35 protein-coding genes and 4 pseudogenes are annotated in these 47,836 nt (G+C 68.5%); 20 read left to right on the top strand and 19 right to left on the bottom strand.

Translation table 11 applies throughout. From position 1 onward, the window contains the following. Positions 1-614 precede the first annotated feature (614 nt). Positions 615-2,675, bottom strand: coding sequence for a hypothetical protein (locus tag BFF77_RS35905; protein WP_066953608.1), 2,061 nt, complete (start codon positions 2,673-2,675; stop codon positions 615-617). Positions 2,676-3,558: 883 nt separating this feature from the next. Between BFF77_RS35905 and BFF77_RS38260 the strand changes: the two are divergent. After that, positions 3,559-5,152 (top strand): annotated as a pseudogene (locus tag BFF77_RS38260) (ISL3 family transposase). Between the two features lie 44 nt (positions 5,153-5,196). Then, positions 5,197-5,625 carry a DUF4240 domain-containing protein gene (locus BFF77_RS24815; RefSeq protein WP_066953615.1) on the top strand — a complete coding sequence of 143 codons (429 nt, stop codon included), beginning with the start codon at positions 5,197-5,199 and terminating at the stop codon, positions 5,623-5,625. A gap of 172 nt (positions 5,626-5,797) precedes the next feature. Here the strand turns inward: BFF77_RS24815 and BFF77_RS24810 are convergent, their stop codons facing one another. Next, positions 5,798-6,217, bottom strand: coding sequence for a DUF4259 domain-containing protein (locus BFF77_RS24810; RefSeq protein ID WP_066953606.1), 420 nt, complete (start codon positions 6,215-6,217; stop codon positions 5,798-5,800). Positions 6,218-6,877: 660 nt separating this feature from the next. Here BFF77_RS24810 and BFF77_RS24805 point away from each other — a divergent pair. The 7 genes and pseudogenes from BFF77_RS24805 to BFF77_RS24785 all read left to right on the top strand — a co-directional run bounded on the left by BFF77_RS24805 (position 6,878) and on the right by BFF77_RS24785 (position 11,479). Then, complete coding sequence (locus BFF77_RS24805; RefSeq protein ID WP_245703691.1) at positions 6,878-7,654, top strand: tyrosine-type recombinase/integrase; 777 nt, start codon at positions 6,878-6,880, stop codon at positions 7,652-7,654. 66 nt (positions 7,655-7,720) lie between these two features. Further along, positions 7,721-8,008: pseudogene (locus tag BFF77_RS38255) on the top strand (site-specific integrase); the annotation flags it as partial. A 23-nt stretch (positions 8,009-8,031) separates the two neighbouring features. After that, on the top strand, positions 8,032-8,340 hold the full coding sequence (locus BFF77_RS24800; protein WP_066953604.1) for a hypothetical protein: 309 nt from the start codon (positions 8,032-8,034) through the stop codon (positions 8,338-8,340). A gap of 248 nt (positions 8,341-8,588) precedes the next feature. Next, positions 8,589-8,720, top strand: a complete 132-nt coding sequence (locus BFF77_RS37815) for a hypothetical protein (protein ID WP_281196594.1) — start codon at positions 8,589-8,591, stop codon at positions 8,718-8,720. A gap of 254 nt (positions 8,721-8,974) precedes the next feature. Next, a complete protein-coding gene (locus BFF77_RS37120) occupies positions 8,975-9,448 on the top strand; it encodes a hypothetical protein (RefSeq protein WP_245703690.1) in 474 nt (157 codons plus the stop codon). Between the two features lie 337 nt (positions 9,449-9,785). Continuing rightward, positions 9,786-10,019: a hypothetical protein gene (locus BFF77_RS24790; RefSeq protein ID WP_066953601.1), complete on the top strand. Its 234-nt coding sequence runs from the start codon at positions 9,786-9,788 to the stop codon at positions 10,017-10,019. 305 nt (positions 10,020-10,324) lie between these two features. Continuing rightward, positions 10,325-11,479 (top strand): methyltransferase domain-containing protein, encoded by a 1,155-nt coding sequence (locus BFF77_RS24785; protein ID WP_066953594.1) that lies wholly within the window; start codon positions 10,325-10,327, stop codon positions 11,477-11,479. A gap of 348 nt (positions 11,480-11,827) precedes the next feature. Here BFF77_RS24785 and BFF77_RS24780 read toward each other — a convergent pair whose 3' ends face one another. From BFF77_RS24780 to BFF77_RS24770, 4 genes are all read right to left on the bottom strand, one after another. After that, positions 11,828-12,718, bottom strand: a complete 891-nt coding sequence (locus BFF77_RS24780; RefSeq protein ID WP_066953592.1) for a phosphotransferase family protein — start codon at positions 12,716-12,718, stop codon at positions 11,828-11,830. Next, positions 12,715-14,100 (bottom strand): helix-turn-helix domain-containing protein, encoded by a 1,386-nt coding sequence (locus BFF77_RS24775; RefSeq protein ID WP_066953590.1) that lies wholly within the window; start codon positions 14,098-14,100, stop codon positions 12,715-12,717. The genes BFF77_RS24780 and BFF77_RS24775 overlap by 4 nt, the downstream gene beginning before the upstream one ends. A 161-nt stretch (positions 14,101-14,261) precedes the next feature. Beyond that, a complete protein-coding gene (locus BFF77_RS33615) occupies positions 14,262-14,462 on the bottom strand; it encodes a DUF397 domain-containing protein (protein WP_079125468.1) in 201 nt (66 codons plus the stop codon). Between the two features lie 13 nt (positions 14,463-14,475). Further along, positions 14,476-15,381, bottom strand: coding sequence for a helix-turn-helix domain-containing protein (locus BFF77_RS24770; protein ID WP_066953587.1), 906 nt, complete (start codon positions 15,379-15,381; stop codon positions 14,476-14,478). A 253-nt stretch (positions 15,382-15,634) separates the two neighbouring features. Between BFF77_RS24770 and BFF77_RS33610 the strand changes: the two genes are divergently transcribed. Continuing rightward, complete coding sequence (locus BFF77_RS33610; protein WP_079125467.1) at positions 15,635-16,249, top strand: ATP-binding protein; 615 nt, start codon at positions 15,635-15,637, stop codon at positions 16,247-16,249. Position 16,250: 1 nt separating this feature from the next. On the opposite strand, the gene BFF77_RS35900 is transcribed toward BFF77_RS33610, so the two are convergent. Further along, on the bottom strand, positions 16,251-16,397 hold the full coding sequence (locus BFF77_RS35900) for a hypothetical protein (RefSeq protein ID WP_169922723.1): 147 nt from the start codon (positions 16,395-16,397) through the stop codon (positions 16,251-16,253). 638 nt (positions 16,398-17,035) lie between these two features. Here BFF77_RS35900 and BFF77_RS24760 point away from each other — a divergent pair. The 6 genes from BFF77_RS24760 (at position 17,036) to BFF77_RS24740 (ending at position 24,743) form a co-directional block, all read left to right on the top strand. Further along, complete coding sequence (locus tag BFF77_RS24760) at positions 17,036-17,656, top strand: class I SAM-dependent methyltransferase (protein WP_066953584.1); 621 nt, start codon at positions 17,036-17,038, stop codon at positions 17,654-17,656. Positions 17,657-17,837: 181 nt separating this feature from the next. Continuing rightward, positions 17,838-18,014 carry a hypothetical protein gene (locus BFF77_RS35895; protein WP_169922722.1) on the top strand — a complete coding sequence of 59 codons (177 nt, stop codon included), beginning with the start codon at positions 17,838-17,840 and terminating at the stop codon, positions 18,012-18,014. Between the two features lie 55 nt (positions 18,015-18,069). Then, on the top strand, positions 18,070-21,195 hold the full coding sequence (locus BFF77_RS24755) for a lantibiotic dehydratase (RefSeq protein WP_066953583.1): 3,126 nt from the start codon (positions 18,070-18,072) through the stop codon (positions 21,193-21,195). A gap of 367 nt (positions 21,196-21,562) precedes the next feature. After that, positions 21,563-22,063: a hypothetical protein gene (locus BFF77_RS24750; protein ID WP_066953581.1), complete on the top strand. Its 501-nt coding sequence runs from the start codon at positions 21,563-21,565 to the stop codon at positions 22,061-22,063. 116 nt (positions 22,064-22,179) lie between these two features. Next, positions 22,180-23,862 (top strand): NsdA family TPR-like regulatory protein, encoded by a 1,683-nt coding sequence (locus BFF77_RS24745; RefSeq protein ID WP_141698519.1) that lies wholly within the window; start codon positions 22,180-22,182, stop codon positions 23,860-23,862. Then, positions 23,859-24,743: a DMT family transporter gene (locus BFF77_RS24740; RefSeq protein WP_079125466.1), complete on the top strand. Its 885-nt coding sequence runs from the start codon at positions 23,859-23,861 to the stop codon at positions 24,741-24,743. Before BFF77_RS24745 ends, BFF77_RS24740 begins: the two co-directional genes overlap by 4 nt. Before the next feature lie 202 nt (positions 24,744-24,945). Here the strand turns inward: BFF77_RS24740 and BFF77_RS34740 are convergent, their stop codons facing one another. Beyond that, positions 24,946-25,758, bottom strand: coding sequence for an IS5 family transposase (locus BFF77_RS34740; protein ID WP_245703688.1), 813 nt, complete (start codon positions 25,756-25,758; stop codon positions 24,946-24,948). Positions 25,759-25,840: 82 nt separating this feature from the next. Here BFF77_RS34740 and BFF77_RS34735 point away from each other — a divergent pair. After that, positions 25,841-26,640: pseudogene (locus tag BFF77_RS34735) on the top strand (IS5 family transposase); the annotation flags it as partial. A gap of 91 nt (positions 26,641-26,731) precedes the next feature. Here the strand turns inward: BFF77_RS34735 and BFF77_RS24720 are convergent. The 9 genes and pseudogenes from BFF77_RS24720 to BFF77_RS36315 form a co-directional block, all read right to left on the bottom strand. After that, complete coding sequence (locus BFF77_RS24720) at positions 26,732-27,394, bottom strand: hypothetical protein (protein WP_066953614.1); 663 nt, start codon at positions 27,392-27,394, stop codon at positions 26,732-26,734. A 126-nt stretch (positions 27,395-27,520) separates the two neighbouring features. Next, complete coding sequence (locus BFF77_RS24715) at positions 27,521-27,913, bottom strand: hypothetical protein (protein WP_066953559.1); 393 nt, start codon at positions 27,911-27,913, stop codon at positions 27,521-27,523. 1,112 nt (positions 27,914-29,025) lie between these two features. Beyond that, positions 29,026-29,316, bottom strand: coding sequence for a hypothetical protein (locus BFF77_RS24710; protein WP_141698518.1), 291 nt, complete (start codon positions 29,314-29,316; stop codon positions 29,026-29,028). Then, the gene (locus BFF77_RS35295) at positions 29,309-29,662 is read right to left on the bottom strand and encodes a hypothetical protein (RefSeq protein ID WP_141698517.1); all 354 of its coding nucleotides are present in this window, start codon (positions 29,660-29,662) and stop codon (positions 29,309-29,311) included. Before BFF77_RS35295 ends, BFF77_RS24710 begins: the two co-directional genes overlap by 8 nt. Before the next feature lie 61 nt (positions 29,663-29,723). After that, a pseudogene (locus BFF77_RS24700) lies at positions 29,724-29,945 on the bottom strand (transposase); the annotation flags it as partial. A 114-nt stretch (positions 29,946-30,059) separates the two neighbouring features. Next, positions 30,060-30,629, bottom strand: coding sequence for a GNAT family N-acetyltransferase (locus BFF77_RS24695; RefSeq protein WP_066953549.1), 570 nt, complete (start codon positions 30,627-30,629; stop codon positions 30,060-30,062). 536 nt (positions 30,630-31,165) lie between these two features. Then, on the bottom strand, positions 31,166-32,077 hold the full coding sequence (locus tag BFF77_RS24690; protein ID WP_079125463.1) for a Dyp-type peroxidase: 912 nt from the start codon (positions 32,075-32,077) through the stop codon (positions 31,166-31,168). Positions 32,078-32,743: 666 nt separating this feature from the next. Then, a complete protein-coding gene (locus BFF77_RS24685) occupies positions 32,744-33,916 on the bottom strand; it encodes a DUF6183 family protein (RefSeq protein ID WP_066953547.1) in 1,173 nt (390 codons plus the stop codon). A gap of 86 nt (positions 33,917-34,002) precedes the next feature. Further along, on the bottom strand, positions 34,003-41,892 hold the full coding sequence (locus BFF77_RS36315) for an RHS repeat-associated core domain-containing protein (protein WP_079125462.1): 7,890 nt from the start codon (positions 41,890-41,892) through the stop codon (positions 34,003-34,005). Positions 41,893-42,295: 403 nt separating this feature from the next. Here BFF77_RS36315 and BFF77_RS37810 point away from each other — a divergent pair, with 403 nt between their 5' ends. Then, positions 42,296-42,430, top strand: coding sequence for a hypothetical protein (locus BFF77_RS37810; RefSeq protein ID WP_281196592.1), 135 nt, complete (start codon positions 42,296-42,298; stop codon positions 42,428-42,430). A gap of 185 nt (positions 42,431-42,615) precedes the next feature. Here the strand turns inward: BFF77_RS37810 and BFF77_RS24675 are convergent, their stop codons facing one another. Both BFF77_RS24675 and BFF77_RS24670 read right to left on the bottom strand, forming a co-directional pair. Beyond that, positions 42,616-43,944, bottom strand: coding sequence for a class I SAM-dependent RNA methyltransferase (locus tag BFF77_RS24675; RefSeq protein WP_066953544.1), 1,329 nt, complete (start codon positions 43,942-43,944; stop codon positions 42,616-42,618). A gap of 172 nt (positions 43,945-44,116) precedes the next feature. Then, entirely contained in the window at positions 44,117-46,210 is a 2,094-nt protein-coding gene (locus BFF77_RS24670; RefSeq protein ID WP_066953543.1) for an APC family permease, read from the bottom strand. A 227-nt stretch (positions 46,211-46,437) separates the two neighbouring features. Between BFF77_RS24670 and BFF77_RS24665 the strand changes: the two genes are divergently transcribed. After that, entirely contained in the window at positions 46,438-47,106 is a 669-nt protein-coding gene (locus BFF77_RS24665) for a potassium channel family protein (RefSeq protein WP_066953542.1), read from the top strand. After that, positions 47,106-47,783 carry a potassium channel family protein gene (locus BFF77_RS24660; protein ID WP_066953540.1) on the top strand — a complete coding sequence of 226 codons (678 nt, stop codon included), beginning with the start codon at positions 47,106-47,108 and terminating at the stop codon, positions 47,781-47,783. The genes BFF77_RS24665 and BFF77_RS24660 overlap by 1 nt, the downstream gene beginning before the upstream one ends. Positions 47,784-47,836 lie beyond the last annotated feature (53 nt).

The following is a 47,836-nucleotide window of genomic DNA, read 5'->3' as shown; positions in this document are numbered from 1 at the left end:
ACCCGCCACGCCCACGACCCCCGTACCCATCGCCTGTCTCGGTACGACGAGGATGCCCACCGTCACGAACCCGCGGGCAGGGCCGGGGGGTTCGGTACCCAGCCGTGACACCACCAGCAGCCGACAAGGCTGCCCGCCGATCGGGGTACGGGGCCCAGCCAGCAGCGCCAACGCGCCACTGGCACGGGCACTTTCAAGGGGTTCCTGTTCCGCAGGACGAGCTCGCCCTCTTGAGTCCTCGTCGTACGCGGCCACCCAACGCGTCAGGCCGCTAGTTCAGAGAACTGACCAGCCCGAACGAAATGGCCGTCGACGACACCACACACCTCCCGGAGGGCCCTGATCATGCGTATGACGTGCGGTCCGACGGTGCCGCCATCGCTCTGCGCGGACGCCCTTCGGGCGCCTACGCGGCGTCGCCCTTTCTGATCAACGTGACGGCATCCGGCTACGAATGAGGACGGCTCCGCAGGCGCGATCGAACTCCCCCGTCTCGGGTGCCGGTTCCGCAGGTGTGGATCAGCACCGGGCGGCCTGTGCGGCCCAGCAGGCGCGGGGTACCGGCGGCGCGGCAGGCGGCTGCCGGTACCCCGCGAGCGTCCAGCGGGTGGTGGTCAGCGCACGGTGACGCTGTCCGTGCCCGACAGGACGGGGCCGCCCGGGTCGCCGGTGTATGCGAGGCGGTATGCGCCGTTCGCGGCGGGCGCCGGGGCGCCGATGCGTACTCGGCCGCTCGCGTCGGTGGTGCCCGTAGCCACGGTCGTCCAGGTCGTTCCCTTGCGGAACTGGAGCTTGACCGTACGTCCGGCGTATCCGGAGGGTGCGGTGCCGTCCCAGTCGTCGTGGGTCAGCGTTCCCGTCGCGGTGATCCGGCCGCCCTTCCTGACGGGCTCGGGCGTGACGTCGACCGTGCTGAGGCCGGCCTTGCGGACCAGGGTCGCCGTCGCGATGTCATGGTCCTCCACATGGCCCGTCGCCGAGTCGGCCACGACCGCGAGATGCCAGGTTCCGGCGTTGGCGGCACCGAGGCGGAGAAGGTCGTACGCGCTCAGTATGACCGTGCACCGCTGGGCCGTGGCGGAGAGCCGGGTGCAGACCGGACGGGAGGCATCGGTGAGCATCCCGGTGGGGCGGTCGTACGAGCCGTGGTAGAGCACCACGTCCGTGTCGGCCGCCCCGGAGGGGTCGGTCACGGTGTACGCGGCGGTCAGTTGCTGGTTGCCCGTCACCACGAGCGGGGTGTCCGCGACATCGACGTCGCTGATCTTCAGCGCCCCGGTACGCGCCTCGGGCGCGGCGGCCGGGCCGCCGAAGGCGCGGGTGAGGGTCCGGGTCACGGTGTTGCCGAGGGCGTCGGCGGCGGTGATCCGCAGCGAGACCCAGGGGGTGGTGGCGGGAACTGCCAGCCGTGCCGTGGCGGTGCCCGCCTGCGTGCCCGCGGTCACGGGCAGGCCGGTCCAGTGGGTGCCGTCATCGGCGGACCAGTCGATGCCGGTCACGGTGACGGCACCGGCCCTGCTGGCCAGCCGACTGCGCGAAGACACCGAGAGAGTGACCGGCCCGGTCCCGACGTGACCGAAGGCGTCCAGTCCCGAGGCCCCGACGGACGCGTCGATCAGGGGCGCTTGCGCGTCGCTGGACGGGTCGGCCCGGAACGTCCAGAGGTCCCGGGTACGCGTGGAGAGCCGGTAGGCGGCGGAGGTGGCGGCCGTGGTGTGGGTGAGGGTGAACTCCCGGTTCCCTGCGGTGAGTTTCTCCGTGGTGAGGCGCTCCCGGTCGCCGGCCGTCCAGGTCGTGTTCCCGTCCGTCAGGACCGTGCTCTCCGACACCTGGGCGAAGTAGGCCTGGGAGGCTCCGCCCTGGTCGCGGGGGAAGTCCTCGTTCGAGGTGAGTGCGCCGCCGCTGAACGAGGTCGTGGCAGCGGTGTGCGGTTGCACCGGGGCGGTTCCGACGGTGAGAGTGCCGGTGGAGCCGCTTGGGTACCCGCCGGACCTCAGCTGATAGCTGCTCCTCCGGGAGATCAGCGCCCCGGCCAGGAACGTGTTCGGACTGGTGTACCAGGTGATCTTCCCGGCGCCGGTGGTCTGGACGCTGAGCCCGTCGGTCGCCTCCGCCTCGCTGTACAGCTCGGTCGGCACGCGTGTCCCCGGCCCGTGCACGAGGACGGACGCGGCGGCGAGCTGGGAACGGTTCCACTTCAGCGTGGTCGTCGAGGGCAGTGTGTCCCTCCAGACGTGCGCCAGGTCGTACACGTACGGCGTGGGCGAGGCCTGCGAACTCCCCGCGCGCTGCTGCATCTCGTGGACGGAGAGGGACAGTCCCTTCACGCTGAACGGTGTCACGCGCAGGTCGCGGGCGTCGGGCGCGAGCACAGTGTGGGTGTTTGAGGCGGCGGCGAGGGCGGCTTCAATGCCGGTCCGCTCCGCGGCCGTGTCGTCGGTGCGCAGGACGACGTTCTTGGCAGCGCCCGGGTCGAAGGTCACGGTCTGCGCGGCCGTCGACACGGTGAAGGTCCGCACCATCACATAGCCCGTGCCGCCCGCCGTGGCCGTCCCGACGGCGACGTAGCTGCCCGGCGCCAGCGTGGTGCGTGTGCCGGCGAGTTCGTACGCCTGCCAGGTGGTCCGGTTGAACACGGTGATGGTCGACGTCGCGACAGCGCTGCCCTTCACCATCGCGAACGCCACCGTATGCGCCCCTGTCGCCGACGGTGACGGGACCGCGTGGGCGGCAGGGGCAGCGAGGAGGAAGGCGACCACAGTGGCCGTGCAGGAGACCACGCGTCTTCGGGCACGGCGGGAAACGGTACGCGGAGATCGCGTCATACAGGAAATCCCCCAGAGAGCTGAAAAGAAGAACGCTCCCGGACCGAACTCACGGGGGCGAGGCGCAAACATACGTGACTTCAGTGAACTCCCGGCGAACGAATGTGCGACATCCCGCGAGTTCCCCTGAGCCCCGCTGATTCTCCGGGCCCGCGGCCAGGGGGTCCACCACCAGCCGCCCACCGTGAAGTCGTTCACCGGCCCGGGGTTCGGCAGAGTGCGACGCTCGAACTCACTGTCGATACGGGCAATCAGCCGGCCGAGATCGCGCCGGGCACCGCGAGGGAGGTGAAGCATGACCTCTTCCAGATCATCGCGGGCATACTCCACCTCCAGTCCGGGCTGCCAGACCTGGGATGCTTTCAGATAAAGGCCGGGTTGCCTGAACGCCCACTCGAAACGGGCGAGAGCGTCAGCAACTGCACCAGGCCACATCCGCTCATTCTCGACACGGCGGACACCTGCACGAGTCCTCGCGGAAACGCCCCGGATCCGCCGAACTGCAACGTGTCTGCGAGGCCGCCACCGCTCATCACGGACGGCCTTCGGACGCCTGCGCGGCATCGCCCTTTCTGATCAGCATGCCGTCATCCTGCCACGAACGCAGCCGGCATCGCACGCTCGATCGAACCCCCGCCACTCGGGGTGCTCTTACTTCTCGGTTCTGGCACACATTCCGTGAGGACGATCAGCGGCGTTCTGCCACGGTGACGTCTCGTCATCTGGGACCGTGGTGCGGTGTGATGACCTCAAAGCGGCGCTGTTTCCGCATTTCAGGGCGGTTCTGGTGGAGCGGGTGTTCACGGAGTGCGGCGTGGTGCACATCGTGGCGAGAACCCTCGAAGGCCCTGCTGCGTGCCCGGACTGTGAGCGTCCGTCGAGTCGCATGCACAGCTGCTACCAGCGTCGACTGGCCGATACTCCGGTCGGTGGCCAGCCGGTGCTCATCAAACTGACCGTGCGGCGGTTGTACTGCGACAACAGCCTGTGCAGGCGTCGTACGTTCGTCGAGCAGGTCGCGGGTCTGACGTTCAGGTACGGGAGACGGACTCCTGCTTCGCGCCATGTCCTGGCAGTCGTTGCGGTTGCCCTCGCTGGCCGGGCCGGGTCCCGTCTTGCTGCTGCCCTACACACGAGGGTGAGCCGGACGACGCTCCTGAGGGCGGTCATGGCCGTGCCTGATCCGTTTTGGGCCGTCCCCAGGGTTCTGGGTGTCGATGACTTCGCCACCCGCCGCGGGCACCATTACGGCACGGTCCTCATCGACTGCGAGACCGGCCGGCCGCTCGACCTGCTGCCCGGCCGCGACGCCGCCACCCTGGCCGGCTGGCTGCGGGAGCATCCCGGTGCCGAGATCATCTGCCGTGACCGGGCCGGATCGTACGCCGACGGCGCCCGGACGGGCCCCGAACGCGGTTCAAGTAGCTGACCGCTTCCACCTCTGGCAGAACCTCGGCACCGCCGCCGAGGCCACTATCCGACTACACAGCGCCTGCCTCAAGGCGGCTCTCGCCAGCCCTGATGGCTCTGCGGGCGATGGCGACAGTGTGGACGCGGCGAAGACGATGTCGCCGATCGAAGGTCGCATCCGAGACCGGCACGCGACGATCCATGCTCTGCTCGCCGAGGGACACGGGATCCGGGAGATCGCCAGGGAACTGCACATGGGTGGTAACACCGTCCGCCGCAATGCTCGCGCAGCAGTCCCCGAACAGCTGCTGACCGGGAGGCGTCAGCCCCGGCCCGGCCAGCTCGACCCCTACAAGCCCTACCTGGATGAACGCTGGGCCGAAGGGCACACCAACGCGATCCAGCTGCATGCGGAGCTCCAGAACCTCGGCTACCACGGGAGCTACCAGATCATCAGCGACTACCTACGACCGAGGCGCCGGCGACGCATCCGCGTTGTCCCACCCGCACCACCAGGAATCCGTCGGGTCACCGGCTGGATGATGCGGAACCCGGAGAACCTGGCCGACAAGGAAGGTGAGCAGTTCGCCGCCCTCCTTGCACACTGTCCTGAACTGAGAGCCCTCCACGCGCACGTCCGCGGCTTCGCGGAGATCCTTCAAACCCGCTCGGGCCAGCACCTCAAGGACTGGATCGCCGCCACACGCACCGCGGACCTGCCCTGGTTGCACGCCTTCGCCACCGGTCTGGAGAAGGACTGGGACGCTGTGCTCCAGGGCCTCAGCACGCGTTGGAACTCTGGCCCCGTCGAAGGCCGCGTGAATCACATCAAGATGATCAAACGCCAGATGTTCGGACGAGCCAAGCTGCCGCTGCTCCGAAAACGCGTCCTGCTCACAGCGGCAGCGAACAGGTGACCCGGCCGACAGGACTGTCAGACCCCTGCGGCATGCTCGCCAGCATGAACGAAGACGCCTTCTGGCAGCTCATCGAGGACTGCAGGCCGACGAAGCCTGACCCTGATGCCGAACTTCTTGCAGCCACAGTGACCGAGCGTCTTGCCGAGTCCGCGTTGTCGCTGGTCATCGGCTTTGCCGAACAGCTGTCGTGGGCGCTTTACCGGCTGGACCGCAAGGAGTACGGCCACAACCTGTCTGGTGACGCCTTTCTCTACACCCGTGCCGCGGTCGTCGCGGCCGGCCGGAGCGTATTCGACGGCGTCCTCCAGGACCCTGCGGCCTTCACTCCTTACGCCACCGACCTCATCTGGGCCGAGAGTCTGCTCTACACGCCGGATCGGGCATACAAGCGCATCACTGGGGAGGAGTGGGGCCGCGACACTCGCTACTCCTACGAGTCGTTCTCGAACACGGAGGGCTGGGCTGATTGAACGTCATGGCCTGTGGACGGTGACGAACTTCAGCACCGTGGATCGTCCTCACGGAATGTGTGCCAGAACCTACTTCTCACCAACATTCACGCGCTCATCGGTCACTGCGTGATGCCGAAACCCGCCGACAAATGCTCTCTTGAAAGGCTCTGGTCCACTTCGTGTGGCGCGGTTACTGCTCGTGATCAATCGGTCCCAGGGCTTCCGCGATCTGTTGGACTTCGTGGCGCCACTGAGCGGCGTCGGCACTGTCCACCCAGCCGGTCAGCAGCTCCGATCCGTCCTGGAGTACACGTTGCAGAGCGAGTACGGCTGACGAGCGCAGAGCCAGCGGAAGCTGCGGCAGAGGTTCTCTGGGTCCGTCATCAGGGTCGATCACAATCCTGCCGCCCTGGATGGTGCTGGCAACGAGAGCCGCGGCGGCCACCGCTTCGGTGCCGGTGCCGCCGTCAACGCGTGCTCCGGAATCCGTGACTCGCTGGAATGCTCGCTCGAGCACTTCGATGACCTTCTGAGAAGTCAGTCCCTCGAGTTCATCGACGAAGTCGGCAGCGAGATCGCTGTCGAATGGGCCTGTTCCCCACGTTCCCATCACGGCTCCTGGTATCGCTCTCGCGGACGGAGCCAGCATTCCAGCAGACACTGACAAGCGCTCAGGTGGCCAGGAGGACTCGTTTACCTGTTGACTGAACTATCCGTAGCGTATGCCCAGGTCAGTGACCTGATTGCGGATTCGTCGTTGGTCTGGCCGTGGATTCATCGAGAGACCTGGCATCCCTGGTCGTACCCCTCGCTGGCGAGTTGGTAGCCACGGATGATCCGTGGGAGCCGTACCGGCTGCTCGATCCGGCCGAGTCGCCCGTCGGCGGTCGCCGCCTATCTGCGGGACCTCCAAGGGGTCGGCAGGCCGTCTGCGACAGCGCGCTCGTACGGGATGGACCTGCTGCGCTGGTTCCGGTTCCTGTGGGCCGTCGAGGTCCCATGGGAGCGGGCTACGCGCCTTGAGGCCCGCGACTTCTCCCGGTGGCTACTGGTTGCTGGGCAGCCGGCGCGTCCGCACTGGCGCTCGTCGGCTGCCGGGATGTGGACCACGGGAGGAAAGTCGTACGCGGCGTCGGTCCGTGCGCACAGCGAGACAGTCCTGCGGGCCTTCTACGACTTCCATCTCGAGGCAGGTACCGGGCCGATCCTCAACCCCTTCCCTCTGCACCGGTCTCGCCGCGGAAGCCGTGCCCACGTGCATCACAACCCGATGGAACCGTATTCCAAGGAACGCGCTGGGCTCTATCGGCCGACGGTGCCCAAGCGGGTGCCCCGCAGTGTCCCGGACGAGGAGTTCAACGAGATCTTCGCGCGGCTGCCCTCCCACCGTGACCGGGCTCTGGTCGCCTTCTACGTGTCCACCGGTGCCCGCGCCAGCGAGCTGCTGTCGGCCACGCAGGGCGGCGCCGACCCGGGTCGTCAGCTGATCGCGGTGGTCCGCAAGGGCACCCGGGAGGTGCAGGAGCTTCCCGCCTCGACGGACGCGTTCGTCTGGCTGCGGCTCTACCAGTTGGAGATGGAGGACGCGATCCCTCGCGGGCGACGGCTGCCTCTGTGGTGGACACTTCGCGCCCCGTCGCGCCCGCTGACTTACCACGCGACTCACCGGATGTTCGAGCGGGTCAACGCGCTCGCCGGAACCTCGGCGACGCTGCACGCGCTGCGGCATACCGCGGCCTACCGAATGGCCGAGGACCCCAGACTGCCGCTCACCGATGTCCAATTCGTCCTCGGACACGTTCAGTTGACCACCACACAGATCTACCTCACCCCTCGGAAAGAGGAGGTGATCCGCCGGGTCCTGGCCCACCACCGTGACGAACTCCAGCTCGCCGCCGTCCTCCTGGCCCAGATGTTCGCTCACAGCCAGCAGAACGAGGAGGGTGGCGATGCCGCCGCCGCGGCGTACCGCGAGCTCCAGCACGGCAACCACATCCCCGCCCTGCGGGTGGCCCACCTGCTCATCGAGGGGCAGATGCGGGGGTGAGGTCGAGGCGCGGCACGTGTGGGCGGCCGAGGCCGGACTGACGCAGGTCGCGTTCGGCGAGTGGAACCCGGTGCCGGCGAACACGGTCCGGTGGCTGCTTGTCCTGACCTGCCCGGTCGTAGGGTACCCGCGCGCCCGGGCCGGGGCCCTGATCCGGGCGCTGGAACTGGCACGGGCTGGGACCTGCACGAGTACCGCTATTCGGGCCTCACACATCTCGGGGAACAGGGCGCGTCGCTGCTGATGCTGCCGGCGAAGTCCCGGCACCGGAAGGCGGACAATGTGCGCCAGTACTTCAAGCCCTCCCCGGAGGCGATCGCCGAACTGCTCGCCCCCGGCGACGCGCGCCGTTGAATCGCAGCCCCGGGAGGACGCTGATGTTCCAGCCAGGTACGACCGTGCAGTACACCGCCCCGTGCGAGCACTGGGGCGCCTACGCCAGCGTCGCCGCCGAACTGGGCGACGGCGAGACCTACACCGTGGACCTGCTTCCGCCTCGCTCGGGCACCGCGGTCTGCGGGCACAGCAGCGTGGTCCGTGTCTGGGACGCTCCGGCCGAGGACGTCCTGCCGGCGGTCCGCCCCGGCGGGACACTCCCGATCCCCGGCTGCGTGCCGTGTTCCGGAAGCGGCACCCGGCGCTTCCCACGCCGAGTGTCGGCTCCCCCGCCGAGGGGGCGGTCGTAGCCGTCTGGCGCCCTGAGTACAGCCCCCACGACGCCCCGGACGGGTGGACCCCCATCGGAGAGGGCGCCCACCGGGCCGTCATCCTCAACCCTGCCCGGACGACCGTCCACAAGATCGAAACCGAAGCCGGCCGTAATCGCCGTGAGCACTGCACCTTGCGCGGCCTGCGCCGGCAGGGGTACGCCTACGCTCCGCCCACCACCCTGTGGACCAAGCCTTGCCCTGGCCGCGACGTGAACGTACTGGCCATGCCGTACCTGCCCAACGACGGCACCACGCCGACGAACGCGTGCCCCCGGGCCGGGGTGGTGGACCTCAACCCCGAAAACATCACCGTCTGCCACGGCCGGTACTGGCTGATCGACGCCAGTGGCCCGTAAGAAGCCCCGCCCTCGATGCTCGCCGAGGCCGGAACCGGCCTCCACCTGGAGCCTCTCGGGTGGTTGGGGGTGTCCGGGGTGCAGGGGCTCGTTGGCCCTGATCTGAGCGACACCCCACCTCCGGGCAGGACACAACGCTGTTGGAAAACCAGCGCAACGGGACGATGTGACAGCAATGTTCCTCCGACCCCGATCAAAGAAGCGCGCGATGCGGGACGCCCGCCGCCAGCGCGGAGGCCGAGGTTGAGCGGGTCATGCGGCTGTGGGACTGGGCGATCAACACGGGACTGATGGCCGGTGGTGCCGAGGTGAAATATCACCTGGGCCTGGACGGCACCGTGCTCTCCGTCGCGCTCGGCAGGAGCGGGCAGGCGCTGGCCGACGGCGAACGGCTCAGTCCCTCGGTGGCTGAGGGTCTGCGGGAGCAGATGCCGCTGCTGGCGGGGATGGTCAGCTTCTACGAGAACAACCAGCTCGCCGGTCGTGGCCTGGACGGAGCGCCCGAGGACGGCGTCATGCCCCCGGCGCCGCGAGCGCGTTGGTACGCCGCAGATGGTGAGTCATGCCGACGGGGCGGAGCGGGGCTGGACATCCATCCGCTCGGCGACGGTGTTCACCGCGTGGGCGCGGACGTTGCGTACGCCGATGTCCTCCTGGACGGGGTCCAGGTCGAAGACGTCGGCCAACGCCGCGGTCTGCTCGGGAGGCGGTGCCTGGGTTGCCGGTGATGCCATCTCCACTCCCTCCACTCAGGCCTCCCGGCCTCGGTGCCGGAAGGCGCGGATCCGGACCGCCCCGGGGCGGGGCAGGCCCGAGACGTTACGTGATCACCAGACGGACGCTGGGCTTGTCGACGGTCACCCCACCGGGCGGGGCAGAGTCCTGACCGTCGCGGCGGAAGGCGCGGACGACGGGCTCCCCCACCCCCCCTGGCCTCACGGTCGAAACGCCGGACCGCGCCGGCCAGGCAGGCCGCGAGGCGCTCACGGTCTGGGCCGTGGGCAATCACACCCAGCTCATAACGCTCCTGGGCCGCCCGCGGCGCACGGCGCAGCGTGGCCCACTGTGGGAGCCGCGTACATCTCCCCTGCCCTGCTCGTGGTGGACCTGGTCGCGGCCGGTCATGTCCCGGCCGAGGCGGAAGGCGTCGGGGCCGACTGCCCTTCCTGGTACGAGGCCCCGCCCATGGCACTGGACGCCTTCTCCCACGCGCACGCGCACATGTGCCAAGCGGCGGCCGGGCGGCGGCCTGGGGAGGCCTGGCTCGCCGCCGTGGCACGCGCGGCAGCGGACCGGTAGGCCCACCGGGCCGGAATCCCCCTCCCACTGCCCTGAGGCACGCCGTCACCGCCGGGCAGCGAGAGCCGAATCGAGACATTCTCCGCGGTTCGACGGCCGGAACAGCCAGTGATCATGCAATGTGAGAGCGCCCGGTCTGTCGAGGTAAGGGGAATCTTGGTGGCTGAGAGCCAGAGCGGAATTGGCACCGGTGGGGCACACGGCAAGCCGGATCCGGAGCTTGGGAAGGGAACGCCGCCGCCCGGGAATGCGGACGGGCAGGTAGGAAACCCGCCGCCGCCTACCGGGAAGCGGCGGAAGTAAGGGTGTCGGCGGACGAGTTCGCACCGCTGCGCAGCCGGCTCGCACGCGTGATGGACGACCAGGGCGGCTGGCCGGAGGATTCTCCGTGGGTTCGGGATGCTGTCGAGGCCGTGCCGCGTCATCACTTCGCGACGGACCGGGTATGGACGTGGGACGGCTCCCGCTATGCCCCGGTCGACCGCGAGACCGATCCAGGGCGCTGGGCGGAACTGGTCTATCCTGCCAGTCCCCTTGAGGCCACGATCACGCAGATAACGCAGGGGCTGCCGTCCTCAAGCCTGTCGTGTCAGTCGGTCGTGGTGGACATGCTCGACTCGTTGATGGCCGAGCCTGGGCACCGGGTGCTGGAACTGGGCACCGGCATGGGCTGGAACGCGGCGCTGCTGACCGCGCGGGTGGGCTCCGGACGCGTGACCAGTGTCGAGGTGGATTCCCTGCTCGCGGACGCCGCGCGTGAACGTCTCGCCGCGATGCGTGCGGGTGCGAGGGTGGTGGTCGGCGACGGTGCCGCCGGCCGGCCGGAGCGCGCGCCGTACGACCGGCTCATCGCTACGTACGCGGTCGATGAGGTGCCGTGGGGGTGGGTGGAGCAGACACGGCCTGGCGGACGGATCGTCACCCCCTGGGGCAGGCTCGGCCACGTGGCCCTCACCGTCGCCCCGGACGGAGGCTCGGCCACCGGCTGGGTGCAGGGCCTGGCCCAGTTCATGCCGGCGCGCGGCACCGACCAGGGCCGGACACTGAGCGAAGTCCGCGGTGACACGATGCCGGACATCGGGGGTTCCTTCGCCCGCCAGGACCTGCTGCCGCTCCACGCCGACGTGAGCCTGCTCTTCGCTCTGCGCGTCCTGCTCCCCGATGTCCGGATCACGACGAAGGCCGACAAGGCCGCCGTGACGGCCTGGCTGCACGACGGCCGGTCCTCCTGGGCCACGCTCGTCACCCAGGAGGACGGCCGTGTGGTGGCGTATCAGGGCGGCCCCCGCCGTCTGGCCGACGAGACCGACCAGGCGTGGCAGAGATGGCAGAACGCGGGCACACCGAGCCTGTGGGACTTCGGCATGACCCGTACCCCGTACGAGCAGTACATCTGGAGCGGCAACCAGGAATCCGGGCCACGCTGGTCACCTGTCTCGCAACCCGCACGAATCGCATGAAGCCCAACAGCCTCAGACCGGGATCGGCGGGTGGCGATGTCTACGTGCCCTCCTGCTGGGTCAGCAGTGAATCGTCCGGCTGCGCGAGCTGACGGGTGGAGATGTCCGGGGCGGACGGCCGCGCGTTCATTACAGACGTGAGCCGAACGCGATGCGGGCCATCAAGCGGTAGCCGCTGTCCAGCGCGGCCTGTCCAGTTACTTGTCACCAGCGGGCGGGCCGCCCCTACTGGCCGCCATGAGCGACCGGTTGCCGGTCGGCGACCGTCACGGCTACACGCGGGGCGTGGACACGTTGGTCGCCCGCGCGGCCGCACCGAGCTCGCCCGGACGCGACTTCGCTCGCGCGTTAGGCGACGGCGGTCCAGTGCCAGGGGCGGGGCCCTCGGTGGCCTCTTATGCAGGCGAGACGGTGGTGTGCCTGTTCCACTGCGCGGGGGTCGTGGTCGGCGATCTGCAGGGCGAAAGTGACCAGGCGTAGCTCGCGGGTGCTGCGCATGGTGGGGTATGCGGCCCACTGCCGTACGTCGTATCCGTAGACGGCGCTGAACTGTTCGTATTGTCGTGGGGGCAGCGAGCCGAATGTGTCGGCGGCTATGGCTGTGGAGGTCAGGTCCCATTCTCGTCGGCCGAGTGCGGTCCGTTCGAAGTCCATGAGGTAGCGGGTTCCGTTTTCGGTCACGACGCAGTTCCCGTTCCATGCGTCGCCGTGGATGACGCAGAGGGGGTGGCCCTCGGGGAGGTGCGTCCATGTGCTGCGGAGCTGGGCGAGGTGTTCGTGGAGGAATGCACGGTCGTCGTCGTTGAGGGAGCGTGTGGCGGCAAGGCGTTCCGGGATCCGTACGAACGGGTCCATCGTGCCGAGATGAAGGTTTTCCGGCACGGGGAGTTGGTGGAGCTGGGCCAGCAGCGGGGCGAGGTCTGTTTCGTTGCCCGGTCGGTGCGGGGGGAGTTCCTCCCAGAACGTGGCTGTTCTTTCTCCCGCCCGTACTGGCTGCTCCATGGGGAGAGGTCGGACTGCGGGCACGCCGTTTTCTGCCAGCCAGCGGGCAACTGCGACCTCGCGTGCTGCTGCCGCGTCCTGGCCGGGCCGGGCGATGCGTACCACTACGCCACCGGGAAGGCGCCAGAGATCGTTCTCAGCGAGGCGGATGGGTTCCGCGTCCGCCGCTGACATGCCGACGCCCGCAGTGATCTGCCGGAGGGCGGCGAACGACTCTTCGGTGCGGGATGTGGTCATGGGCGGACCGTGGCCGCTATGCGCGCGCGGAGTTCCGCCATCCCGGGCCGCCGGTACTTCCTGGATGCCTGTGCCAGGTCGCCGACGTCGTCGATGGCGCGTTTGGAACGGAGCTGGCCGACCTCTGCCAGAGCGGTGTTCGCGATGTCGATCGCTTCCTGGGGGTCCCCGGTCCTCATGATCAGTGTGGCGAGTTTCGTGCCGGACAGGGCGCGTGAGCGTACATAGGCGTCTGTGTGCCCTTCGATGGCGGTCCTGAGACGGTCTGCTGCCATGTGTGTCGGCCGGCCTGGCAGAACGGCGAGATCGAAGAGCGCGTGGCCGGTGTCTCCGTGGTGCTGAGCGTGGTCGTAGTACGCCATCCAGGGTGCGTCCTCGCCTGATCTGGCCTGGGCGAAGATCTCGTCCGAGCGTCCGATGGCGGCGAGTGTCTCCTGCTGCCGGTTCTGCATCTTCGCCAGTGCCCTGGCACGGGCGTTGTGCAGCATCGCTTGTTCGCGCGAGGTCAGCCGGTCGGAGCGAAGGAGCCCGTTCTCGGCGTGGGTGAGCCCGTCGTCCGGCATTCCGCACCACGTCGCGTGTCGCGAGCGCCAGTTCAGGGCGTTGGCGCGCAGATGCCAGTTGTCTGCGGCTTCGGCGCAGCTGGTGCCGAAGGCGAGGAGCCGGGCTGCGTCGTTGTGTTCGTATGCGTCGAAAGCGCTCGCGCCCATGACGATGGCCAGGCGTCCTACGGCGGTGAAGAGGTCTGCCCGCAGTTCTGGCGGGCACTGCACGTTCAGGAGGGCTTTGGCCCAATGGAGCTGGCCGATGGATGCTTCGCGGACGATGCCCCCGCCGCCGTAGAGATTGTCCCATTTTCCTAGGACGGTTGAGGCGGCCTGGACCTGCTTGATGTCCTCCGGGCTGATGAGCGCGGGAAGAGGGCTACGTCCGAGGTCGGGGACGAGTTCGGTGAAGGCGGCGGGCGCGAGGGCGGTGAGTCCTCCCAGGGCGATGAGGTTGCGACGGTCCACCGGGGGCACGCTCCCATCGCTGCCGGGTGAAGGATCCTTCGTGAGTGTGCCCGCGGAACGGGTGCGGGACTGGCGACGCCCAGCACGGGGCTTCAAGTTGTCCGCATCAGCCGCTTCCTCTTTGACTCTGCGCCAGAGTCTGATCAGAGCTCCCCCGGCGTCGAGGGCTGCGTCGATCTGCTCTGCGAGGGCTGTCCCGCATGGCCGTTCGCACTTCTCGATTCGCTCGATCGCGGTGCCGCTGAGGTGCACTTTTTCACCGAGTGCTGCCGATGAGAGGCGCCGCACTCTGCGCCAGTTGCGCAGTTCGACGCCGAACCACGCACGGACGGAATCGGTGTCGTCCAGGGGACGTGGTCGCTGTGGCATGGCTTCCCCCTCGGGCACCTGATGCGGACAATTTTCTGTTCTCAAATTGTCCGCATCAGAAGTGGATTTCGGTGGAGCTTTCGGCGGTCTGATCGATGGTTCGCGGGGTGGCCGGTGGCTCCGCTGGTGTCCGCCGGCTCTCGGTACTCGGGCCGCGCGGGCTACCGCTGCGGGAGGTCGGTATCGGCTACGGCTCTGGTGAACCGGGCCCATGCGCGGGCTGAAAAGGTGACGAAGGGACCGTCACAGTTCTTTGAGTCGCGGACCAGGACGATTCGCGGCATCTGGGCGCACTCCAGGCACTCGTTGTTGGGGGCGCCGCTGTAGGTGCTCTTGAACCAGTTGGGGGGCTTCTGTGGCACTGGATCTTCCTCGCTATGTCTGGGTGCGGTGGGTATGAAGGACCTCGGCGATCAACTCGGCCGAGGAGTCGGGGTCCAGCGCCTCCTGGCGCAGGTAGGTGAAGGCGTCCGCGTATTTCTCGCGGGCGCTTGCCTCTTCAAGGAAGAGGGAGCCGACCGCGTTCTCCAGGTAGATGACGTCCAGGTCAGGGTTGGTGCCGCCATACCGGATGAAGGGATTGAGCGCGGCGACATAAGCTCCTGCCGCCAACGGCAGGACCTGGACGGTGATACCCGGGTCCTGGCCGCGTTTCAGGAGGTGGCCGAGCTGGTCCGCCATTACAGCGGGTCCTCCGACGAGACGGTGCAGGACCGCTTCGTCGAGGACCACCTGGTACCGGGGCGGTGAGGGACGGTCGAGGATCTGCTGCCGCTGCATCCGTACGGACAGGTACTCGTCCACGTCCTCGGGCGACAGGCCGGGGTCGGGTGTCGTTCTGATCGCCCTGGCGTAGTCCAGCGTCTGCAAGAGGCCGGGAACCACCCCGACGCTGAGGTGGTCGATACGCGACGACTCATGCTCCATGGCGAGCAGCAGCCGCATGTTGTCGGGGAGTTTCCCTGCATAGGGAACCCACCAGGCGTCCGTGTTCTTGCTGTGTTTCGCCAGGTCGATCAGGGCGTCCCGCTCCTTGTCGGAGGTGCCGTAGACCTGGCACAGCAGAGCGACATAGCTCCAGCGGATGTTTCCCTTGCCCCGTTCGTACCGGCTGACGGTCGCCTTCGACACGCCCGCTCGGATTCCGGCTTCCTCTGCCGTCAGTCTGTTCTTGGAACGGAGTGCCAGGAGTCGCTGTCCGAGCAGCCTTCGCCGGGCCTCTGGCCCTACTCCCTCAACCGGTTCGCGCTCCGTATCTGAATCGTTCGGGTCCTTCGTCATTGGGGTGCCCTTCTTCGACGAATGCGGACGGTCAGAGGGTCGCCCCGGGCTGCATGGCTCCCTCAACGAAGCTACACGGCGGAACGCCTGTAGGTAACGCTCACGGTGTAACGCTCATGCGGACACTTTCTGTGCGAGAGATACAAGGTGAGCGGTCCCGCTGCAATACTCCACCTCGATCGCTACCACGAGCATTTGGCCCGCAGCTCCCAGTGATCGCCATGTGAGTGTCGCCCCACGACAAGGGACCGCGATGATCCAGCCCACGCACAGCAACTCCCCCAAGTGGCCCGCCCGGCATACCGACCGCCGTTCCGCCAACGCGCATCTGGCCGTCGGGGCATTCGCGGCAACCGAGCATCAGGCCTCGGCCGTACGCGAGATGCTCAGAACGGAGCTGGAGAGGCTCGGCCAGAGCGCGCTGGCCGACGACGGCCTGCTGGTCACGGACGAGCTCTTCGCGAACGCGGTACAGCACGGCTCGCACGACGCCTCCGACACCGTCACGGTGAGAGTCCAGTGGAGCGATCGCACGCTACGCGTGGAAGTAAGCGATGCCTCGTCCACACCCCCATGCCTTCGGGACGCCTCGCTGCTCGATCTGAGGGGACGCGGCCTGCCTCTTGTTGAAGCGCTGAGTGAGACGTGGGGAGTCGACATCGCCCCACACGGCCAAAAGGGGAAAACAGTGTGGTTCACGCTCTGCCCGATGGCCCCGACCACAAGTCATCCCACGGTTCGGCGTGGTCAGCGTCCCACTGACGCAGGCGATGCGTACCCGGGATGCAATCCTGCCGGCGGAACGGGGAGCACGCCCCGGCGGGCACCAGCGCATCCGCCCCTGCGAAAGCGCGTTTCCGATGCCTGATCTACCCGTCCCGGCCCTTCCACCAGGTCGTGACCGCCGTCTCCGAGGGGCCGTACTTCCAGGCCGGAATTGACGCGTTGAACGCGTTGAACGCATCCGCCGTCCGTCCGGCCTGGGCGCGCCGGGCGCAAGCGAGTTCACTGATCACGTCGGGCAAGGAAGTGCTGACCGAATGCCACGGTCTCGGTTCCTGTGTCGGCATGCCGGTCCTGTCCGGCGCCACCGCGTACAGGCAGGTACGGCCGGTCTCCGTCCGGCGTGTAGACGGGCCCGTTCCTCCGCCCCGGGAGCCTGCTGGCTCCGGGGGAACGGGCGAGGCGGCACGACGGTGAGCGTCGCCTCCCGGTCGCCGTGTGGTGATTCCCGCGGCGGCCGGTCCACCGCGAGCCCCCTGCTCGTCACGAACCACATCCTGACCGTCATCCCGACACCGATGAGGATTCATGGCCGACCAACCCCCAGGAGCTGTTCAACCTCGTTCACAGGTCGCCTCCAAGAACCGTTGTCTCCGGGAACTGGCTGTAGGGCCGGGTCCTGGAGCCGGTCGTGAAACGGGTCCCTTCGCCTCCGGTTTTGCTGCGGCTCGCTGTGACCGCGACACAGCGCCGGCCCGCGAACCGGGGTGAGGGGAGCGGCGCCGCCGCCCGCCACGGACAACCCCCGAGCCGATGGCGTGAGCAGGCAGCGTCCCGGCCGCCCCTCTTGGGGGAGGGGCGGCCGGCCCCGGACCTACCTACCGGCACCCGAGATCAGCAGTGACGTACGTACAGAAATGAGAGGGCTCGAGTGAACGGCAATTCCCCGCCCGCGCTGGCCGCTTCCGTGCCGGAGGGCATCCGGCCGGTGGCGGTGACCGAGTGGGACGAATGGTTCCGCAGCGGCGTCCCGCACAAGGTGAGCGACTACGAATCCGCCCAGTTCTACAGCAGGGCCCATCCGAAGCGGGGCTGGCGGGCGGTGGACATCGGGTGTGGTCACGGGCAGTGGACGCGTCAGCTCGTCCGGTGGCAGATGCGCGTGACGGGATACGACTACTCGACCGTCGCGGTCGAGCAGGCCCGTAGGACGATGAGTCACGCACGGCTTTACTACGAGGTGTGGGACGTCACTGCGGATTCGATCCCGGTCGGGATCGAGCCGGGCAGCGTCGATCTGGTGACCTGCCGCCTCTCTCTGGCCTACCTCGACATGGCGCGCTTCCTGGGCGATGCCGGCCGGTGGCTCTCCCCACACGGGGTTTTCTACGCTCTGACGCCGGTCGAACGTCCGGGCGGCGAGCCCTCCCGCTGGTACCACCGGGGCCTGACCGAGGAACAGATCACCGCCCTCGGACGGGGATGGTCGTCCCGCACGACCTACACCGTGGGCAGCTACCGGGCGATCCTGCTGCGCGGGTACGGCCGGTGACCCGCGTATCCCGTGCTACCAGCCCGGCGGCCCCGTCCCGTGCCGGAAGGGGACGGCCCGAGCGTGACGGCGTCCGCGGACGGGTGAGCCTGGACGGCTTCCCGCTCAGCCGGCCTCTGCTGGTCCACCCCGTCGTCACCGACCTGCCCTGCCACGCGCTTCCCGTACCGGAGTCCTCGCCATGACCGCCGCCTGCCTCTGCCTCGCCCCGTCACAGACGGACGCCACCGCGCCCGACGCCGACCGTCCCGAACACAACGAAAACCCCCCTCTCGATCTTGCCCAGATCCTCGACCTCCAGGAGGCCGAAGTCCCCGGCACCGCAGGCGCGTTCCAGCACTTCTTCAGCGACGTGTGACCAACCCGCCCCGATCCCGCTCCCTACCTCTTCCCAGCAAGAAGACCGAGGCGACATGAGCTCCCGCTCCGCTTTCCGCGCCCAGCCCAGCATCATGGTGCGCTCCGTGCTCCTCCATGGCCTCCCGATCCCGCCAGCGCCCGACCTGACCCAGCACACAGCGACCGCGACGGCGTCCTCGCGGCGCTGGGTGCTGGAGATCTGGAGCATCCCGCAGATCGCGGCCGCCGTCCGGTACGCGAGCCCCGACCTCGCCCGCGAGATCGACGGCCTCGAGGAACGGCCCGCAGACGCCGAAGGGCTGCGGCGGCTCGTCCTGTCCCTGCTCGGCTACGTCCTGCGCCTGTCGTACCGCGTGACGCCGTTCGGCCTGTTCGCCGGCGTCGCCGAGGGCCGCTTCGGGCCGGTGGCCGACGCGCGGTGGGGTGAGGACCATCAGGCGGTCAGCCGCGCGGACGGGAAGTGGCTTGCCGCCGTGGTGCAGCAGCTCGAATCGGTCCCGCAGGTGCGGCGGTGTCTGCGGGTCATGGCCAGCAACGTCCTGCGTGTCCGCGGTGAGCGGCTGGTCCTGCCCTGGCAACAGCGCGCGCTGGACGCGGAGGGCACGGCCGTGCACGAAGTGTCGGTCCGGTACACCGCGGCGGTCGAGGCCGCCGTGCGGATGACGGCCACTCCTCTGCCGTACCGCGACGCGGCCGGCAAACTCGCCGCATCCCACCCCGAGTTCGGCGTGCGGGGGTCCGAGGAACTGCTGGACCTGTTGATCTCCCGGCGGATGCTGCTGACCAGCCTCCAGCCCTCGGGCACCGACATCGACGCGCTCGCACATGTGGTGCGTGAGCTGGACCTCGCCGGCATCGCGCCGTACGGCCCGGCGGCGGAGCTGATCGCGATGCTCCAGGAAATCCACACGCAGATGTCTGCCCTCAACCGTCAGCGCCCCCTGCCGCTTGCGGAGGCGGAGCGTCGCCGGGGCGCGATCGCGGGGCGGATGCGTCAGGTCGTCGACCAGCCCTCTCCGCTGGCCGTGGACGTGCGGATGGACGCGGAGGTGACGGTTCCCCGGGCGGTGGCCTGGGAAGCCGAGGCGGCGGCCGGCGTTCTGGCCCGCGTCACGCCGGAACCGCTGGGCACCCAGGCGTGGATCCGCTACCGCGACCGCTTCCGTGCGCGGTACGGCGACGGCAGCCTGGTGCCGCTGCTGGACCTGCTGGACCCGCACACCGGGCTCGGCCTGCCCGAGGACTACCACGGCACCGTGCGGGCCCCGCAGCCGGACACCGTGCGCCGCGACCAGCTGCTGGTAGCCCTCGCGCAGCGTGCCGTCGCCGACGGCCAGGACCTCGTCCTCGACGAGGACCTCATCGAGGAGCTCGCCGGTCCCCGCGCCGCCGGAGCCGAGACCGCGCCCGCCCACCTGGAGCTGGTCGGCTCCGTCCACGCCCCCAGCACGCAGAAACTGAACGCTGGCGAGTTCGCCTTCCAGGTACGCCGTATCGGCCGCGGATGGGGAAATTTCAGCGGCGGCCGCCTCGCGGCCCTCCTTGCCGGCCAGGACTCACCCAGCGAGCTGCTGGGCACGCTGGCCCGCCGACCGACCGCCGTTTTGGGGGCACTGCCCGTGCAGCTGTCCTTCCCCGCGCTGATGCCGGAAGCAATCCACATCACGCACACACCACGTCTGACCGCACCGCTGATCTCCCTGTCCGAGTTCCGTGAGGGCGACCCCGGCGTCATCGCGCCCGGCGACCTCGCCGTGATCTGCCATCAGGAGCGGCTGCACCTGGTCTCGCTCTCGCGCGGCCAGGTACTCGAGGCCGCGATCCCGCACCCGCTCCAGCTCGAATGCCAGACCCCGGCCATCGCCCGGTTCCTCGACGAGATCCAGCGCGGCCAGAGCTGCCGGCTCATTGGCGGTATCGGCCACCTGCACGCCTGGGACTGGGGCGCCGCCCGGCACCTGGCCGTCCGCCCCCGGGTGCGCACCGGACGCAGCATCCTCAGCCCGGCCACCTGGCGCCTCGCACACGCCGGCCTGCCCGGCCCGGGTGCCCCCGCCGGCAAGTGGGAGGAGGTCTTCGCCTTACTGCGCGAGCGGTGGCGGCTCCCCCGTCACGTCTACCTGGAGCATTTCGACACGCCGCTGCGTCTCGACCTGGAGCACCCGGCCCACCGCGCGCTGCTGCGCTCGCACCTGGAGCGGCCCCGACCGTTTGGACAGCTCACGCTCGTGGAAGCCGAGCCGCAGGACGCCTACGGCTGGTGCGGCGGCCGGCCCCACGAGATCGTCACCTACCTGTCCTCCACGGCGTCGCGCCGGCCGGCTCCGGCCGTCCGCGACGCTCCGCTTACGAGACGCGATCAGGCCCACCTGCCCGGCGCCTCCCCATACCTGTGCGCCAGGCTGTACTGCCAGCCGCAGGTCCGGCACGCCCTGCTCGTCGACCATCTGCCGGCACTCTCCGCGGATCTCCCCCGTTCCATCTGGTGGATCACGCCCCGCGACGAGGACGGGCTGCCGCACACCGAGCTGACCATCCGCCTCGACGACCCCTCGCGGGCCGCCGACGCGATGCGGACACTCGGCGGGTGGGCCGCCCACCTGGTCGACGCCGGAGTCATCAGCGACGTCGCCCTCGTCCCCTACCGGCCGCACGCCGGCCCGTGGGGCAACCGGAAGACCCTGACAGCCGCGGAAGAGGTCTGGTCAGCCGACTCGGCCGTCATAGCCCACCAGCACGCCCACCAGCGCGCCTTGCCCTCTCAGCCGGTACTCGCCGCAGCGAACCTCGCAGCGATCGCGGCCGGCCTCCACCAGGACATCACGGACGGAATGCGCTGGCTGTCCGCTCAGCCAAAGCCGGCCGCCGCGGAACGGCTTCCCAAGACGCTGCTGCAGCAGGCGCGTGCGCTCGCCTCCCCGGACGACGACTGGGCCGGGCTGCGCCGAACTCCCGCCGGCCAACTCCTCGTCGAGGAGCACTGGGCGGCACGGCACGCGGCCCTGAGCAAGCACCGCGCCGCGCTCGACACGGCACAGCACACCGACATGGACGCCGTACTGCGCAGGCTCCTGACCACACACCTCCGCCTTGCCGGTCAAGGCCCCGACGGCACCGCCTGGCGCCTGACCCGAGCGATCGCCCTGGCCCGCACACGGCCCCGCCGACAGGGGAGCTGACCAACCCGACCACCCGCACCACACCCAAACGGGCCCTCTCCCCGGTCTTGCCGCGGCTCCCTGCGCCTGTGACACAGCGCCGGCCCGCGAATCGGGGTGAGGGCAGCGACGCCGCCTGCCACGGGCAACCCCCGAGCCGATGGCGTGAGCCGTCCTCGGACAACCGCAGCCTCCGCACAGCGAACAACACCCAGGCCGACATGGACAGGCGAACGAAACCCGTGCATGTAGCACCGAAAGGCCCCCCTGTGACAACGAGTTGGACATCAAAGACACCCGTAACGCTGATCGGCACAGTCGCGGCACTTCCCGGCGGGACGGTCACCTCGCCGTACCGCACGGGTGCTGCCGGCACGGAGGATCCGCGGTGACAACGGCCCTGTCCCTGCCCTTCACACCAGTCGCCGATCCGTTCGGCGCCTCGGACACCTCCGAGGTTTCCTCAGCATGGAATGTGGACCTCGCCGGGAACCCCAATGCGCTCTTCGGAAGGGAAGCCCACCGGGAGCTGAGCACCGTCGCGCTCCCCGTGCAGATGGGTCTCGCGGTTCTTCAGGGACTCAGGCTGGAGCACCGTCGTGTGGGGCCGGGTCTCCTGTGCGGGACACACAAGGTCATAAAAATCGCCGTTACCTCGTGGCCGTTCCGTCTGGACGGTGTGATGACGGTGCGTCTGGGGTCCTTGTGGTGTCCGCAGGCGTGGAGGCAGTGTGACGGGCAGTTGCAGTTACTCTCCCCCTGGCGTGCTGAGCGGGCCGAACTGACCGACGCACGGGAGCTGTACGAGGTTGTCCGCAGGATGCGGGTGCCGGGGCAGGCGCCGCGCGCGGTCGGACAAGTCCGGCCGCCGTTTCCGAGAGGCGGCTGAACAGTGGCCGTGTTTTCTGTCAATCCGCCCGGTGGCGTTGTCGGCGGCCGCTCTTGTGCGTGTCGAGTTCATGCCGCCCCTCGCCCGGGCGCTGGAGTGAGATGGTGGAGGGGCGCATGACGCGCGCAGGTCACGAGGACGGTGTTTCCCGGGTGTCCAAGGCCGCCATCCTGGCGGCTCGTGGGGAAATGCGGGCCCTGGGTATGGGTGCTGAGCAGATCGCGAGCGAGCTCCTCCGCATGCACGGGCTGCGGCCCCGGCTCGCGTACCGGCATGCTCACGGGTGGACCCAGGAGGAGGCCGCCCATCAGATCAGTCTCCAGTTCGAGGGAGGCGAGCCGCCGGACGAGCAGGGCACGGTGTGGGCAAGTCAGGTGTCCGGGTACGAGTCGTGGCCGGCGGGCGGGCGTCAGCCGCCGCTTCATCATCTGCGCCTGATGGCCCTTGCCTACGGCACGTCTGTGGGCAATCTGCTGGACCGACAAGATTATGAGGCGCTCTCCGAGGACGAACTGGCGGTCTACCTGGCCCCTCCGTTATCGCCCGCCGTCCCCGGTCGGCCAGCGGCGGAAGGTGCTGAATCGAGCCCGTATCCGGGTGACAGGGGCCGCCGGGCCCCTGCGCTGCCGTACCCCAGGGGTTCTGCTCACCGCAGGGCGGCGCTGTCGCGGCGTTCCGCTGAAGACTCTGGCGCAGACGCCCCTGGAGCGGTGGCCGGGGATCGCTCTGGAGTCCGACTGCGTGTATCGCGCACACTGGAGGTCTTCGACGATTGGGACGACCTCATGCGGCGGCGGGCTCTTCTCACAGCGGGCGGCGCTTCTGCCGCCGGCGTGCTGGCGCCGCAGCTGTTCGCCGCGGTGCCGCTGGGCGGGGAGCGCACGGCGCCGGAGGTGTTTGCCGCGCGTGGGCAGATCACGGACAGTTTTCGCAGGCTGGACAACCTTCTCGGTGCGGCCAGCGTGTACGAGCAGGCGTACGACCATCATCGCCGTCTGATGATGTGGCACCGGGCCGCTCCCGCAGCGGACCGCGCTCAGGTGGCGGCGCTGGTGGCGGATTCGGGCGCGCTGATGGGCTGGCTGAACGTCGATCTCGAGCAGTACGCCGAGGCCAGCCGGTGCTATCGGGAGGCTGCTGAGGCTGCGGCCGACGCCGGTGATGACAGCATGTACGCCTATCTGATCAGCCGGATGAGCCGGGTCCTGGCGGACTGCGGGCTGCATCGGGACGCGCTGCGTTTCGCGAACGCGGCGGCAGAGCACGCGGCGGGCGGCGGCCACCTGCTGGTGGGTTCGTGGGTCGCGGTCACCCGTGCCTACGTTCATGCCTGCCTCGGGGCCGAGCGGGCCTGTCTCAGTGACATCAACGAGGCTGAGCGCCGGCTGGCGAAAGCTGTGGCGCAGGGCGAGCCCACGCCGCCGTGTCTGGCGTATTTCGACGAGGTACACCTGGAGAAGTGGACGGGCTACGCGCTCATGCAACTCGGAACGGGCCGGTGGACAATGCGGGCGCAGGCCGCTCTCGAGCGGACGGCGGCCCGGTGGTCGGGGGACCTGGTGCGCGGGGCGGCCGAGGTGAGCACGGCGGTGGCCGCGTCGCGGATTGCACAGGGCGAGATCGAGGAGGCTGTCCGGTGGACACGCCAGGCATACGACGTGGCGGCCAGTACCCGTTCCGCCCGCAATCTGCGGCGCGTCGTCGCCGTCCGCGCACAGCTTGCCGAGCACCGGATGATTCCGGCTGTGCGGGAACTGGACGAGTACCTTCTGACACCGCCGGGTAGCGTCAGCGTGTGACACGCCGGGATGCCGTCCTCCTCCTTGTGCTCGGTGCGATCTGGGGGGCGGTTTTTCCCCTTGGATCGGTGGTTCTTGAGGAGTTGGCGCCGCCTGTCGTCATGGTGGCGCGGACCGGTCTGTCGGCCCTGCTTCTCGTTCCGGTCGCGCTTCGTGACGGTGCCTTCGTCCGCGAGTGGCGCCGTCACCCCGGCTCGCTGTTGACGGCCTCGGTGCTGCAGATGACGTTGCCGATCGTGCTCCTCACGATCGGTCAGCAGCATGTGGCCGCCGGGCTGGCCGGTGTCCTGCTGGGTACCCAGCCGGTGTGGGCGACGGTTCTGGCCGCCGCCGTCGAACGGCGGGTGCGTCCTGGTGCGGCCGTGGGGGTCGTTGTCGGGCTCGCCGGCGTGGTGCTGCTGTTCTGGAAGGATCTGGGCGGGGCTTCCGCTCCGGTCAGCGGCGCTCTGCTGGTCGCCGCCGCGGCCTGCTATGCGGCAGGAGCGATCTACATCCAGCGCGTCCTGACCGATGTCCACCCCATCACGGTGGCGGCGTCGGCCCTGAGTGTGAGCTGCCTCCTGCTGCTCCCCACGCTCGCTCCCGTTCCCGCCCGGTTCCCCAGCCCTGCTACCGCACTCTGGCTGACCGTGCTCGGGACGGTGGCGACCGGCGGCTCGCTGGCCCTCTTCTACGTGCTGATCGGCCGTGTGGGCGCCGTACGGGCGAATCTGCCCGCCTATCTGGCACCCGCTTTCGCGCTCCTCTACGACATTCCCCTGGGGCATTTTCCGACGGCGACCGCGCTCGGCGGCCTGGCCCTGATCCTGACAGGCTCCGCCGTAGCCGCGCACTCCCCCAGACACCAGGGAGAAGAACCTCTTCCACGCGCCACCTTGTGACAACGCCAGGGAATCCCGTGTTCGCATTATCAACAGTCAGAAACTCTCGGGCCTGGTTCGCCCTGTGCCTGCTTCCCGTGACCGCACCTCAGGTGTGTGCCGGTCGGCGTTGTTAAGTTCCGAGGCAGATGCTTGTTAAGTTTTGCGGCACTTACAGCACATCGTCGCAGGTCACAGGCTTGAGGACTGTTAAGACGGTGTCCTATGTGGTGAGTCGGGTGAGTCGTTTGTAGCAGCAGAGGGTGGCGGCGAGGCCGAGGAATGCGAGGTAGTTGCGGGGCTGGCGTTCGTAGCGGTGGTTGAGTCTGCGGTAGCCGGTCAGCCATGACATCGTGCGTTCGATGACCCACCTTCGGCGTCCCAATCGTTCGCCGGATTCGATGCCTTTGCGGGCGATGCGGACACCGATGTGTTTTCCGCGGAGCCATTTCCGCAGGTCAGGTACGTCGTATGCTTTGTCCGCGTGCAGCTTGCCGGGCTGGTAGTGCCAGCCGTTTTCGGGGTCGTGTCTCGTTTGGAGGCCGGCGACCATGGGCTTCAGGCCGAGGCTGTCGTGGGTGTTGGCGGCGGAGACGCCGACGACCAGGGGCAGTCCGTTCGCATCCGACAGGACGTGCATCTTGGAACCCGGTTTGCCCCGGTCCACGGGGCTCGGGCCTGTGAGTTCGCCCCTTTTTTGGCCCGGACGTGGGCGGAGTCGAGGACCACGCGGGACAGGTCGAGCAGACCGCACTCGTCGATACGGTCGATGACGGCCTCGTGCAGCCGGCCCCACACCCCGGCTCTGGATCACGAACCGGCGGTGAGCGGTCGACTTCGAGATCCCGAAGCAGGGCGGCAGAGCCCGCCAGGCACAACCGCTCACCAGCACATAGACGATCGCGGCGAACAGCGTCTCATCAGGCGTGTCCTGTGTCCCGCCGCCCTGCGGCCGCACCTTCGACGGAGGAATCAACGGCTCCGCGATCTCCCACAATCCGTCCGGAACAATCCAACTCCACGTACCCCGCCCCATGCCGAACTCAACGAGCCATCGCCACATAGGACACGGTCTTAAGACGTCGTTTCCTTTGGTCTTCGGTGATCGTTGACGGGACGTGGACCGTCTTGTTGAGCAGTTGGTGCCGGACGAGCTGTGGGAGCTGTTTCGGCGGGTGGTGCCACCGACCGTGGTGCATCGGCCGCAGGGCGGGGGCCGTCGGCGGGCCGGGGACCGTGAGGTGCTGGCTGCGATCGTCTTCGTAGCGACGTCGGGTTGCACCTGGCGCCAGCTCCCGCCAGTCTTCGGGGCTTGTTGGCAAACGGTGTACAAGCGGTTCGCGCGGTGGAGCAGTGAGCGTGTCTGGGCTCGGCTCTACCGGGTCCTCTTGGACGAGCTCGGCTCACGCGGGCAACTCGACTGGTCCAGGTGTGCGATCGACTCGGTGAGCATTCGTGCCCTCAAAGGGGGCATCTGACGGGACCGAATCCGACCGACCGCGGTAAGAAGGGATCGAAGATCCATCTGGTCTGCGAACGCACCGGTTTGCCGATCTCACTCGCGATCTCGGGCGCCAACCTGCACGACAGCCAGGCTTTGGAGCCCTTGATTCGAGGTATCCCACCAATCCGCTCGCGCCGTGGGCCGCGTCGGCGTCGTCCGGTCAAACTGCACGGCGACAAGGGCTACGACTACGATCATCTGCGCCGCTGGCTGCGCGAGCGCGGCATCGTGCCACGGATCGCCCGCCGTGGCATCGAGTCCTCCCAACGTCTCGGGAGCCATCGCTGGGTCGTGGAACGCACGATGTCCTGGCTTGCCGGCTGCCGTCGCCTGCATCGGCGATATGAGCGCAAGGCCGAGCACTTCCTTGCCTTCGCGGGTATTTCCACGGCCCTCATCTGTCTCCGGCGCCTCGTTCGTGCGGAGGCGCAGAATCCGGTCAGCATCGTGATCGTTGGCTCGTCCGGCCAAGCAGGTACTCAAGTCCGGCAATGCCAGCCAGAGGTCAGCCGCCGTGAAGACCCCACTTGTCAAGGCCGCCGTAGACATGGGCTTCAAGGCACCCCGGCGCGTCCATCCCGACGGCCTCGCCCCGGTACAGGGCGATGAGCGAGTCCTTGCCCCGCCACCAGGTGTCGGTCAAGCCTCGCACTTCAGGCACCGGTTCGTACCCTTTGAGGTCCAGGGAGTCGACGGCCTTACCGGTGATCCTCGTGATGGTTTTGGCCCAGCGTCTCGCATGGCTGGCCAGTGCCAACGACTCCACCCAGCCCTCGGTACTGGCATGCAGTGGCGCCCAGTGGTAACCGTGAATCCCGAACTCGCCGCCAGGACCGATCATGAATCCGTAGGCCATGGAATATCGGCAGTCCCCGGCCGGGATCCACCAGCCCTCAGTGGCCGAGCCCTCGGGAACGTCCGCGCCGAGGATGCGCGGGCCGCTCTCGTAAAACGGCGCCGGCGGCATCGCGAGACCGCCCCAACGGGCCTCGAAAGCCACTGCGCGATCGATCTCCGCGGCCGGGACACCATGCTTGATCCAAGCATCGCGGTGACGCTCGATGTCCTGCCGGGCAACGCAGATGCCCTCCGACTCGACGAACGTCTTGGCCCTGCGGGTCAAACCGGCTGGCGCGACCGGGACGGGCGATACGGGAGTGGCGGCCATCATGGCCTCGGAGTTTACTGGCGAGGTCCGGTAGCGCCTTGGACAGTAGCCCGCCAGCTCCGCTGTGGCCCAGGACCTGAACTCAAGCACCAACAAGCATGCTCAAGGGCCAACCTTCGTACTCAGTCACCCGTGCTCCCGGGACTGCCATAAGAAACGACGTCTAAGCCAGAGCAGACGCCCCACACCGCGGCAGCCCATGTCGGCCTTGTGGTCGCTGTCCAGCGTCTCGAACGATGTCATGTTCTCCGGAGTGAAGCCCACTCCGTTGTCCTCGACGCTGAAGCCGACGATGGGCTTCAACGCCGCGCGCCCTGGGCCGACGTGGCTGAAGTCGAGTGCTTCCTGCTGACTGCGCCGGATCTTGATGCTCAAACGACCGGGCTCCACGTCGTCGCCGAACCGGGCGTCGATCGCCTGGATGCCGTTGACCACGGCCTCCAGGAGCGGCAGAAGGGCATGGCTTTTCGGCAGACTCGTGTTCCGGACCCGGCCGGCCAGCGACGTGGTCAGCGCCATCGTCTTCCTCCTCGCTCCCAGGCCGCCCACCCTATCGGCGGGCCCGGAGCAAAGCGTGCTGGGCGGCCGAAGTACCGACGAAGTGACCTGCTCGCCACGGCCCGTTGCTGAACCCGCAGTCCGCCACCCGCAGCCCCAGCTGAAGCTGCCAAGTGCCTGGCTTGATATCCCGCCGACTCGCAGAGCCTAACCTGCCCGGCAAGCAGCCCGACACCCCATCAGAACGAGCGTCAAATGAGTGTCAGGAGCGTCATTTCAGCGTCAAGATATCGCCCGTAACGCCCACACCGCACATAATACGCACGGCCAAAACCGCAGGTCAGGAACCCTTCCTCACCGCTTCCAGGATCGCCACGCACTCCACGTGGTGCGAACCACGAACAGCACCTAGCGTCGGACGCACCGGCGCAACGACGCTTGCCGAACTTGAAGCGCTCGTCAAGCGAGCCGTGCTCGTCCCGCGGCCTGCGGCGGTCAGCCGTGGCGACCAGCCAGACAACACCACCGCATACGGGCGTCGGTATCCCGGGCAGTGCATCGTGGTGCCCGATGACGACCGGCTGCACGGCGGAGCGTCTCTGGCCAAGGCATGTATGGAGCTGGCCGCCGGCCTCGACTGAGCCAAGCGGGAGTGGCCGCCCGGAGGTCATCCATCGTGCCGCTGGCCTGATCGCACAGAAGACCGTCGCCGCCGCCCGCCCGGGGCGTACCCGCCGCGCCCGGTAACACTCAGCCGTCGTGGTGCCCGTACATCGCCAGGATCTACTGACTCCTGGTAGAGCCCAACGTTCGTGGTGGCAGAAGCCGCGCCGTGCTCTTCCTTGATCTGCGCTGCGACCTGCCGAACGACCGCCATGGCTTTCACAAACAGCTCCTTGCCTCCGCCAGTGAGATCGATCAGCGACGAAGCCATCGCCTTCAAGGAGCGCAATGCCATCTCTCTCCCCTCCCAGCGCGGATCCAGGCTTCACAAGTAGCTGGTACGGCAACACCGCAATCGCGAACGCGGAATTCTGGACCGTCCCCATCTCGGCCTGCTCGACTACCTGGACGCCCAGTGGGATGGAGCGGTTAATGACCACGGCGGCCCGCATGCCGAATAGTTCGTGTGGCTACGGAATGGAAACAACGTTGACGGACAGCGAGTGACCGGTGGGCAGCAATGCACGATAGCAACGGCCCGGCCGGTGCCAGAGCGAACCCGTGTCGGGTACCAAGTCCTCCATCAGGCTTTGCGCAGCGTGATCGTTGGTAACGATGACGCGCACCGTGTGCGACCGGCTGTGGTCTGTGACCACCAACTCGTCCATATGCGGCTCTGCCTTCTGGGCCCATGCGGTCAGTGACCGCAGCACGTCTGCCGTCTCAAGGGTGGCCGTCGTGCGCTGCGGCAGGTCACGCATACCCAGCATCTGTGGGGCTGCGTTCGTGATAGCGACGATGAGGGTGTTCGCCCACCGCCCACCGCCCACGGACCCAGGCACCGTAGCGACCCGTCAGCACCTCACCGACCTTGAGGACGACCTGGAGCCGGGCCGCGACCTGATCGGCAGCCAGGCGCTGGTCAGCGAACTTGAGTTGATTCGGAGTGGCGACGATGGCGTACGGGCCATCGTCTGGGTCGTGGGTGAAGGTGATCGTGAGCGGCGGCAGCGGCCCGACATCGTCCAAGAGTCGAGCCACATCCTCGAGTTGCCGCACCAGATTCCGCATACGGAACAGCAGGCCGTAGCCGCTGCAGACTGTCACTCCGCAGGCCCTATCCCCCGGCCCCCGCAGAGCATGGCCCGCGTCTCCGGAATCATGCCCGCGTCCGCTGTCCGAAGGTAATGCGGTCGGCAGGAACCGCGGGTCGTACGGCGGGAAACCCGCGCTTCTCGGTGTAGGACGCCAGGATCGGGCCCAGGCCGAGCACCTCGTCGACCAGTTCGGCCACGAATCGGGCCAGACGCCCCTCGGGCAGCCACTCATCCAATGACGGCGGCAGCATCAGCATCTGATCGGGGACGAACGCCCGGAAGGTCTTCTTCACCGCCACCGTCGGCGAGGTCTCCGACTTCACCACCGCGGCCGGATCCACCTCGAACAGGCCATCCCCACCTGACATACCCATATGGAAGATCACGAACAGGAGGCGGCGTTGAGCTCAATCGCCTGATCGACCGCCAAGATCCGCGGACAGCGCCGCGTAGATGTACTCGCTGCCCCAGCGATCCCCGTCGAGGTCGTTCTCGACCAGGTGCGCCTCCCGGCGCATCCCGAGGCGCTCACAAACCCGCACAGACCCGGTGTTCTCCACATCCAGCCGGGCGTAGAGCCGGTGCACGCCCAGCGTGTCGAAGGCAAAACCGGCCAGCGCCGCGGCCGCCTCGGTCGCGTAGCCGTGCCCCTGGTGACCTGGGTCGAGAGTCCAGCCTATCTCGGCCTGGGCGGCGCGGGCATCGGCCAGGGCGAGGCTCACCTCGCCAAGGACGCCGGGCTCATCGCGTCGGCAGACAGCGAGCGCCAGCTTGTCCCCGTCGGCGTGCCAGGCCGTCTGCGCCGCGCGCTCGGCGGCAACCTGCTCGCTGCGCTCACGCGTGTGCGCCGGCCGGTACAAGTAGCGCGCCACGCTCGGCAGGCTCTGGTAGGCGTAAAGGTCGTCGGCGTCGCCGGGAGTGAACAGACGCAGCGACAACCGGGCCGTGGTCAATGGCAGCAGCGAGGCGACGTCCATGTGGACCTCCGGGACGCGGATGTGGATCAAGTTGCGGACTGATTTTCGCATCACGACTGCCCGGCAGCCACGTCTTTTCAAGAGCAGCGCTCGGCAGCCGCACTTCACCACGAGGCGCGGCTTCCAGAAGTTGTTTACTGACCCACGCTCCTAGCGCAGCAAGAGCCTGGGTGTCGGTTCCAGGCACAGCGGACAGCAGTAGGGGCGTAGGGGAGTACTGCCAGCGGTCATAAGCGGCCTGGGCGTGACCAGGGGGCATGAGAAAGCGTTTACCTAGAGATAGTCTGGTAGATTTCTTTTGTTGCCCGCCGCGTTTTGATGAGATTCATCCGGCGAACAGTGAATACTCTTCCACGAAGTAAAAGCGCCGCTGCCCGTCTTGCTCGCTTCTCTGCCCGCAAGCCCACCTGGTTTGAAGATTTCACAGAACCGCCCGCTGGCCGGCGGAATCAAATCTTCCGGCTGGAGCGCGGCCTGCGTCCTGCAGGGCCAGGAGGTGCCGTCGGACGCACAAGAAGGGCGCCTGAGGAAGCTCATCATGCCGGTGCGACCGCGTCGATCCATGCGTCGCCGGGCGGGGGTACGAAGAAGTAGCCGCCGCCGGTGGTGAGCAGGTACTTGGCCATCGCCTCACCCTCAAGCCGCTTCTGTACGGCCTCGAACCCCTTGGCGAGGTCCCGCTGGAAGCAGGAGAAGACAAGCCCGGTGTCGCCGTCGCCCCGGTCGTAGCTGTAGCTGCGGCGCACGAGGGGAGGCGGATTGCGGCGATCGGGCGCGGCAAGCCGTACATGCGCATCGAGCGGCGTCAGCCGTCCCTTGGGATCTGCGGCGAAGTTCGGTTGGTCGTCCATCGGCGTCCCGTCGAGCCATCGCCCGTCGCGGCGGCGCCCGATGATGCGCTCCTGCTCGTGCACGGAGTCCTTGTCCCACAGCTCGGTGGCGAACCGGATGATCCGCACGACCTGATAACTCCCGCCCACGGCCCACTCGGGCTCGCCCTGCCCGGCCCGTACGAGAGCCCGCTCGGCGGTCTCGCGCTCCCCAGCGGGATTCCCGAACCCCTCGGTGAAGTGAAAGGGATTACGGGCCAGCCCGCGCCCGTCCTCAACCCGATTACCGACCCGAAACCCCTCAACCCGCCACCGCACCCGCCATCCGGGAGCGGCGCCCAGGAACCGATCCAGGGCCTTCGCTACGTCCCCGGCCCGCTCCCCGGCAATCTGCACCAGCACATCGCCATGAGACTGCCCGGGATCCAGCAAATCCCCGGCGAAGGACGGCATCTCGGCCAACTGACGCGGACGGCTCGCAGCCGCCCCGAAGGCACCCACCGCCAGCCCCACCCCCACGCTGACCTCGGGCCTTGCCCCTGCCCGCAAGCCAGTCAGCAACGCCCGCAGAATCGCCGGGGACTCGCCCCTGCGAGCCCCACGATCGAGCGCGACCATGGCAACCCGACCCTCCGGCCGAACTTGCCGCAACTGCGCCGGCATCCGCTCTCCCGAGCCCCCGCCCCAGCTCTCGTCACCACCATCGCCACTGTAGGCACCGGCCCGCACACCGTAGACGGCGGCAGCGCCCCCCACCGCGAGCCCGGCCGCCGAAGAGGCAACCAGCAAAGATCTCCGTCTGACCACGCGTCTTCTCCCCCTGGGAAGGATTCAGTACACCGAATAGCGGAGACGGTGCGTGGCGACGAACGCCACACCGCACCCCGCAGATCTGGGCCCGCTCAAGACCGGCCGCCCCGCGCTCCACGGTCTGCCCCGCCCCACAGCCTGGCCCGCTTCCTGAACGGGCAAGGAGTCGGGGATCTCCGCGGCCTCCAAGTTCACCCGTCCTTGCCGGCTATGCCCGGTGCGATTCAACATCCGCTGCGTTTGACGCAATGGCCTACGGCCAGCGTTGTGGACCTGGAGACGCCCAGGTCGCGTCAGGCCCGCACGATCGTGCGGCCGCCGTCGTCGCCACTCCCTGTATCCGGAGCGCCACTGACCCCTGACCATCACTCGGTGTCACGAACTACCCGACCTCGGTGAGCTGCTATACCATCAAGTTCGAGGACCCTCCATAGCGCCCACTGCGACTGCACGCCGTCCGCGGGGCGGCTGCGGTCAGTCGGTGTCGGTGGCGGCCAGCACCGCGATCTCCTGGCCACCGGACCGCAATGCCGCGATGGCAAGATCCCAAGCGACTTCGTAGAACCATGTAGCCGCGGTGTCGACGCGGAACCAGTGCGTCTGTCGCATTAGTTCCGCCGTATGCGCAATCGGGGCGTTCGCCCGAGCTCCGGTCAAGCCTCCAAGGGAGCGCCAAGTGGCAAGCCTTCCGTATGCACCGTAGAGGCCGGAGCCGTAGGCCGGTCCACGCACTGCGGCGGTGAGCAAGACACGGAGCACCGACTCCGGAGTTGACGGATACAGCCGTGCCGGGGCCTGGTCTGCGGGCCAGGGAATGAGCGGCAGGAGCTTGAAGGCGGCTGGGAAGTCCTCCTCTGTCACTGGATCCGGTGACCAGAACTCCTGTGCGGCGATCTTGCCATTGGACTGGGTGCACCAGTGCTGCACGGCTGTGCCCATGACCTCGGCCGACGCCGGAACGCCGACCTCCGCCATCTCAATGCCGGCCACGCGCTGGTGCGTCGACGGCGTGGTGTACAGCTCGGGCGCGTCGAAGGACTCCAAGGGCGTGGGAGGCACTGTCCAGGTCCAGTCGTCCGCTGCACCCGGCGGGCGGCGCAGCCCGCGTTCCTCGGGCAGGAGGCTCAGTGGCAGCGCGGCGAGAGGGTGCCCCCCGGCTACGAGTGTCTCTGAGAAGGAACGGAGCGTGGGATACTCCTCGACCTCAGCCGAAACAAGCACCAATTCGTGGAGAAGGCACGCGGAGAATTCATGTGAATGCACCGACTCGCATTCCCGGGAAAACACCGATCGCGCAATTCCCTCAATGCGGTGGCCGTGGGCAACAAACAAGGCCAGCCGCCGCTCAGCCACAGTCCGCTCGGGGCCATCCATATGCGCCGAGGCGGGCACGCGCAGCAGGGTACGCAGGCTTTCCTGGCCTGGGTGAGCGGCCAGCGCGTGGAGAACATGATCCAGGACCACTCCGCAGTGCCCCTGGGGGTCCTTTCCAGCGGCGGCTTGGGTAACGAGCTCCACCCCGAGGTCACCAACCCAGCCGAACTCACAGGCGGAGACCCGCAAGTCGATCTCTGCGCACAACGCGAAGAGGTCCGCATCGTTGGCTTTGCATAGAGCCGCCACTGTGCGGGGGATGTCTTTGCTCATGTCGCGGATATTCCTCAATTTGAGCGCTCTCCAGGTAGGCTTGACCGGCCCATTTGACGGTCCCGGCCAAGCCTACCCAGACAATCCTAAGGCTTAAAGATCGGGTAGGCACTGAGGATGCGATTGGTAGCGGGATCAACCGCCATCCGGATATAGTCCTCACCATTCGTTCCAATCACCCTGCCCATGGGAATGGTGAACTGAAATTTGTCGTGGGGGTCCCTGATGGCCTGGGATCTCCTGGTCCACGCCTCGTCCACCAGGTCTAGAACCTTGTTCGGGCTCTTCTCAATGAAAACGGTGTGCGTCGCCCTGCTCGGGTTCCGCACACTATGAGCGAGAACATGGTCTATCTTTCCTGGTCTATAGACAAGGCCACCCGGCGACACAAAATCGCCGTTGCCCATGTCCGCGAAGGTGAACGGGCACTCATTGCTGTTATGCGCCAAGATCGGCGTGGTGCCTGCAAGCGCATAGTACGTGTGAAGGTCGTCAACGGTGAGGTTGTTGACGGTCCCCTTTTGGGTGCGGGTCGTGACCGCTGTGACTTGGGTCCAGGTGCCTGTGCTTGTCCGGAGCCACTGGCCCGGCTGGAGCTTCGCCGCCTCCACCCACTCGCGCAGGTCCGGGACCCAGAAGGGGTGGCCGTCCGTGGCGGTGAGCTTCGCCGCGCCGGAGCCGTCGTCGATCGTGATGTCGACCAGCGTCTTGTCGCCCGTGCCCTCGATGAGGGCCGTCACCTCTCTCGGGCCGCTCTCGCCCGTTTCCGGGTCCGTCGCCAGGACCTTGTCACCGATCCGGACGTCCTTGATGGCCTTGCGGGTGCCGTCCGCCATCAGGACCGGCGTGTCCGGAGTGAAACTGTTGCACCCGCCGCGGGCAGCGAGTTTGCCTCCGAGGCCGACGCCGAGCATGCCGCCCAGGCAGCCTCCGAGGGCCGACATGCCGACCTGGTTCCAGTTGACCTTGCGGCCTGACAGGCGCTGGGTGAGCCAGTCCAGACCACCGTCGAACAGCGCGCCGCCCACGCAGGCCGCGAGCAGCGGGTTGTTGCCGGACGGGTCGGTGTAGGTGGTCGGGGAGCTGAGTGCGTACTGGTAGAGGTTCGGGCCGCCGGCGTGGCCGATGGGGTCCTGGGAGATGAAGCGGCCGGTTTCCGGGTCGTAGTAGCGGTTGCGGTAGTAGAGCAGGCCGGTGCCGTCGTTCTCGCGGCCGGTGAAGGTGTACGGGTTGCTGGACGCGGCGCCCGTGGCGGTGGGCTGGCCGTAGGGGTCGTAGGTGTAGCGGGTCGCGACCGTGCCGTCCGGGTCGGCCAGGCCCACGACCGTGCCGAGGGCGTCGGTGAGGTAGACCTGCGTCGTGCCGTTCTCGGTCCGGGTCAGGTACTCGTCCAGGCCCGACGCGGCGACCGTCGCGGTCGTCCCGCCCGAACCCGACTGCTCCACAAGCGGGTTGGAGCCGTCCGTGAGGAACTTGCGGGTCGTCCCGCCGAGCGTGGTGCCGGTGCGGGTGCCCAGCGGGTCGTACGCGAAGCCGCTCGCCCTGCCGCCCGTCTCCGTCAGCCCGGCCAGTTCACCGCGCGCGTTCCAGTCGTACGTACGCTTCCCGTCCGAAGTGAGCTGCCCCTCGGCGTCGTAGCTGAAGGAGCGGCCGTTGAAGGTGGTAATCCGGTTGTCCTTGCCGAACACCGCCCCGCTCTCCGCCGCCGGCAGCGCCACACTCGCGAGACTGCCGGACAGGCCGGTCTGCAAGCCGCGTTCGTCGCGGGTGTAGGTCAGATCACCGACCCCGGCCCCGCCACGGGTGTAGGCGATCGCGGTGGTGACACCCGTCCTGTCGTAGCCGGTGGTACGGGTGAAGCCGCCCGGGAGGGACGCCGTCCTCTCCCGGCCCACCGCGTCCAGGCCGAAGGTGACCGCCTGGCTGCCCGTGGTGACCGAGGTGAGGATGGAGGACGTGTCGTAGCCGTAGCGCGTTGTCGTACCGGCGGCGGTCATCTCCGTACGGCGGTCCGCCGCGTCGTAGTCGTAACCGACCGTCCCTGTCGGGCCCGTGACCGTCTTTGTCCGGTCGTAGGCGTCATAGGTGAACGACTGCGCGCCCGCCACCGTGTCGGTGACGGTCTTCGGCAGGTCGACGGCGTCGTAGGCGTACGTCGTCGTGGACTCGGCCTGGCCCGCGAGATCGACACCGTACTTGGCGACGGTGGCCCGGCCCAGCAGGTCGTACTCGGCCGTCGCCACCTCACCGGTCCGGCTCGTCACCCTGGCGACGCGCCCGGCGGCGTCGTACCCGAACAGCGCCTGCGCGCCCAGCGGATCGGTGGCCGACTCCGGACGGTCCGCGTCGTCGTAGGCCCAGATCGTGGTGTTGTTCCGGGCATCCGTCAGACCGGTCAGATTGCCGTTCTCGTCATAGTCGAGAACGGTCGACTGGCCGAGCGGATCGGTCGTCCTCCGCGCCTGGTTGAGCACGTCGTACGTGACCGTGCTCCGCGCACCGGCCTCGTCCGTCATCACCACCGGACGGCCCGCCGCGTCGAGGAACTGGCTGCTCGTGCGGCCCTCCGCGTCCTTGACCCCGGTCAACTCGCCATGTTCGTAGGCGAATTCGGTGACCGCGCCCGAGGCGTCGGTGACGGTCTCCACCTGGCCGTCAGGAGTGTGGGTGAACGCCGTCTCCCGGTTCTGCGGATCGGTGACGGTCTCCAGGTCACCGTTGGTGTCGTAGGCCAGCCTGGTCGTGTTGCCCAGCGGATCGGTCACCGAGGTCGGCTGGTCGAACGGCCCGTCGTACACCGTCGTCCCCGACGAACGCGCCTGCGGCGTGCCGGCCAGCTCCTTCACCGACGTCACATAGCCGTTGGCGTCGTAACTCAGCTCGGTGCGACGGCCATACGGGTCGGTCACCGCGTCGATACGGTGGTACGAGCCGCGCTGGTACACGGTCCTGCGGGCGAAGCTGCTGCCGTACGCCTGCGTGTCCGACGCACCGTAACCGTCCCCGTCGAACTCCACCCGCCGCACCGCACCGCCCGGCTGCGTCACACTCGCCGCGGTGACACGGCCCGCGCCGCTGCCGGTCTTGGTGTAGTCGAAGGTGTACTTCGCGCCCTCGGTCAGGGTCTGTTCCTTGACCCGGCCGTCCGCGTCGAAGGTGTTGCTCATGTAGGTGATGCCGCGCGCGTCGACAGCGGTCCTGATCCGGTTCGATGTGCCGTCGTAGGTATAGCGGCTGATCTTCCCCGCCGGGTCGGTCACCGTCTCCAGACGGCCCGAGGAGTCATAGGTGTAGCCCGTGGTGCGACCGGTGTTGTCACGCGCGCCGGTGACGCGGTGCTGGGTGTCGTAGGAGAGGGAGATCCACCGGCCGCCGGGGGCGCTGATCCGGGTGATGTCGCCCCGCTTGCCCTCCAGACGGGTGACCCTGATGGAGTTGCCGTGCCGGTCACGGATCTCCTGCAGCGGCGCGTACTGGGGGAACAGCCACACCGTGCCGTCGCGGAAGGTCAGTTCCCAGCCGCCCTGGTATCCCTTCCACTCCAGCTTGGAGCCCCGGAAGCCCGACGGGCTGTCGAGGGGCTCGAAGACGGCGTTGGTCCAGTCGGTGCCCGGCGAGGTGCGGACGAAGTGGGTCTTGCTCCCGCCCGGGAGATACAGGTCCGTCTCCTCCCACTGGTCCTGCGAGTGAAAGAAGGCGTTGTAGATCAGGTCGCGGCCGATACCGAAGGCCCGCTTCTCGGGATCGCCCTGCCAGTACGTCCGGGTGATCTCGGCCGAGCCGCGCGAGTTGCCGACCGCGAGGTCCGTGCGGGAGTCGGTCAGCTTGCCCGTGGACAGCTCGACCGGGTCGCCGGAGAGCCAGTCGATCACGTCTTCGAGCCAGGTGTCGTCCCACGGGAGGATGTCGCCGGTGTTGAACATGGCGCCGTGGAAGGCCCAGACTCGGGTCTTGGCGTCCGGCACCACCTGGCGGCCGTCCGCTGACACACTGCCGTGGCCGTAGACGTACCAGCCCTTGCCCTTGGGGTCGTAGTCCATGAAGTCGACCCGGGTGCCGGGGGCTTCGCGTGTGTAGTTGGGATAGATGATCTGCGCGCCCTTGGGGAACACATACGTACCGCCGGGCTGCACGGTGAAGAACACCGGCACGACACCGTTGTCCGGCAGCGGGAACGGCGGCCGGTCGATCGGGATCGCCGTGATCCCCAGCTCCGTGACCGGCTTCCCCTTCTCGTCACGGACCACGGAGCCCTTCGGGATCCGCACCTCAAGGCCGGGAATCTTCGGGGTTCGAAGAACGACATCGGTCTTCGCCGGAGCCGCGAAACGCGCAGTGTGTTTCGTGTCCAGCGGTGTCATCCACACCGGGAAGCCGAGATCGACCGCCCGGCCCGCCTTGGGGTGGATACGGATGTCGTACCGGCCGTACTGGCGCTGCCCGGTGTTCGCGCTCGTACCGTCCACTACCAGGGTGGTCGCCTCGGCACTGATCCCGGCGAGCAGGAACCTGCCCCGCCCGTCCGTACGGCCCGACTTCCCGCCCACTGAGACCGTGACCCCGGCCAGCGGCTTGCCGTCGAGCTTCAGCACATGGCCCGTCAGTGCGGTGGACCGGGGCGGGGCGCGCAGCGCGGGCGGGGCCTTGGGGGCGTCGCCGCGGCGCGTCAGCCAGTCGTATCCCGCGAGGCTTCCCTTGTCGGGCTGCCAGGCGTCCGGACCCGTCGGCACGGAACCCGCCGCCGGCTTCGGATCCGCTTTCGTATCCGCACCCGCGTCCACGGTTCCGGCAGCGCGCACCCCACCGGGAGCTCCGGCAGCGGGTGCGATGTCCGCCGCGGTCCTGGCGCCGCGGGCGAGTGCGGTCGTGGTGAGTCCGAGGTTGTACGTGCCGGTGCGCAGGGAGTTCGGGTCGACCGAGAGCGTGTACGTACCGGCGGCCGGGAGCGCCGGGAGGGCGTAGGACACCGTCGACGCGCTCATCGAACGTCCGTCGACCAGCCACTTGCCGTCCGGGCCGAAGACGGAGAGCGACCAGGCGCCCGGTGGTGTGTCCAGGCCGAGGGTGAGCTTCTGGCCCTGGGTGCCGGTGAAGGTGTAGTGGGCGTTCTGGCCCGCCGTGGCGATCGTGACCGGCTTGCGCGCACCGTTGACGGCGAGCGTTCCGCCGTTCACATCGGCCACGAGTGTGGCTGTGGTCTTGCCCGTGGCCTCGCCGTTGGGGCGTACGAAGACTCGGTGGGTGCCCACCGCCAGGGGCGCCAGGAGGTCGCCGTCCAGAGCCGACTTGCTCAGTGAGCCGAGGCTCGTCTCCTCGCCCGCGGGATCCCGGTGGATCAGTGCCGATGTCTTGGTGAGGGTGGTGTCGCCGAAGACGACGGCGGCTCCGTAACCCGCCACCGCGTCGAGCGTGAACTCCAGTTGTGCCCCCGGCCGGGTGATCTCACCGGTACGAGAGGGCGTTCCGGCCGACAAGGCGCCGGGCTTGATGGGCTTGGACAGCCACAGCTTCATCGCGCCGGTCGCGGCCTTGCCCGGCTCGAACACCAATGAGTAGGCGGTTCCCGGGGTCAGATCCGTCAGGTAGTAGGTGTCGGATGCCGTGCCCGACACACGCCCGACGAGTGTGCCCGTACCGCCGTCGGGCCCGATCAGCCTGATCTCGGTGGACTCCGCGATGGTGTTCGCAGTGACGGCCAGTCCGAGGGAGCTAGCGTCCGGTGCGGTGAAGCGTGCCTGTACGCGCTGTCCCGGGCGGGCCACCGTGATCGGCTGTTGCGAACCGTCGGCGGTGAGCGACGCCTGGATCTCCGGGGACAGGGTGAGGCCGAACGTCCCTGACGTGCCCTTGTTCGGGTCCAGAATCACACGGTACGTGCCAGTCTCCGGCAGAGCGGGCAGCGGAATCGTCGTTGACGTGCCTGCGGTGACGTTCTCCCTGTCGACCACCTCCTCGCCGGAGGGCGCGAGCACGGTCAGATCGACGTACTGGGGGAAAGTGCTGGCGGTGGCACCGAGCGAAAGGCGGGCGCCCGCCTGCCCCTCGAAGGACGATTCGGCGTTCTGCCCCAGCCTGCTGACAGCGACCGCCACCGCGCTGCCCGTGGTGGACAGTTGGGCCAGGGCGACCGGGCGCGAGAGCGTCATGGTCAGCTTGCCGGTCGCGACCGGGCTGCTCGGGTTCACAGCGATCGTGTACGTACCGGTGGCCGGCAGCGCCTCACTGTCCCACTGGCCCACGTCACCGTCCGGCGCAAGGAAGTAGTCCAGCAGCTCGCCGTCCGGCTGAACGATCTCAACCCTGGTGGACGTGCCGAACCCGGCCGCCGTCGCACCGATGGACACCCGCTGCCCGGCCACCCCGGCAAACCGCGCCCGCCCGTCCTGCCCCGGCCGAACAATGTTCAGATCGACCGCCGGACCGGTCGCGTCGAGCGTGCCCGCATCCGCGTAGTGCGAGCCGGTCACCTTCACCGTGCCCAGCGCCGCCGCGTCCGGGTCGAGTTGGAGAGTGTACGTACCGGACATGGCCAGGGTGTCGACGTCCAGGGCGCCCAGCCGGGTCCCGGTTACATAGACCTTGTCGACCTCCTCGCCGCTCGGATCGTACAGACGCGCATAGGCCGACTTGGCCAGTCCGGTCGCGTCGATACCCAGGCTCAGCGAGTCACCCAGCACAGCCGGGAAGGTCAGCAGACGGTCCTGACCGGGACGGGTGAACGGCACCTCCACCGTGGCTCCGGTCAGGCTCAGCGACGACACGAGCGGCTTCGACACGGTCACCTTCACCGAGCCGATATTTCCCGTCCCCGGGTCGACGATCACCGAGTACTGGCCACTGACCGGTACGTCGATCATCTCCCAGTCCCCCGCGGAACCCGTATACGTGGCCGACTCCAGCCGCTTGCCCTGCGGGTCCAACAGCCGCACGGTCACAGTGGAGTTGAAGGTCGACTCGGTGAAGCCGACGCTGATGTCGTCGCCGGCGTCCGCGTCGAAGATCACCTGCGCCTGATTCGCCGGGGTGGTCACCGACACCGTCGGCGGAGTCTCGTCCGTGACCGACGTCTCCTCCGATGTTTCGATCACACCGGCCCCAGTACCCGCGGTCACCTTGAACGTACCGGCGGACGTAGCCCGTCCGTCGGGGGTGGCCACCTCGACCGGACCCGTCGCCGCACCCACCGGGACCACCACGGTCAGCGCGGTGTCGGTACGCGCGGTGATCTCGGCGATGACGCCGCCGCCGAACCGGACCACGTTGTCGGTCGTGACCGGTGCGAAGCCCGAACCCGTCAGGACCACCTGAGTACCCGCATAGCCGGAGGCCGGTGCCACCGTCGTCACCGAGGGCGCCGGAGCCGCCAGGGTGAAGGTTTCCGGGGACTGAGCCGTGGTGCCCGCGACCGTCACCGAGACCTTCGCGGTCGCCGCCGCCTGCGGAACCTTGACCTTCAGACGGGTCGCGGACGCCGACACCACCTCGGCCGGCTTGCCGCCGAACGAGACCGCGTTGGCGGTCGGCGTGGTGGAGAAGCCCGTGCCGGAGAGCGTCACGGTCGCGCCGACCGCGGCCCTGATCGGCACCAGAGACAGCACCGACAGGGTCGTCGAGGCGAAGCGGTCGACGCCCAGGCGGTTACCCGCCGCGTCGTAGCGGTAGCGGGCCGTCTCACCGTCCGGGTCCGTCAGACCGACCAGGCGGCCCGCCGCGTCGTACGCGTAGACAGCGTTGTCAGTCGTCGGACCGACGGCCGGCGCGTCAGCGGCAGACGGGCTGTCAGCAGCCTGCGGGGCCGGGGCCGCCGGTTGTCCCGCAGTGGCCAATGGTGTCGGCCGCGGATCGGCGGACGGCGCCGCCTCCGCCGAAACCAGACCCGCCGACAGCGTCAGCACCAGCGCACCGACCGTCAACGACCGCCAGGACCGCCAACGCGCGGACAGACCTGATCCGAACCGCTCCCTGTGCGTACGCACACGCCCTCCCCAGAGCAACACCAGATGGCCACAGGTGACCCAAGCAGCCCACACTTCCCACACGGGCTGTTACAACGTACACACATGTGGTCACAGTGGCACGCGATTAAGCGAGTTCATGCCAACGTTCAAGGTCGAGTAGCCCTGGGTTCACGTTAAAAGAGCGGACGCCTCCCAGCAGACCGGACCGATCACCCTCCCCCACAGCTCCGCACAACCGATGGCGGGCCCCTCGACGGTCGCTTGCTGCACGCCTGTCCACCGGCTGGCCACAGTGGCGATCACGGGGCCGCAGAAGGTGGCCCCCGCGCAGGCGGGGGTGTTCCGGTATCTCCTGCTTTGCCGCGACCGCTGCCAACGTGGTCCCCGCGCAGGGACCGGCCCCGGGAACAGCATCGAAACCATGCTCGGGCCAGCGACCCCGCCCACGTCTCGACGGGCACTATTTGCGCTGGTCAGCGATCCGCTGCCGCCGTACCACCAGCAGACGAAGAACCTGCTGGGCGCTCTGCTGATGTGGCCGAGCATGACTGTTTGACACCAAAAATCTCCGGCACCTCTGCCTCGTGAACTTCCCCATCAGGCCAGCTGACCAGCGACGCAGCACACACCTGACGCCCCATCAGAACGAGCGTCAAATGAGCGTCAGGAGCGTCATTTCAGCGTCAAGATATCGCCCGTAACGCCCACACCGCACATAATGCGCACGGACAAAACCGCAGGTCAGGAGCCCTTCCCCACCGGCTCAAGGATCGCCACGCACTCCACGTGGTGCGTCATCGGGAACAGGTCGAAGGCGCGCAGGGTGCGGGGGCAGTAGCCGCCTTCGCGGAAGTAGGCCAGGTCGCGGGCGAGGGCCGCGGGGTCGCATGCCACGTAGGCGATGCGGCGCGCGCCCAGGGTGGAGAGGTGTCTGACGGTCTGTTTGCCGGCGCCCGCGCGCGGCGGGTCCAGGACGATCAGGTCCGTCTCGGTGATCCGGGTGCGCGGCAGGACCTGGTCGACCTTGCCCTGTTCGATACGGACCCGGGGCAGGTCCTGGAGGTTGTGCCGGGCGTCCTCCACCGCGCGCTTGCCGGACTCGATGCCCAGCACAGCGCCGGTCTCCCCGACGCGCTCCGCGATCGCCCCGGCGAACAGGCCCACCCCGCAGTACAGATCGAGCGCGGTCTCGCCCTTCCTCGGCATCAGGCCCTGCATCACGGCCTCGACGAGCAGTTGGGGAGCGCTTGGGTGCACCTGCCAGAAGCCGCCCATGCCGACGCGGTACGTACGGCCGTCGGCGCGCTCGCGCACGAAGGCGCGGCCGTGCACCCGGTGCACTCCCCCGTCGTGCTCCTCCACGCGCAGTACGGACACGGGCCTGTCCAGTTCCACCAGCGGCAGCCGGCCGCCCTCGCGCGGGGTCAGGATCACCTGACGGTCGCCGGAGCCCGAGGCCGCGATCGCCTCGACCGTGGCGATCTGCGGCCATTCCCGCCGCTCGACGCCCAGTTCGCCGACGCCCTCGGTGGCGATCATGCAGTGCTCGACCGGCTCGACATCGTGCGAGCGGTGCCGGCGCAGTCCCGCGCGCCCGTTCTCGTCGATCGCGTACTGCACGCGCGAGCGCCACGCGGGTACCTCGCCCGTCGGCAGCTTGTCGCCCGGCGCGGGCATGACCGTCCCGTCCCAGCCCGCCTCCTCGGGGGTGAGACCCGCGAGCCGCTGGAGCTGCTCGGCGATGACCTCGCCCTTGAAGCGCCGCTGCGCGCCGGGCTTGGCGTGCTGCCAGTCGCAGCCGCCGCAGCGTCCGGGGCCGGCGTACGGACAGGGCGCCTCGACCCGGTCCTTGGAGGCGTCGATGATCTCGACCGCGTCCGCGCGCAGGAAACGCGAGTCCTCGTCGCCCTCCGTCACCCGGACACGGACCTTCTCGCCGGGCAGGGCGTGCCGTACAAAGAGCACCCGGCCCTCGTCGGTACGGGCGACGCAGTGGCCGCCGTGCGCGACGGGGCCCACCTCGACCTCGTACTCCTCCCCGATCAGCGAAGCCTGCGGTTCTGTGTGCATGACGGGGTGGCTCCAAGGATCAAGAGGGGCGGGGGGCATCAGGGGCGGGACGGCAAGGGCGGCGGGCGCCAACGGCTGGGGACGTCGACGGCGAGGGGCATCGGGAGCGGTACGGCGAAGCACCAGCCCACCAGTCTACGTGCGCCTCACCGGGCCGCCCGCCACACGCGGCTCAGCCCTTGTCCTTCCCGCCGCCGGCGGCGCCACCACGGCCCGCGGCCCCCGCGTTCCCCGACTCCCCCGGCCGCGCGTCCACGGGTCCTCGCCGCACCGATCCCGGCGCCGTGTACACCCGCCGCTTCTTCGCCCGCTGCTTCGCCAGCTCCGAGGATTCGAGCTGGTACGGGACCGACGTCACCATGACCCCGGGCGTGAAGAGCAGCCGCCCCTTGAGCCGCAGCGCGCTCTGGTTGTGCAGCAGATGCTCGTACCACCGGCCGACCACGTACTCCGGAATGTAGACACTGATGGCGTCGCGCGGATTCTCGGTCCGCAGGCCGCGTACGTACTCGATGACCGGCCGCGTGATCTCGCGGTACGGGGAGTCGAGGATCTTCAGCGGCACATTGATGCCACGCCGCTCCCACTCCTCCTTGAGTGCCTTCGTCTCGGCCTGGTCGACGCTGATGCTCAGCGCCTCCAGGGTGTCCGAGCGCATCAGCTTGGCGTACGCGAGCGCCCGCAGCGTGGGCTTGTGGACCTTGGAGACCAGCACGATGGAGTGCACGCGGGAGGGCCGGACGCTGTCGTCGGACGGGCCTTCCTCGGCGGCGATCTCGTCGGAGACCCGGTCGTAGTGCTTACGGATCGCGGTCATCGTTCCGTAGAAGATCACCATGCCCAGCAGCGCGACCCAGGCGCCATGGGTGAACTTGGTGGCGAGGACGACGATCAGCACCAGCCCCGTGAAGAAGGCACCGAAGGTGTTGATCGCGCGCGAGCGGATCATATGACGGCGCTTGGCCGCGTTCCGCTCGGTCTTGAGATGGCGGTTCCAGTGCCGGACCATACCGGTCTGGCTGAGCGTGAAGGAGACGAAGACGCCGACGATGTAGAGCTGGATCAGCCGGGTCGAGTCCGCGCCGTACAGGCCCACCAGCAGAGCCGCGGCGCCCGCCAGCAGCACGATGCCGTTGGAGAACGCCAGCCGGTCGCCGCGGGTGTGGAGCTGCCGCGGCAGATAGCGGTCCTGCGCGAGGATCGAGCCGAGCAGCGGGAAGCCGTTGTACGCGGTGTTGGCGGCCAGGAAGAGCACGAGCGCGGTGGCCGCGGCGAGCAGGACGAAGAAGAACGTGCCGTCCCCGAAGACCGCGGCGGCGACCTGGGAGATCACCGGGTTCTGCACATAGCCCGAGCCGACGGGGACCCCGTCCCTGAGCAGATCCGTCCCGGGGCTCTCGGCCATCTTCACATCGGTGGCCATGGCCAGGGCGATGATGCCGCAGAACATGGTGACGGCGAGACCGCCCATCAGGGCGAGCGTGGTCGCCGCGTTCCTGCTCTTCGGCTTGCGGAAGGCCGGCACACCGTTGCTGATCGCCTCCACACCGGTCAGCGCGGCACAGCCGGAGGAGAAGGCCCGCAGCAGCAGGAAAACGAGCGCGAAGCCGGCCAGTCCCTGTTCCTCGGGCTTGATCTGGAAGTCGGCCGTCGGCGCTCTCATGGAGTCGCCGAACGCCAGCCCGCGGACCGCGCCCCAGGCGATCATGATGAACACGGCACCGACGAAGACATACGTCGGGATCGCGAAGAGCTTCCCGGACTCACGGACGCCGCGCAGATTCATCAGCGTCAGCAGCACGATTATCGCAATGGCGCAGAGGACCTTGTTCTCCACGACGAAGGGGATCGCGGAGCCGAGGTTCTCCACCCCGGAGGAGATCGACACGGCCACGGTCAGCACATAGTCGACGAGCAGCGCGCTGGCGACGGTGAGACCGGCCTTGGGGCCGAGGTTGGTGGTGGCCACCTCGTAGTCGCCGCCACCGCTCGGGTAGGCGTGCACGTTCTGCCGGTAGGAGGCGACCACGGTGAACATGAGCACCACCACGGCCACCGCGATCCACGGGCTGAAGTGGTAGGCCGACACACCCGCGATGGACAGGACCAGGAGGACTTCCCCCGGCGCGTAGGCCACCGAGGACAGCGGGTCGGAGGCGAAGACGGGCAGCGCGATGCGTTTGGGGAGGAGTGTTTCCCCCAGCCTGTCGCTACGCAGCGCCCGCCCGATCAGAATCCGTTTGGGCACGTCGGTCAGTTTGGACACGACAGGATGCTATGCGTTCGAACAGTCGCCCGTGCGGGCAGCACCCCTCTCTCTTGTCAGGTCGTGCCCCACCATGGATGACTGGATTGTCACCCCCGCCGCATAAGCTCGACCCGGGGGATCGTCGTACACGGTGTCCCGCTTGGTGCCCGGCAGGTCGAGAAGGAAGAGTGAACAGGGTGTTTTCGCAGGTCAGCAAGGCGACCAGGAGTGCGGGGTAAGTCCACGTGCACATCGTCATCATGGGCTGCGGCCGGGTGGGAGCCGCACTCGCGCAGACCCTGGAGCAACAGGGGCACACAGTCGCCGTCATCGACCAGGACCCCACCGCGTTCCGCCGGCTCGGCTCGGGTTTCGGCGGCCGTCGCGTCAGCGGGGTCGGGTTCGACCAGGACACCCTGCGCGAGGCGGGGATCGAGGAAGCCGGTGCCTTCGCGGCGGTGAGCAGCGGAGACAACTCGAACATCATTGCCGCGCGGGTGGCCCGCGAGATGTTCGGCATAGAGAATGTCGCCGCCCGTATCTACGATCCGCGGCGTGCCGAGGTCTATCAGCGTCTGGGCATTCCGACCGTGGCCACGGTCCGCTGGACCGCCGACCAGATGCTGCGCCGTCTGCTGCCCTCGGGCGCCGAGCCGCTGTGGCGGGACCCCAGCGGCGGGGTGCAGCTGGCCGAGGTGCATACGGCATCGAGTTGGGTCGGGCACAAGATCAGCACGCTCCAGGAGGAGACCGGCGTACGCGTCGCGTTTCTCACCCGGCTCGGCGAGGCGATGCTGCCGACGTCCCAGACGGTGCTTCAGGAGGGCGATCTCGTCCACGTGATGATGCGCACGGACGACATCGAGAAGGTCGAGGCGGCATTCGCCGAGGGCCCGGACGGAGGCGGGATCTGATGCGTGTCGCGATTGCCGGGGCAGGTGCGGTGGGCCGTTCCATCGCGGGCGAGCTGCTGGAGAACGGACATGAGGTCCTGCTGATCGACAAGGCGCCGACGGCCATCTCGGTGGAGCGGGTGCCGCTGGCCGAGTGGCTGCTGGCGGACGCCTGTGAGATCACTTCGCTGGACGAGGCGGCGCTCCAGCGCTGCAATGTCGTGATCGCCGCGACCGGGGACGACAAGGTCAATCTGGTCGTCTCCCTGCTCGCCAAGACGGAGTACGGCGTGCCGCGGGTGGTGGCCCGGGTCAACAACCCGAAGAACGAATGGCTGTTCAACGAGGCCTGGGGCGTCGATGTCGCGGTCTCGACACCGCGGCTGATGTCCGCGCTGGTCGAGGAGGCGGTGAGCGTCGGCGATCTGGTACGGCTGCTGCGCTTCAGCCATGGCGACGCGAATCTGGTCGAGTTGACGCTGCCACCGGAGTCGGCCGTGACCGGCACGCTGGTGGGCGATGTGATCTGGCCCGAGGACACCTCGCTGGTGACGATCATCCGGGGCACGCGCGTGCTGACGCCGAACCCGGAGGAGACGCTGGAGGCGGGTGACGAGCTGCTCTTCGTGGCGGCGCAGGCCCGCGAGGAGCAGTTGGAGGACCTGCTGTCGGTCCGCCGCGAGGACGCGGCGGGCTGACCACGCCCTTGATACGCCCTTCATGGGACCTCATGGGAAAGGGCCCGGCACCT

It is taken from the genome of Streptomyces lushanensis, from assembly GCF_001700515.1.
GTDB lineage: Bacteria > Actinomycetota > Actinomycetes > Streptomycetales > Streptomycetaceae > Streptomyces > Streptomyces lushanensis.
This window is presented reverse-complemented; position numbering and strand designations above follow the sequence as displayed.

Bases quoted from the DNA above. Each gene is read 5' to 3' on its own strand.
- BFF77_RS35905 (WP_066953608.1), bottom strand. From the start codon at position 2,675: ATGGTGAAGGGCAGCGCTGTCGCGACGTCGACCATCACCGTGTTCAAC.
- BFF77_RS24815 (WP_066953615.1), top strand. From the start codon at position 5,197: ATGAACGAAGACGCCTTCTGGCAGCTCATCGAGGACTGCAGGCCGACG.
- BFF77_RS24810 (WP_066953606.1), bottom strand. From the start codon at position 6,217: ATGGGAACGTGGGGAACAGGCCCATTCGACAGCGATCTCGCTGCCGAC.
- BFF77_RS24805 (WP_245703691.1), top strand. From the start codon at position 6,878: ATGGAACCGTATTCCAAGGAACGCGCTGGGCTCTATCGGCCGACGGTG.
- BFF77_RS24800 (WP_066953604.1), top strand. From the start codon at position 8,032: ATGTTCCAGCCAGGTACGACCGTGCAGTACACCGCCCCGTGCGAGCAC.
- BFF77_RS37815 (WP_281196594.1), top strand. From the start codon at position 8,589: ATGCCGTACCTGCCCAACGACGGCACCACGCCGACGAACGCGTGCCCC.
- BFF77_RS37120 (WP_245703690.1), top strand. From the start codon at position 8,975: ATGCGGCTGTGGGACTGGGCGATCAACACGGGACTGATGGCCGGTGGT.
- BFF77_RS24780 (WP_066953592.1), bottom strand. From the start codon at position 12,718: ATGACCACATCCCGCACCGAAGAGTCGTTCGCCGCCCTCCGGCAGATC.
- BFF77_RS24775 (WP_066953590.1), bottom strand. From the start codon at position 14,100: ATGCCACAGCGACCACGTCCCCTGGACGACACCGATTCCGTCCGTGCG.
- BFF77_RS24770 (WP_066953587.1), bottom strand. From the start codon at position 15,381: ATGACGAAGGACCCGAACGATTCAGATACGGAGCGCGAACCGGTTGAG.
- BFF77_RS33610 (WP_079125467.1), top strand. From the start codon at position 15,635: ATGATCCAGCCCACGCACAGCAACTCCCCCAAGTGGCCCGCCCGGCAT.
- BFF77_RS35895 (WP_169922722.1), top strand. From the start codon at position 17,838: ATGACCGCCGCCTGCCTCTGCCTCGCCCCGTCACAGACGGACGCCACC.
- BFF77_RS24755 (WP_066953583.1), top strand. From the start codon at position 18,070: ATGAGCTCCCGCTCCGCTTTCCGCGCCCAGCCCAGCATCATGGTGCGC.
- BFF77_RS24745 (WP_141698519.1), top strand. From the start codon at position 22,180: ATGACGCGCGCAGGTCACGAGGACGGTGTTTCCCGGGTGTCCAAGGCC.
- BFF77_RS34740 (WP_245703688.1), bottom strand. From the start codon at position 25,758: ATGGGGCGGGGTACGTGGAGTTGGATTGTTCCGGACGGATTGTGGGAG.
- BFF77_RS24720 (WP_066953614.1), bottom strand. From the start codon at position 27,394: ATGGCCGCCACTCCCGTATCGCCCGTCCCGGTCGCGCCAGCCGGTTTG.
- BFF77_RS24715 (WP_066953559.1), bottom strand. From the start codon at position 27,913: ATGGCGCTGACCACGTCGCTGGCCGGCCGGGTCCGGAACACGAGTCTG.
- BFF77_RS24710 (WP_141698518.1), bottom strand. From the start codon at position 29,316: ATGCGTGACCTGCCGCAGCGCACGACGGCCACCCTTGAGACGGCAGAC.
- BFF77_RS24695 (WP_066953549.1), bottom strand. From the start codon at position 30,629: ATGGACGTCGCCTCGCTGCTGCCATTGACCACGGCCCGGTTGTCGCTG.
- BFF77_RS24690 (WP_079125463.1), bottom strand. From the start codon at position 32,077: ATGGTCGCGCTCGATCGTGGGGCTCGCAGGGGCGAGTCCCCGGCGATT.
- BFF77_RS24685 (WP_066953547.1), bottom strand. From the start codon at position 33,916: ATGAGCAAAGACATCCCCCGCACAGTGGCGGCTCTATGCAAAGCCAAC.
- BFF77_RS37810 (WP_281196592.1), top strand. From the start codon at position 42,296: ATGCTCGGGCCAGCGACCCCGCCCACGTCTCGACGGGCACTATTTGCG.
- BFF77_RS24675 (WP_066953544.1), bottom strand. From the start codon at position 43,944: ATGCACACAGAACCGCAGGCTTCGCTGATCGGGGAGGAGTACGAGGTC.
- BFF77_RS24660 (WP_066953540.1), top strand. From the start codon at position 47,106: ATGCGTGTCGCGATTGCCGGGGCAGGTGCGGTGGGCCGTTCCATCGCG.